Origin of the sequence: Bacillus sp. USDA818B3_A (genome assembly GCF_009928415.1) — a bacterium.
GTDB lineage: Bacteria > Bacillota > Bacilli > Bacillales > Cytobacillaceae > Neobacillus.
On the sequence record NZ_JAABNN010000014.1, the window covers coordinates 37382 to 95052 of the forward strand.

The 57671-nt window shown below is 38.2% G+C and carries 51 protein-coding genes, 2 pseudogenes and 1 other annotated feature; of the genes and pseudogenes, 16 read left to right on the plus strand and 37 right to left on the minus strand.

The genetic code is table 11. The features are described from left to right. The first annotated feature begins 171 nt into the window (after window positions 1-171). Window positions 172-321, plus strand: coding sequence for a helix-turn-helix domain-containing protein (locus GXK58_RS27730; protein WP_442862488.1), 150 nt, complete (start codon window positions 172-174; stop codon window positions 319-321). Between the two features lie 348 nt (window positions 322-669). Here the strand turns inward: GXK58_RS27730 and GXK58_RS27310 are convergent. The 11 genes and pseudogenes from GXK58_RS27310 to GXK58_RS18955 form a co-directional block, all read right to left on the minus strand. Continuing rightward, window positions 670-957: pseudogene (locus tag GXK58_RS27310) on the minus strand (gas vesicle protein); the annotation flags it as partial. Window positions 958-980: 23 nt separating this feature from the next. After that, window positions 981-1244 (minus strand): gas vesicle protein K, encoded by a 264-nt coding sequence (locus GXK58_RS18910; RefSeq protein WP_160724734.1) that lies wholly within the window; start codon window positions 1242-1244, stop codon window positions 981-983. Then, window positions 1210-1440 (minus strand): gas vesicle protein, encoded by a 231-nt coding sequence (locus GXK58_RS18915; protein ID WP_160724735.1) that lies wholly within the window; start codon window positions 1438-1440, stop codon window positions 1210-1212. Before GXK58_RS18915 ends, GXK58_RS18910 begins: the two co-directional genes overlap by 35 nt. After that, the gene (locus GXK58_RS18920) at window positions 1441-2268 is read right to left on the minus strand and encodes a GvpL/GvpF family gas vesicle protein (protein ID WP_160724736.1); all 828 of its coding nucleotides are present in this window, start codon (window positions 2266-2268) and stop codon (window positions 1441-1443) included. Window positions 2269-2289: 21 nt separating this feature from the next. Continuing rightward, window positions 2290-2520 carry a gas vesicle protein GvpG gene (locus GXK58_RS18925; protein WP_160724737.1) on the minus strand — a complete coding sequence of 77 codons (231 nt, stop codon included), beginning with the start codon at window positions 2518-2520 and terminating at the stop codon, window positions 2290-2292. After that, window positions 2517-3278, minus strand: coding sequence for a GvpL/GvpF family gas vesicle protein (locus GXK58_RS18930; RefSeq protein WP_160724738.1), 762 nt, complete (start codon window positions 3276-3278; stop codon window positions 2517-2519). The genes GXK58_RS18925 and GXK58_RS18930 overlap by 4 nt, the downstream gene beginning before the upstream one ends. A gap of 297 nt (window positions 3279-3575) precedes the next feature. Beyond that, the gene (gene gvpJ, locus GXK58_RS18935) at window positions 3576-3806 is read right to left on the minus strand and encodes a gas vesicle protein GvpJ (protein WP_160724739.1); all 231 of its coding nucleotides are present in this window, start codon (window positions 3804-3806) and stop codon (window positions 3576-3578) included. Window positions 3807-4040: 234 nt separating this feature from the next. Continuing rightward, complete coding sequence (locus tag GXK58_RS18940; RefSeq protein ID WP_160724740.1) at window positions 4041-5591, minus strand: carboxylesterase/lipase family protein; 1551 nt, start codon at window positions 5589-5591, stop codon at window positions 4041-4043. 583 nt (window positions 5592-6174) lie between these two features. Next, window positions 6175-7323 (minus strand): Ger(x)C family spore germination protein, encoded by a 1149-nt coding sequence (locus GXK58_RS18945; protein ID WP_160724741.1) that lies wholly within the window; start codon window positions 7321-7323, stop codon window positions 6175-6177. A gap of 28 nt (window positions 7324-7351) precedes the next feature. Further along, window positions 7352-8908: a spore germination protein gene (locus GXK58_RS18950; RefSeq protein WP_160724742.1), complete on the minus strand. Its 1557-nt coding sequence runs from the start codon at window positions 8906-8908 to the stop codon at window positions 7352-7354. 12 nt (window positions 8909-8920) lie between these two features. After that, a complete protein-coding gene (locus GXK58_RS18955) occupies window positions 8921-10018 on the minus strand; it encodes a GerAB/ArcD/ProY family transporter (RefSeq protein WP_160724743.1) in 1098 nt (365 codons plus the stop codon). Between the two features lie 255 nt (window positions 10019-10273). On the opposite strand from GXK58_RS18955, the gene GXK58_RS18960 reads away from it, so the two are divergent. Next, complete coding sequence (locus tag GXK58_RS18960; protein WP_160724744.1) at window positions 10274-11341, plus strand: GIY-YIG nuclease family protein; 1068 nt, start codon at window positions 10274-10276, stop codon at window positions 11339-11341. 146 nt (window positions 11342-11487) lie between these two features. On the opposite strand, the gene GXK58_RS18965 is transcribed toward GXK58_RS18960, so the two are convergent. Continuing rightward, on the minus strand, window positions 11488-13560 hold the full coding sequence (locus GXK58_RS18965; protein WP_160724745.1) for a DUF4179 domain-containing protein: 2073 nt from the start codon (window positions 13558-13560) through the stop codon (window positions 11488-11490). Between the two features lie 229 nt (window positions 13561-13789). Here GXK58_RS18965 and GXK58_RS18970 point away from each other — a divergent pair, with 229 nt between their 5' ends. After that, window positions 13790-14620 carry a GNAT family N-acetyltransferase gene (locus tag GXK58_RS18970; RefSeq protein ID WP_160724746.1) on the plus strand — a complete coding sequence of 277 codons (831 nt, stop codon included), beginning with the start codon at window positions 13790-13792 and terminating at the stop codon, window positions 14618-14620. Between the two features lie 104 nt (window positions 14621-14724). On the opposite strand, the pseudogene GXK58_RS18975 reads toward GXK58_RS18970, so the two are convergent. The 5 genes and pseudogenes from GXK58_RS18975 to GXK58_RS18995 all read right to left on the minus strand — a co-directional run. Then, window positions 14725-15354: pseudogene (locus GXK58_RS18975) on the minus strand (helicase-related protein); the annotation flags it as partial. A gap of 384 nt (window positions 15355-15738) precedes the next feature. Further along, complete coding sequence (locus tag GXK58_RS27735) at window positions 15739-15864, minus strand: 3'-5' exonuclease (protein ID WP_442862487.1); 126 nt, start codon at window positions 15862-15864, stop codon at window positions 15739-15741. 1188 nt (window positions 15865-17052) lie between these two features. After that, window positions 17053-17247 carry a hypothetical protein gene (locus GXK58_RS18985; RefSeq protein ID WP_160724748.1) on the minus strand — a complete coding sequence of 65 codons (195 nt, stop codon included), beginning with the start codon at window positions 17245-17247 and terminating at the stop codon, window positions 17053-17055. A gap of 51 nt (window positions 17248-17298) precedes the next feature. After that, window positions 17299-17712 carry an NAD(+)--rifampin ADP-ribosyltransferase gene (gene arr, locus GXK58_RS27645; RefSeq protein ID WP_337248199.1) on the minus strand — a complete coding sequence of 138 codons (414 nt, stop codon included), beginning with the start codon at window positions 17710-17712 and terminating at the stop codon, window positions 17299-17301. 906 nt (window positions 17713-18618) lie between these two features. Continuing rightward, window positions 18619-19110 carry a hypothetical protein gene (locus GXK58_RS18995; protein WP_160724750.1) on the minus strand — a complete coding sequence of 164 codons (492 nt, stop codon included), beginning with the start codon at window positions 19108-19110 and terminating at the stop codon, window positions 18619-18621. Between the two features lie 254 nt (window positions 19111-19364). On the opposite strand from GXK58_RS18995, the gene GXK58_RS19000 reads away from it, so the two are divergent. Next, window positions 19365-20291, plus strand: coding sequence for a C39 family peptidase (locus GXK58_RS19000; protein WP_160724751.1), 927 nt, complete (start codon window positions 19365-19367; stop codon window positions 20289-20291). 30 nt (window positions 20292-20321) lie between these two features. Further along, on the plus strand, window positions 20322-20516 hold the full coding sequence (locus GXK58_RS19005; RefSeq protein WP_160724752.1) for a hypothetical protein: 195 nt from the start codon (window positions 20322-20324) through the stop codon (window positions 20514-20516). A gap of 837 nt (window positions 20517-21353) precedes the next feature. On the opposite strand, the gene GXK58_RS19010 is transcribed toward GXK58_RS19005, so the two are convergent. Next, complete coding sequence (locus tag GXK58_RS19010; RefSeq protein WP_160724753.1) at window positions 21354-22799, minus strand: DEAD/DEAH box helicase; 1446 nt, start codon at window positions 22797-22799, stop codon at window positions 21354-21356. 401 nt (window positions 22800-23200) lie between these two features. Here GXK58_RS19010 and GXK58_RS19015 point away from each other — a divergent pair, with 401 nt between their 5' ends. Next, window positions 23201-23911: a YesL family protein gene (locus GXK58_RS19015; RefSeq protein WP_160724754.1), complete on the plus strand. Its 711-nt coding sequence runs from the start codon at window positions 23201-23203 to the stop codon at window positions 23909-23911. 157 nt (window positions 23912-24068) lie between these two features. Here the strand turns inward: GXK58_RS19015 and GXK58_RS19020 are convergent, their stop codons facing one another. The 9 genes from GXK58_RS19020 to GXK58_RS19060 form a co-directional block, all read right to left on the minus strand. After that, window positions 24069-25061, minus strand: coding sequence for a glycoside hydrolase family 43 protein (locus GXK58_RS19020; protein ID WP_160724755.1), 993 nt, complete (start codon window positions 25059-25061; stop codon window positions 24069-24071). Window positions 25062-25110: 49 nt separating this feature from the next. Then, entirely contained in the window at window positions 25111-27480 is a 2370-nt protein-coding gene (locus GXK58_RS19025) for a glycoside hydrolase family 2 TIM barrel-domain containing protein (RefSeq protein WP_160724756.1), read from the minus strand. Between the two features lie 114 nt (window positions 27481-27594). After that, window positions 27595-29169: an ABC transporter substrate-binding protein gene (locus GXK58_RS19030; protein ID WP_160724757.1), complete on the minus strand. Its 1575-nt coding sequence runs from the start codon at window positions 29167-29169 to the stop codon at window positions 27595-27597. Window positions 29170-29241: 72 nt separating this feature from the next. Continuing rightward, the gene (locus tag GXK58_RS19035; RefSeq protein ID WP_160724758.1) at window positions 29242-30144 is read right to left on the minus strand and encodes a carbohydrate ABC transporter permease; all 903 of its coding nucleotides are present in this window, start codon (window positions 30142-30144) and stop codon (window positions 29242-29244) included. A gap of 15 nt (window positions 30145-30159) precedes the next feature. Next, window positions 30160-31056, minus strand: coding sequence for an ABC transporter permease (locus tag GXK58_RS19040; RefSeq protein ID WP_160724817.1), 897 nt, complete (start codon window positions 31054-31056; stop codon window positions 30160-30162). Between the two features lie 707 nt (window positions 31057-31763). Next, window positions 31764-34907, minus strand: coding sequence for a glycoside hydrolase family 2 TIM barrel-domain containing protein (locus tag GXK58_RS19045; protein WP_160724759.1), 3144 nt, complete (start codon window positions 34905-34907; stop codon window positions 31764-31766). 211 nt (window positions 34908-35118) lie between these two features. Continuing rightward, window positions 35119-36153: a LacI family DNA-binding transcriptional regulator gene (locus tag GXK58_RS19050; RefSeq protein WP_160724760.1), complete on the minus strand. Its 1035-nt coding sequence runs from the start codon at window positions 36151-36153 to the stop codon at window positions 35119-35121. 185 nt (window positions 36154-36338) lie between these two features. After that, window positions 36339-37124, minus strand: coding sequence for an IclR family transcriptional regulator (locus GXK58_RS19055; protein ID WP_160724761.1), 786 nt, complete (start codon window positions 37122-37124; stop codon window positions 36339-36341). Continuing rightward, window positions 37121-37936, minus strand: coding sequence for an IclR family transcriptional regulator (locus GXK58_RS19060; RefSeq protein ID WP_160724762.1), 816 nt, complete (start codon window positions 37934-37936; stop codon window positions 37121-37123). Before GXK58_RS19060 ends, GXK58_RS19055 begins: the two co-directional genes overlap by 4 nt. Before the next feature lie 102 nt (window positions 37937-38038). Between GXK58_RS19060 and GXK58_RS19065 the strand changes: the two genes are divergently transcribed. Further along, window positions 38039-39250, plus strand: coding sequence for a 4-hydroxybenzoate 3-monooxygenase (locus GXK58_RS19065; RefSeq protein WP_160724763.1), 1212 nt, complete (start codon window positions 38039-38041; stop codon window positions 39248-39250). Between the two features lie 316 nt (window positions 39251-39566). On the opposite strand, the gene GXK58_RS19070 is transcribed toward GXK58_RS19065, so the two are convergent. Further along, window positions 39567-40529, minus strand: a complete 963-nt coding sequence (locus GXK58_RS19070) for an alpha/beta hydrolase (RefSeq protein ID WP_160724764.1) — start codon at window positions 40527-40529, stop codon at window positions 39567-39569. Window positions 40530-40571: 42 nt separating this feature from the next. After that, window positions 40572-41144: a PadR family transcriptional regulator gene (locus GXK58_RS19075; RefSeq protein ID WP_160724765.1), complete on the minus strand. Its 573-nt coding sequence runs from the start codon at window positions 41142-41144 to the stop codon at window positions 40572-40574. 158 nt (window positions 41145-41302) lie between these two features. Between GXK58_RS19075 and GXK58_RS19080 the strand changes: the two genes are divergently transcribed. Next, window positions 41303-41641, plus strand: a complete 339-nt coding sequence (locus GXK58_RS19080; protein WP_160724766.1) for a DUF3291 domain-containing protein — start codon at window positions 41303-41305, stop codon at window positions 41639-41641. An 84-nt stretch (window positions 41642-41725) separates the two neighbouring features. Here GXK58_RS19080 and GXK58_RS19085 read toward each other — a convergent pair whose 3' ends face one another. Continuing rightward, window positions 41726-41938 carry a DUF1540 domain-containing protein gene (locus GXK58_RS19085; protein ID WP_160724767.1) on the minus strand — a complete coding sequence of 71 codons (213 nt, stop codon included), beginning with the start codon at window positions 41936-41938 and terminating at the stop codon, window positions 41726-41728. Between the two features lie 248 nt (window positions 41939-42186). Here GXK58_RS19085 and GXK58_RS19090 point away from each other — a divergent pair, with 248 nt between their 5' ends. From GXK58_RS19090 to GXK58_RS19110, 5 genes are all read left to right on the plus strand, one after another. Next, complete coding sequence (locus GXK58_RS19090) at window positions 42187-42864, plus strand: response regulator transcription factor (RefSeq protein WP_272928165.1); 678 nt, start codon at window positions 42187-42189, stop codon at window positions 42862-42864. Next, window positions 42861-44201, plus strand: coding sequence for a sensor histidine kinase (locus tag GXK58_RS19095; RefSeq protein WP_160724769.1), 1341 nt, complete (start codon window positions 42861-42863; stop codon window positions 44199-44201). The genes GXK58_RS19090 and GXK58_RS19095 overlap by 4 nt, the downstream gene beginning before the upstream one ends. An 88-nt stretch (window positions 44202-44289) precedes the next feature. Further along, window positions 44290-45012, plus strand: a complete 723-nt coding sequence (locus tag GXK58_RS19100) for a PepSY domain-containing protein (protein WP_160724770.1) — start codon at window positions 44290-44292, stop codon at window positions 45010-45012. Between the two features lie 110 nt (window positions 45013-45122). Next, complete coding sequence (locus tag GXK58_RS19105) at window positions 45123-45491, plus strand: hypothetical protein (protein WP_160724771.1); 369 nt, start codon at window positions 45123-45125, stop codon at window positions 45489-45491. Window positions 45492-45671: 180 nt separating this feature from the next. Continuing rightward, complete coding sequence (locus GXK58_RS19110; protein WP_160724772.1) at window positions 45672-46724, plus strand: two-component system sensor histidine kinase NtrB; 1053 nt, start codon at window positions 45672-45674, stop codon at window positions 46722-46724. 74 nt (window positions 46725-46798) lie between these two features. On the opposite strand, the gene GXK58_RS19115 is transcribed toward GXK58_RS19110, so the two are convergent. Further along, window positions 46799-48502, minus strand: a complete 1704-nt coding sequence (locus GXK58_RS19115; protein WP_160724773.1) for a 2-isopropylmalate synthase — start codon at window positions 48500-48502, stop codon at window positions 46799-46801. Window positions 48503-48569: 67 nt separating this feature from the next. Then, window positions 48570-48790: a binding site (T-box leader), on the minus strand. Between the two features lie 192 nt (window positions 48791-48982). Between GXK58_RS19115 and GXK58_RS19120 the strand changes: the two genes are divergently transcribed. Continuing rightward, the gene (locus GXK58_RS19120; protein ID WP_442862489.1) at window positions 48983-50038 is read left to right on the plus strand and encodes a site-2 protease family protein; all 1056 of its coding nucleotides are present in this window, start codon (window positions 48983-48985) and stop codon (window positions 50036-50038) included. A 67-nt stretch (window positions 50039-50105) separates the two neighbouring features. Here the strand turns inward: GXK58_RS19120 and GXK58_RS19125 are convergent, their stop codons facing one another. The 5 genes from GXK58_RS19125 to GXK58_RS19145 form a co-directional block, all read right to left on the minus strand. Continuing rightward, window positions 50106-51269, minus strand: a complete 1164-nt coding sequence (locus tag GXK58_RS19125) for a DUF4317 domain-containing protein (RefSeq protein ID WP_160724775.1) — start codon at window positions 51267-51269, stop codon at window positions 50106-50108. 187 nt (window positions 51270-51456) lie between these two features. Next, window positions 51457-51942: a hypothetical protein gene (locus tag GXK58_RS19130; protein WP_160724776.1), complete on the minus strand. Its 486-nt coding sequence runs from the start codon at window positions 51940-51942 to the stop codon at window positions 51457-51459. Window positions 51943-52025: 83 nt separating this feature from the next. Beyond that, window positions 52026-52703, minus strand: a complete 678-nt coding sequence (locus GXK58_RS19135; protein WP_160724777.1) for an oxidoreductase — start codon at window positions 52701-52703, stop codon at window positions 52026-52028. A gap of 33 nt (window positions 52704-52736) precedes the next feature. Beyond that, window positions 52737-53582 (minus strand): RMD1 family protein, encoded by an 846-nt coding sequence (locus GXK58_RS19140; RefSeq protein WP_160724778.1) that lies wholly within the window; start codon window positions 53580-53582, stop codon window positions 52737-52739. Between the two features lie 137 nt (window positions 53583-53719). After that, window positions 53720-54949 carry an MFS transporter gene (locus tag GXK58_RS19145; protein ID WP_160724818.1) on the minus strand — a complete coding sequence of 410 codons (1230 nt, stop codon included), beginning with the start codon at window positions 54947-54949 and terminating at the stop codon, window positions 53720-53722. Between the two features lie 252 nt (window positions 54950-55201). Here GXK58_RS19145 and GXK58_RS19150 point away from each other — a divergent pair, with 252 nt between their 5' ends. Both GXK58_RS19150 and GXK58_RS19155 read left to right on the plus strand, forming a co-directional pair. Continuing rightward, the gene (locus GXK58_RS19150) at window positions 55202-55537 is read left to right on the plus strand and encodes a hypothetical protein (protein WP_160724779.1); all 336 of its coding nucleotides are present in this window, start codon (window positions 55202-55204) and stop codon (window positions 55535-55537) included. A gap of 122 nt (window positions 55538-55659) precedes the next feature. Beyond that, on the plus strand, window positions 55660-56652 hold the full coding sequence (locus tag GXK58_RS19155; protein ID WP_160724780.1) for an LLM class flavin-dependent oxidoreductase: 993 nt from the start codon (window positions 55660-55662) through the stop codon (window positions 56650-56652). A 3-nt stretch (window positions 56653-56655) separates the two neighbouring features. Here the strand turns inward: GXK58_RS19155 and GXK58_RS19160 are convergent, their stop codons facing one another. Next, window positions 56656-57234, minus strand: coding sequence for a YitT family protein (locus GXK58_RS19160; RefSeq protein ID WP_237389718.1), 579 nt, complete (start codon window positions 57232-57234; stop codon window positions 56656-56658). Window positions 57235-57671: the final 437 nt, after the last annotated feature.

Genomic DNA, 57671 nt, shown 5'->3' on the forward strand with positions numbered 1-57671 from the left:
TCTAAACGACAGTTTAACAAAGTGATCCGATGATTTTGTCCAATAGAAAGCTTCTATTAGACAGAAATCTTTATTGCTACTTTATATTGTCTTTAAGAAAACCTTAAAAACTCCTACCTACTTTCTACTGGAAGGATCAAACGAGATCTACAATTACCGCCGAGGTGTAAACTGGAAGAGGCGAAGGATTTGCTAGCTTTTTCTGATAAAAGCATCAGTGAAATCAGCAATTATCTTTGTTTCTCAAGTCAGAGCCATTTTCAAAAAGTATTTAAGGATTATTATGCGATAACTCCGCAAGCCTATCGGAAATCGGTATAAAATTTTGAGAATGTAAATTTAACATATGGCTATCTTCAAATGTCCGAAATCTTAAAAAGCCAGAATGTCCTCTCAAGGTGGACATTCTGGCTTTTTAGGTAACTGACAACACTAAATATTGTTATACGTTCATTTGTCTTCATGTTTGCCTTTATGCTCTTTCTTTCTACCGTTCTTATTTTGTGAGTCCTTTTCTTTACCACTTTTTGCAGAACCGGACTCTTTCATTTCTAATGCTTGTGAAACTGTTTCATTAGAAACCTCGCTGACTGCTTTTTCAATCGTTTCCTGCAATACGATTCCATCCTTTGCTTCAAAACCCTTATCTCCTATTTGTAGAGGCAATGACTTTTTCTCAATCAGTTGTTCCAAACGATCTATTCTCTCGAGCAGTAAGGTATTTTCTTTTTCTACAATTTTACGTTTGGATGAATAGTATGGGTCACTTTCCCACCAGTCCATCCCAATCTCTTTTGCCTTATCAACGGAAGCCACGAGCAGCCTGATTTTTATCGTAAGTAAGTCAACGTCTGCCAACATAATTTTAATATCCCCTGCTATGACAACTCCATTTTCTAAGATTCTTTCTAAAACCTCCAACAAGTTCGTTGATCGTGTGGTAGGTTGAATGGGCATAAATATCTCTCCAATCAGAGTTATTACATTAGATTTCCAAGAGGTCCTAAATCGATATTGAGATCTTCATTTTCTAAGCCAAAAATTATTTTTAGTTCCTCCATTTTTTCCTCAAGCCTCATTAGGGTTAAACCCAGCTCCTCTATTTGTTCATCCGTTAAAGAATCACTTTCAACCCGTCGCATTGCTTGACGTTCCATTAACTGTCGGAGCAGTTCAATAATCGTTAAGACTAATTTCGCTAATCCTTGTTCAACCTTCGAGGAGTCTAGAGGTAATCGTTCCATCTCCAACTTCCCTCCTGTTCTTCGGAGTCGTTCCGAATGCACTTTCGATTGAAGAAATGAGGAGTTTTAAATCAATCACAATAAGGTCAATGTTGGCAATCGATATAAGTATTTCTCCTCTAACTACTACACCGGTATCAATGATCCCATCCAACAAATCCAATAGAGTCATTTCTTTATTTTCAAGGAGACCCATCTACTTCACCTTATCCATCTTTGAAAAATGATAGGGAGGCCACGGTCCAGTTACTTGTATGGAACAGCCTAATGGTTTTACTGATTTTTCTATGTCATCAATTATTTTTAAAAATGTTTCTGTCTTACTTTTTTCTACCAAAAAATCACAGTTAACAATCATCTCATCTTTTCTTTCCGTAACCTCTTTGCCCCAATTTCCCCTTAGATGGCTGTCGTTAATAGCGGGATTAAGTTTTTCAGTCATTTCCTCCCACCATTTGCCCTGCTCGACTTCCATTTCTGATGTAATTAAGTGTTCAAGTTTCTTCTTCATTAAAAATTGTTTTCCTTTTGGCATCGCTGCTAAGTTTTCCCTTAAATTTATAACAGCCGCATTATGATCAACTACATATGCTAATGCCTTATCCTTATCGCAATACAATTTTAGATTCCATTCTTGATTGCCCTTTAAAGTAAGCAATTTTTGCAAAAGAACCTCATATTGTTCCGTAAGTAACGTTTCTAAATTTTCCTCTGATTGAAAAATGGTACAAAATGACATGGGGAGGATCGTGAACCTATGTTGAAGTGTGGTAATGACTTCATGATGCGCAAAGGCATGTTCCTTTAACCATTCTGGATGTTTTAATTGGAAATCTATTTGTTGCTGATTAAATTTTACGGCTTGAACAAGAGTAACAATGGCGGTTAGGTCATTGTGAGCCTTTATTGTAACCACTTTTTGATCCATTCCCACTATAGCAGGAACTGCCATATTTTGAAGTTCCTCTGTCAGAATGACCCCGTATAAGTAGATAAAGTTGGTCTCGAGCTTTGTTTGAGTCATACTGTTCCTCCTTTGATTGCTTTAGCCATCAGATGATTCATCTTTTTCCCGTTCTTTTGCAATCCTATATCTATCGAGCAATTCCTGTTCCCTTTCGATAAAGGTCTCCTCATCAATTTCCTCCATTTCATACTCCATGTGTAACTCAAGTAGCTGCTGCTGAATTTTGGGGATATTGTATAATTCCTTATCAACCTCATCTTGAATGATTTCTCCAAGCTTAATAATGGAACGAATGATTCTAAACATCATGATTTTTCCTCTATCTTTAAACGGATATTGACAAAATTATAGGCTGGCCACGGACCGGAATATTTGAAATCTGCTCTTTCCTTCCATACTTCATATAATTCATTCACCCGTTTATCAAATAGTTCTTCTTTCTCAGAATCTATCAAATAGGCAGCATTCAATAGCATTTTTCCCGGTACCATATCATTTTGCTTTCCCGCTTCTGCCATCTCCAATAATGGAGAATAAATTTCTTTTTCCACTTCCCTCTCAAGCTGTAAAACAAAGTCCTTGGCACGTTCCCCTATCTCAATTTTTTTATAATAATTTGCAGGTTTAGAGATGTCTTTAGGAGAGTCCTTCAAGTGTTCTAAGATGGAATCCTTTTTCAATTCTTCATCAATCCATTGTTTTTTGGGTATGACCTTTAAACCCACCTCAATTTTGTTTTCTAATTGTGACATTAATTTTTCTAATTCCTCATACAGATGTTCCATTATGAGGAGGACATTCTTCTCAGAATGAAGCACATTTCCGAAACTCATCGGAATCACTGTATATTTTTTTTTCATCAAATCCATGACTGTTTGCTTATGGGCAGTTAAATTGTTTCTTTGAGGCAATACTTCCCCATTAACCCTTGCTACTACTGCAGTTAACTGTTTGTAATGAAGGGGGTATATCTTTCTATCTAATCCGTTTAATTTGGCCTTACCGAATTGTTCCTCTTGTGTTTCTTGAATGATTCCAAAAACATACACCCCACCTTTTGCATTCATAAAAAATCTCCTTTTCTCCGCATTTCCTCGAACATAAGCATTCCTCATAACAAAGGATTAAAATATAAAGTCAACATTTTTAACATTTGATGATTGTCAATTTACATTAGATACTTCTTAGTGGTATTTCTCCTATAAATGCCTAGAAACATATTATTCTTCTCCGGGAAAGAACGTGAAAACTCATTATTTATATCCCTGTCCATTCTGTTTTCCTTTTTGAATAGGAGGTAATATGACTTTTTTAATGAAAAAGCCAAGGCATCTTTACAGCCCTGGCAATGTTTTAAAAGCTATTTACAATGCGGCATCAATTCCGGCAGATGTATTATTCTCAGATACAATCCCTATTGCTTTTGCATAGTCTAACCATGTTGCTACACTGGCAATGACAATCCGTGCTTCGATTTTAATTAGTTCGATCCCTACCAAATAAACTTTAGCCCACACATCAATTACTATGCCCTTATCAAGAATAATTTCAATAACTTCAGCCAAGGAGCCATCTCTCTTTTTTACTTCAGCCATAAAATCCCTCCTATCGTTAGTTGCAGCTATTTTGAACACTTAACAGTTTATTCCTCCCATTAAGAACCAGTGAAGAAGTGATCAAGTACATGAAACAAAGAAATCACTAATAAGGTTCATAATATTATATGTTTTAAAATTTAAATCGCATGGACAAGTGTTCAATTTTTTGGACTAAAAAAACCTGCTCAATTGCAGGTTTCTTAACAATATTTCCCCTTTTTTATCTTAAAATTAATGCAGCACTGTTTCCTCGCCAAACACGAATTTAGGAGCTGCCTTAAGATGTAAGTCTATTAGTTTATTATCATGGTTATGTTTTACTTCACAGTTTTCGTCGAAAATCATGGTAGCTTCCTCTCCTGGCTTGCACGCAGGCCACTCTGGGAGTCCCTGATGGTTGGGATTACCGGTTTTGGCAAAATTAATCCATGCCTCGAAAATCTGATCCTCAAGCTTGTCTGAAACATCCGGTACATTGCAAATCGGAACTTTATCCGTATTGTGGAATACAAAAGGTATCTCAGAGCAATGCCACGCAGGTTTTCCATCATCATAAGGGAACTCAAAGGCAAACATGTAGGAGAAAGTAGGTGCTTCTGCATGAACTGCTTTCTTCTCAATAAAATCCTTGGTTGGAGAACGGAACATAGAATCTAGTGCAAGCAGATCAGTAAGGTTCTTGTTAGGATAAGCCGCCTTAAACAAATGGATAAATTCTTCAGAAGCCTCTCCATATTTCTCAGCAATCATTGGTTTAATATCGTCATCAAAGAGGTCGTATTTATGTGGTACACCGGGTCCAAACGCAAATTCGCCAAAAACGGTTCCAATTAAAACCGGAATGGTCTTGGCATGCTCAGTAAAGCCAACAACCCTTGGATCTCCAAGATAAAATTCATTTGCAACAGGATTACCGCCCACATAGAGTCCCTGTCTCGCAATTTCTGGACAAACCTTATTGTAAGCTGAAGCCATAAGGTCATAAGGTACAATTTCTAGCTTTTCTACCTCACCTTCGGCAAAGCCAAGTTCCTTCAGCATGTCATTTACGATATGTGTCCCATCAGTTTTTGGTGAGTTCAAAAAGCCGTCAAGCAGTCCACTCTGGATGATCCCTTTATGGAATAATCCTTCTGCACTTGGGGTCTGCATTAAAGACCAAACCTTCATACCTCCGCCGGACTGGCCAAACAGGGTGACATTCTCCGGATCCCCTCCGAAGTTTGCAATATTGTCTTGTACCCATTTAAGTGCTGCTACCATATCAGCACTTCCCACATTGGCTGAATTGGCATATTTCTCTCCAAAAGGGGATAAATCCATGTAACCAAGAATATTGAGACGGTGGTTGATGGAAACAACAACTACATCGCCGTATTTGCTCATGTTTTCGCCATCATAGGCTACCTGCTCAATAGACGAACCGGCCGCGAAACCACCTCCGTGAAGCCAAACCATTACAGGCTTTTTTGCATCAGGACTTATAGTCTGTGTCCATACATTCAGATACTGACAGTTTTCATCCTTCGGCCAATAACGGTGTGGAACCATAATTTCACCTAATGGAACTTCCTGTGAAAGCATGGGACATACGTAACCATAGGAAAGTGCATCCTTCACTCCCTCCCAGGGCTCAACCTCTACGGGCATCTGGAATCTCATTGCATCTGCATATTTGATTCCATGAAAGGTGTAGGTATCGTCTAAAATAAACCCTCGCAGCTTTCCAGCTTTGGTCTGAACGATTGGTTCAGTAGTTGAACAAACAAACTTTTTGGCCATATTATTTCCTCCTAAAAATAGAAAATTATTAATTTCACAATAAATTACTTATGTAACACTATAACCATTTGGGGTAAACATTCATCGCTCCTTACCTGTCTTTTTTTCCTTTGAATTCACAACTAATCCACACTTGTAAACGCTGTCATTTTATTTTCTTATATCTTCATATATTAGTATAAATGGAAAATAAAAAAGTCACTAACTGAAATACGACCTTTTATTATCACTATTACGACTTTTTATAAACTTTAAAACTTGGCGCAGTGTGGTGGCCGGATAATGGATGCCCCCGTTTTGTGGTAATCCCTTTAATTGGAATCATAATCGTCGCCATTCTATTAACAAAAGGCCCCTTACTGCAAACCGTTTTCCTAACCAGTCATCCATATTTAAATAAACTCCCGAAAGACCGCAATGATACTTAATGCAAGCCCGACTAACATGAGAAAAGAGAATACAATTATTTCTCTAAATTCTTTTTTTCTAAACAACATTGAAGTTTCCCAAACAAAAATAACAAGAAATAGTAAGATAATAATCAGAATCTTAAGCATACGTATTCTGTTCCTTTTTAATAAAATTATTTGGTCAGGCCGATTCTTCTGATTGAAGCTTTTGAATGGATTTTGACATCTAATTGTGGAAATTCCTGATCCCAGTTCTTTTTATAAATGGTTGCCCACTCTTTTGGATATTTTTGGTACACTGCGTACCCGAATCCTAATATGTCAGATTGGTATTTCTTTTGAGCCGTATCCACTGTAGCTTGTAACCGGCCCTCTATTCGTTTATTTACTTTGGTTTGTAGATCCTCGAGTACCTTGGAATTAAAAAGATCCAAATGGGAGTCGTTTTCTATTAAATTCAAGTTCGGGGTTACATTTATGTTTATTTTCAAATGACCATTTACTAATTTTGGTTCGACTTTTGTATTCGATTTAGCAATTTCCATACTGATATTTCCGCCGCCTTGCTCTTCTGGTATCTTAACGGTTACGATCCCTGATTCTATTTCATTCCGGAGCCATAAAAGTCCCCGGGTTTCTATTTTATTCATCCAGCCGATCAGCTTATCTCCTTTAAACACGGCAGTTCCATTGATACTCTGAACCCGGTCGGATTTATGTTTGGTGTTTACCTCTAACTCCTCTAATGTAAATAGTGGGGCGTAAGGTTCCAGCCCATCTGTTAGAATCATATTAAAAAAATCCATAATGTAAACTTTTAGGCCGATGTTCAACTTGCCAAGTTCCTTGATTTCATCTGCAGAAACATTTTCAAATTTCGGCAGGCTATTGATAACTGTTGATGCTTCACCTTTTGTAAACATAATAAAACTGTTAATACGAGTTTTGCTGTACCTTGTATGAAAATTAACAATAGGGGTGACCCCTTTTTTCGCCAAATCCTCACCAATTAGGAGAACCCGGCTTTGTGAAAAGAATATTCGCCTTGGAAGCTTGCCTTGTATATTTCGAAACGCTTCAGAAATGGTCACACCAGTATCTGAGATAATCAGTGAACCTTTTTCACTTTCCCCGCCGCTGCCGCTTGTGGCTCCTAGCTTGGATGGAATGGCGACTTGAAGGGAGAGAAGAATCATGTCGTCCTCAACAAGGTCTAATCCAATCGCCGTCACGATAGCGATATCATTGATCTCTATCCGATTCCAACAGCCTGTAAGGAAAAATGTTAATATCCATATGAGAACCAGTCTAATTTCTTTCATTCGTACACAGTCCTTTTTAAAAAACGATCTAATATTTACGATTTTTAAAACTTACTCTCTTTAAATTACTTTTCCCCGTTTCATGCGGCCGCTCATTCATTTTCCACCATGGAACTCGAATGAAAATATCTTTGATATCTTTAAAATGAAACGGTGCCACCGGTGAAAAATAGGGCACACCGAAAGAACGAAGCTTTACAAGATGAACCAGGATAAAGAAAACGCCCAGAAGGATGCCATAGAATCCAAGCGTTCCGGCCATAAAAATCATAAAGAACCGGAGAAGCCTGATGGCGCCTGTCAGAGGATAACTAGGAAACATGAAGGACGCAATTCCTGTAGTTGCGACCACAATGACCAATGGAGCGGATACAATTCCCGCTTCAACCGCAGCCTGGCCAACGACCAACGCGCCGACGATACTGACCGTTGACCCGATCGGTCTTGGCAGCCTGAGCCCGGCTTCACGCAGCGCTTCAAACGTGATTTCCATCAATAAAGCTTCCACCACCGCAGGAAATGGCACCTTCTCCCTGGAGGCAGCGACAGTGTACAAAAGATTGGTCGGCATCAATTCCTGATGGAAGGTTGTCACCGCAATATAAATAGAGGGAAACAACAAAGCGATTAATAAAAACAGATACCGCAAGAGTCTGATAAATGTTGTCATGATAAACCTTCCATAATAGTCTTCAGGTGAGTTCATCATCTGAAAAAACGTGACCGGAACGATGAGGGCGAACGGGCTGTTATCGACCATCACGCCGACATTTCCCTCCAACAAGCAGCCTGCCAGCCGATCGGGGCGCTCCGTTTGCAAAACCTGAGGAAAGACGGAAAAAGGTTCATCCTCAATTAACTCCAAAATATAGCTGCTGTCCTCAATCGCATCAATTTCAATACTGTTTAACCGTCTCCGAACTTCCTCTATTATGGATGGCTGGGCTAAACCTTCAAGATAGGTAATGACCACTTCCGTTTTTGAAAGGTTACCGATCTTCATATATTCAAATTTTAGTTTTGTTGTTTTTAAACGCCTGCGAATCATGCTGCCGTTCGTTCTGATATTTTCGGTGAAACCTTCGCGTGGGCCCAAGACAACAGCCTCAGACGGAGGTTCATCAACTGAGCGCTGCTCCCATTTCTGTTCGCTGATAATAAAGGCTTTATGAAAATGATTGATTAATAAAATGGTGGCTCCTGATAATAGCTGGTCAATTACTGCCTGGAACGTTTCTTCCTGAAGCACCTGTGCCGAATGAAGAATCGCCTTGAATTGGTCAAGAGTTGGACGAGGAGATTGAAGCAGCTCCTCGTTGCGGCGTAACAATGGATGGATGACATGCAATTCCATTCTTTCCAAATTAATTAATCCATTCAGGTATAAAATGATAGCAGAATATTTGGAGCTTATTTTCAGCTCTCTATACCCGAAATCAGCGGCCCCTTCAAAAAGCTGCTTAATCCTGTTAAAGTCCTCATCGAGATTGCCTGATAATGAATCTTGTTCACCTTGATCTTTAGTGTTGTCCTGATGTTGTGCTGAAATTTTCGAGATAAACTTTTTACGCTTGAAAAGTCTCAATTGCTGCACCACCTATATAGACCCTATTTTTTTGCGAATGAAAGCAATACATAAAAAAAGAATTGGCAGGACAATTTGCAAAAGAGTATGTACATATGGAACATAATACTTAAAACCAATTTCTAAGTGTTCTACATAATTGGTCGCGCTTATTAACGACAATGGGACAATAATAACCCCGAGTCCAAGCACGGCAGAACGGGTTTGTTTTAACTTAAATAAATATGATATGGCAATAGCGGCTGCTAAAATGAAGCCTCCCACTTTAAAAAACACTCCCGACACCATCATCAATATGACAAGGGCATCAAATCGCTCGAGAAAATCAGCGACGGAAACCATTTGTGTTGCAGCAAGCAGCGAAAACAGGTCGACTTTGTATATTTCCGGCCCTAAGATAGCAAGCATCATGATGGAATTGATGGTTAAAAGGATCCCTCCAACGAGAAGGAAGGACATGCCAATCTTTCTAACCGGCTGATTGTTGGTCAGAAAAGGAAAAAACCACAGGACGACCAGCGTTTCGCTGAATGGAAAGTTCACAGCGGAAGGGACTGCTTTTTTCAATACAGGCATTACGCCATTGCCTAGTATGGGCGTCAGATTTTTTAAGCTAAATTGGTCGACACTAAATAAAAGAATCCAAATCAAAATAAGAGAAAATACGTAAGTCGGGAACACAATTTCCACCATCCGGCCAAATGTTTCCACTCCGCCCCGCAGGCAATAAATCATTAGCGCCATAAAGCTTCCGATGATCACAATGAGAGGCGTTTCAGTCAAAATAGTCGTGTCAATCAAATCGCCCAATTCTCTGCATCCTCTGGCAGCAGAATAAGTGAAATTCAAAATATAAAGCAGGGTGACCGGATAAGAAAGAAACTTTCCAATCATTTTTGGAAGCATCTGTGTCAGCGTCTCACCTGGAAAATACACAGCCAATTGGGTGTAAACAGCCATTAATATGAAACTGGAGGACATTCCGATAAGGATAAAAATCCATGCGTCCTGTTTCACTTCATTGCCCAGTCCTAAAATAATCGCCGTCCCTAGAACATATCCCGTCATTAAATAAAAAAGCTGGAGTCCGCTGATTTTTTGCGTCTGCATGCCTATTCTCCCTTAAACTGGATTGGCGTTTGGAAATAAATTCATATGGGTTTACTATTTTCCATTATGTTGTTCCTTATGCATCAAAGGACGGTTTCCCCGGTTATAGAATCTAAGTGTTATGATTTATGTTTTTCTTTTTCTTCCCTTTTTGGCGGGTTTTACTAGTTAATTTATTTATATCAACAATCACCTGGGTGATCCTTGCATGTGTTAAAATAATCCTATCAATTATGATTTGGTGAGTGAACACGTATGAACCTAAAAGAAAAAGTAAAGTCTCTGCCATTAACCCCTGGTGTTTATCTGATGAAAGACTCATATGGCCATGTCATTTATGTTGGAAAAGCAAAAAGTCTAAAGAAACGAGTCCAGTCCTACTTTCAACATTCCAAAGCCCATCCGCAAAAGGTTAAAAAGATGGTTTCAAATCTTACCGATTTTGACTATCTTCTCACGGACACGGAATTTGAAGCCTTTCTACTGGAGTGTAAATTAATAAAGGAAATAAAGCCTCATTTTAATAAAAAGATGAAGAATCCGCAAAGATACACCTATCTCGTTGTAAAAAAAGTTGAAGGCAAGCGGATCTTGGAAATGTCGCACTCGATTGTGGAGAATGACGGGAATCTTTATTTCGGGCCATTTATTAATAAGAACACTGTTGAAAATGCCATCAATGGAATCAAAGAAGCTTTTAAAATAAGCTGCAGCAACCCCTCCCTGAAAAATGGTCCGTGTTTAAATTATTCTCTAGGATTGTGCATCGGAATGTGTCAGGGCGGTCCCGCAGTGGACGATTACAATCGAATCTTGGACAAGATTATAGCGTTGCTGAATGGGGCGGACACAGAAATACTTGAGGAAATCCAGCAGAAGATGAAGGCTGCAGCCGAACAATTTCAGTTTGAAGCAGCCGCAAAATATCGGAACATCCTTGATGCAATAAACGCCCTCCTTTATAAAGAGCAGGTCATCGAATTTACCGAGGAAAATCAACATATTGTGGTCGTTGAATCCATTAGTGAATCTGCTTTTAAACTTTTTCTCATAAAGGGGAACAAAGTTTTATATAGTGAAAAAATAAATAACCACCAAAATCCAGGAGATATAAAGCAGAACCTATCAACTTATTTAAAAGAAAGCCCCATCAACTCTCCTATGGTTGTTAGTAAAGAAGAACTTGATGAGGCGCAAATTATCTATAGTTATTTAAAAAGCGGCAATTGCCGTTATCGTATTATTCCAGATGATTGGCTTGAGTCTAGAAATACATCAATTATTGACAGTGTACTTGAAGAGTTGCTAATAGGTAAGAGTTGAGATGATTCAGACCTTCTAGAAATCGACCGTGTTCGGACAAGCCCCCTATTTTTTCGTCTTTCATTGTCCGAACGCGACCAAGGTTTGGACAGCAAGGATTTTCGATGTTCCTCCTTACCTAGGCCATTATTGTCTCCATTTAATTGTTATTTCAACGAAATCTTCACAACATCTTCCAAATATTTCGTTGTGTAATATCCATAAATCTCCAGCCTTTTAGGAATCACCTTTTCTTTAGGGTTTTCCTTAGACAATTTCATGGTTTGAACAGTAAAGAAATAACGGGGCTGCTCAATTTCTTCGTAAGGAACAGACGAATACTGATCGTATTCCACTCCATTTTTATCAACCGTTACATCTTCAGAACTCATTTCCATTGAAAATCCCTCCATTTCACCCTCTCCCACAATGCCTAATTGAAGCGACTCATAGGCTCGATTCTCAATTTCATGATTGCTTATAACCACAATGGCTGGTTTTCCTGCTTCCACCTTGTCGATCGAGATGGTACTGCCTGCATATTCAAAGGTTTGAGGATACTTTTTAGATGCATCCAGTTCGATGGTTTTTTGGTCGTCAAAAGTTAAATAAATAGCATTAAGTTTAATGTTAACCTCTTTTGGCTTTTCTCCTAAATAAGCATCAAAGTTAGTTTGAAAAGTAGTCCAATTGATGTCTTGTTGTAAATCAGAAAAAGAGCCGAGACTATAATCAGGTTTCACTTTCTTATTATTAACTTCTATATAGTCAATACTGAGCGTTTCTAACCGTTTTTTTAACTGATTATTATTGATACTAAATTGCAAAAGGGTAGCGGTTGGAGCAATGATAAGTTTATCAAATCGAACCTGGATTCCCTCGACTTTTATTGTTTTATCCAATGCATAATCGACGGAAGGTTGTTTTGTTACAGGAATCTCTAAGTCCCACTTACCAGTTTCATATTCAATATCCTCATCGGCTATAAAACCATTCGGATCCACGGCTTGACGGTCCAACTTCTGAATCTTTGTGATCCATAGCTTAATGGTCCCGTGTTCCTTGGTGAGTCGTGGCAGACTAATCTGCCCTCGATAAACATTCTTTTCTTTTTTATTTACGTCTGATTCAAGATTAGGCAGATCATACCTTGGATCTGCTTCGCTGCTCATGATTTCATGTTCGTTCTCCACATAAACCCCATCACGATAATGCATCATATATTGGCTGTCTTCTTTTGTATCTTCTATTTCATAAAAAACAATGGTCTTAACATCATCAGCTATCACACCCTTGATCTTAATTTTCACCCCATTGCTTTCTGCCTCCAGGTTCAGCCTTTCACCCAGGCCCTGTTGAAGAAACGCACGTAATTGCTGATCTTCTTCTGTCCATGAATAGTAGACCTTGGAAAACACCCCTGTATAAAAAACAAAACCCATTAATAATGCGAATAAGCTTGCAGAAACAAGTCCCATCCTTATCCGTTTCTTTTTCCTAAGTTGTCTGTTTTCTTCCTCTTCTCTCAGCCTGGATTTGATTGGTTCAATGAAACCAACAGGGACCTGCAAATCTTGAAACGCTTCTGTAAGATTTAATAGGCTTAACATGACATCCTGAAAACCAGCCAAATCCTCCTGACATCTTGGACAATGATAAATATGTATTTCAAAATCAACCTTTTTCGGCCGCTCTAGGGTTCTTTCTAAGTAATCGATATAATCCTTATGATACTCCTTACAGCCGTTAAAAGCTGATTGGTCCCCCATTTCTTTTCTAAGTGACTGAATACCGGAAAACAAAGACTCTTTCATCTCATCGACTGAAGACTGGAGAAGCTGGGCCGCTTCCTCCTTCGTGATCCCTTTTACATAGGTAAGGAGGATCGCTTCTTTTTCATCATCTCTCAATTGATCAAGTGCTTTAAATACATCCTGACGCGGTTCACTTTCCTCTGATGCTTGCAAACTTTTATTCTTAGAAAGCTCACGGCAGATTTGTATAAAAATAGAAGTTATCCATGTTTCAAGTGAGATTTCTTTTTTAAATCGGGGCAGCTCCTTGTAGACCTTTTTTATAGAACGATAAAAAACCTCCTCCATTTGCTGCTGATTCTTAAGATAAGACCAACCGAGTGTATAGAACGATTGTTTATGCTGATCGAACCAATCGATGATGGAATCCAAGCTTTTACCTTTTATGGAAGTGATTGAAGTGGAATCTACTTGTGCAGGGATCATACATTCAGTCCCCCTTTCTATTTTCAATACCTTTGGCTGTACCTATTCTTGAATTATTTTGTTACATCCAAATTTTTATACATTTGTTAAATAATACATTTATTTTCTAATAATAACATAGTGTACCTTTTGTTTTCACACCAATTCTTTACGCCATTTGACAATCAAAGAAGGAAAAAAGTAGGAAAGAGAAGAATTGAATAGAAGGATGATGAACAGAGGTGATTCTATGTTAACAAAGGAAGAAATGGCTGCTATTAAAGCACTTCAAGAAGTTTGCGAGAAAGACGGCGGCTTCCAGCTGAAGTTGAATTTTGACATGCTTGAAAATAGAGACGGGAAAGAAAAGGAAGACTTTTTCCATTTTGAAGATAATCAGCTTGTCGGTTTTCTTGGTATCTATGGGTTTGGCAATAAAGTAGAACTATGCGGGATGGTCCACCCGGAATACCGCCGAAGAGGCATATTTACTAAATTGCTAACGATGGGACTTGAGGAATTAAAGAAACGAAAAATCGAAACAATTCTATTAAATGCACCAACGGACTCCCAATCAGCTAAGGAATTTCTAAAAAACATTCCTTGTACTTTTGCCGTCGCAGAATATCAAATGAAATGGCAAAAAACAGAATTATCCATCGATCCTTTTGTCACTCTCAGGCCTTCAGCCACTACGGAAGATTTTGAAGTGGAAGTCCAGCTTGAAGTATTGGCGTTTGGGTTTGAGGAGGAGGAATCTCGGGAGTTTAATCGAAAGCTTAGAGAAAACTATGCTGATGAAAATTTTATTATTGAAGCAGACGGGAAATCTGCCGGAAAAATGCGCGTGGCTGAATCAAATGGTGAAGCGTGGATCTATGGGTTTGCTGTTTTTCCTGAACTACAGGGAAAAGGAATTGGCAGAAAGGCGCTATCAAGAGTTACCATGATGGAAAATCAAAAAGGATTGTCTGTTTTCCTTGAGGTAGAGGCGAAAAATGCGCACGCCCTTAAGCTATATGAGTCATGTGGATTTAGAAGCTACCATTCTCAAGATTACTATGAATACCAGAATGGTTAATTAAACAAAGGTCCTATTGTTTAGAGGGCCGACAGGATCTCTCTGGTATATCCCAGAATAAATAAAAGGACGATTATGTATTCCATATCGTCCTTACTGGATATTTATTTTAGGGCCTTACTAACTTTTAGCTTTTTCCCTTTTATGGTTGCATTTTCCATAGCTTGTAAAACGAGCGAGCCTTTGCCATTCAGAATATCAACATAAGACATTTGATCTTGGATTGTATTCATCCCAATATCATCTGCTGTTACTCTTGGAATTTTCGCAATCGTTCCTACAAAATCTACTGCTCGCAGCTTTTTTTTTCCACCGCTAAAATAGAGTTTCATGATATCTTGGTTAATTCTTGCCGTTTTATTATTTCTTACAACCCGGCGGCCCTGATTTTTTCTTCGAAAGCAGCTTCCTATCAGCAACTTCCTGAGGCTTTGGTGCATCCATTTTTGGAATTTCAAAGCCAATATACCGTTCAATATTTTTAACAAACTTGCCCTCATAAGGTGTCGCAAACGTAATTGCTTTTCCTTCATTTCCTGTACGTCCGGTTAGGCCTGTCCGGTGGGCATAGCTCTCTTTTTCCATTGGAACATCATAGTTGATCACAAGTGTGCATTATCAATATCAATTCCTCTTGCTGCTACGTCGGTGGCAACTAAATAACGGAAATTCCCCATTTTGAAACCATCCATTACAGCAAACCGATCTTGTTGTTCTAATCCGCCATGGAGTCTTTCGCAAGAGAATGTTGCGGTTAAAGGCTCGTTTCCATTACTTGACTCTTCTTCAAAATATAAATGGTGAACAGTATTTAACACATTTACAGGAGAATCTAAAAGCTCGCCAACTACTTGACGAAAGTCGGAACCTCACTCTTGAAATGACTCATTTAATAACCGTTCTTCGTAAACCCTTTCGATGCGAAATGCTTGATTCAAGCTTTGCATGTTTAATTCCACCTGTATTTATTTTCATTTAGTTAAGATTTTATAATAATAGTATCTTTGCTAGAGTAGTTATTAGTGACTTTCATATATAATGAGTCCCTTCTCTTTTCGGCTGCTCTAACGTTTTTAGGTCAATAAATTCTAAATACGACCCATTGTTTTGTAAAATATTTATGAGAAATAGAGACTTGTTCCTCCTTCCGTTAGAAGAACTAACGATTTCATGGCACGACTTAACGCAACATAAAATAATCTTTTTTCCTCTGATATCACCTTTTCCATTGACTTTCTATGCATTTTATATTAGTAGATACGCTTGATTCCGGTGGCAGGATTTGAACCGACTTGTTTCAATATAGAAAGGGGTGCCAACGGCTGTCCTTATTACAATTTACATAATAAGACATACTAATCGTTTGAGTCTCTTTCTAGAATAATAAAACGATTATTAAAAAGGAAACCAATATGAATACTGGTTCCCCTTTTTATTATTTGTTTATGAGATTATTAATGTGAACAAGGCTGTTTAAATCTGTAACCATACGGCGACACTTTATAAAATCCTTTTCTCGGCGTTTTTCGACTCTCATTCTTACTGAATGATGTCTTTTGTAATCTTCATAACCTACACCATGTGCTCTCCACATCGCTTTTTCCATTTCGCTCGTGTACCTTAATGGTAAATGATTGATAACAAATCATCCCTTTCGGTTTTTTTTCACATTGGCAAGTTTTTCTTTAAGATGGTTTTCATCTTATCATTAAACCCAAAATCACACAAAGTTGAAAAAATGGTATATTCGGCTATATCAAGTAATGTCATCCAGCCTCATGAAAATAACACTTATATACGTGTTATTTTTTCCTTATCCTCCCATATAGTGCATTTCCTACTTATATGACTACAATTAATGGTGTAAGCAGTATCATAAAGACGGGATTTTATGTTAAGTGTTAAGGAAGCTAATAATTCTTTTATATTCTTCGTCATTTAAGTTTAAAAGGTCCATTGATTTTTTGGTTAGTCCTTGCCTAATAAGGTAAGCTACTTTTTTCCGATCATTATCAAAAGCAAAGCTTTACATTCAAAATGGAGTTTCTAACTCCATTAAATATTAAGTTTGATATTTTAAGATAATAAACATGTATAATTTAATGCAAAAAGCAGCCGATGTTCCTATGCCCATTTTTTGCGTTCTTTCATATAATAATTCAGGATGAATCCTGGGATGGATTAGTCAGAAAAAAAGAAGGTCACGTGTCCTAAACCTTCTTTTTTATTTCCATAAGAAAAACAATGAAGATTTAAATAGAAAAAGCCGAATCCTCCCATTTTACCGAGGAATTAGGTTTTTGGCTTTCCGCAATCGCGCCAGACAGTGGACTATCCTCTTCTATTGCATAGTATTTTTGTACTGTGCATTAAAATATGTTAGGTGTAGACTATGTTCCCAGATACCATATGTGCGGAGTGTATGTGGCAACTCATGGGGTGCTGGTGAAGGATACCTTTGCAAACTCAGCAATTGAAACTGGATACGCAGCAACTAGTTCAATAATTTTTTCTTTCATCTTGGGGCGGAAATACCCGCCTACTTCTCTGTTAGCAAGATTCAGATAGCTTAGAGATCTTATTGCGATTCCGGACATAAATTCAATGCTAAGTTGGTCATTAATCATCGTTACTCTATTTTCAAAAAGTCATTTGCATTTTAACATCTTGAAATATGTTCAGTTAATAATTTCGCCCTTGTTTTTAGCTAAATTTTCGTGCCATTCGCGTCGCTCCATAGTTGTCAATTTCGCCCATTCTGTTACTTCACCAATAATTCTTAAAGGTTCTTTTGAACGATAAGAACGTGTTAAGTTACCAGGGAATTTTTTGTCAGTAACATTTGGGTCGTTTTCAAATTCACCTGTTGGTTCTATTTTATAAACTCGTTCTCCTCCTTCTCCTTTTGCTAAAGCTGCTGCAAGTCCTGCGCCATTGACATTAGCAGTGAAATAAATGTGGTTCATTTTAAGCCCAAGTTTGTAATTTGAATTTCCACCTGCTGTTAGTAAATCACCAACCTTCAAATCTGCCTTTGTCCCATGATAAAATGGTCCTACATCAGAAGATGACCCCTTAAATGAATTTGACAATTCATAATTTCTTTTTGCATTCTCAGTATCACACAACTCCTCATAACATATGGCAATGTTTAAATATAACGTTGAGTATGCACTCTTCACATTATCATCATTTATTTTTAGTGCACACTGTAGAGATGTTTCCATCCATTTTAATTTGTCTGTAATACTCTTTTGTTGACGAGCTAAATGATAAGCTGCAATAAATCTTTCATAGTCGTCTGTTGCTTCGTGCCATGCTTTATGAAACACCTTGACTGCATCTTCAATATTTCCACTATCCTCTAATCCCATCCCACTCATACAGAGTTTAATAACGACGTTATTTGGATCAAATTTTATATTCATCTAATTACCTCCAAATTAAATAATACCAATTGCATCTTAAGAGCTAAACCATAATAAAAGAAAACGGAAAGCTAGTCTTTACATATAGTGCTGTATATTATGTTTTATCATATATGTTTACATGTAGTTTAATGTTATTTTTAACGTATAATTCAAATTGAAGTTAATCTAAACCCATTATTCAATTCATTTTGAGTAATAACTATTATAAAAGAAATTCAAACACAAAATAGGAGTCTCGAAAATTGTTTTTTGAGTTTTTCAGTTACCTATATTTACAGATTATCTTTCTAGAGCGGACACTATGCTTCTATGCGTTCTAAAACCACTCCATAACCATCGCTACCATAAATGATCTAATAGTTTATTCACTCTAGTACTCTTAGGCAACCACCCGAATCAATGGTTTTACCTTATAAGGTATAAAGATATCAGCTAGCAAAGATTTATAGGGATTCGCCTAACTCTGGTGAACCAAATGACATGATTTCGACCATATACATAAATATTATTTATACATTGTAAAAAAGAACAGCGAAAATCCGCTGTTCTACTTAAACAAATTAAATGCTATTTTTGTGTTGATTCAAATAAATCCGTAAATACTTTTTGTGCAGTTTTAAATTGATTTAAAGCCTCAACACGAAACTTTTTTTGCTGTTCGATTTGATATTTATATGATTGTTGATACTGTTCTTGTGACTGAATTAATAAATTTAAACTTTCTTTGTATGGAGTAGAGGTTAACTGTTGAACACGGTTATGTATTTCATCTAGTTGTGCATTCCACTTTTCGAAAGTTTGGCTTGCTTGTTCACCGAAAACTTTTCCAACATTGTTCTGTACATTGTCGCGAACTTCTTCAAATAATTTTTTCTGTTGTTCCTGTATTAAGTCCATGCCGCCAGCAATTTTCTCCAATGAATCTATTTGTGTTGTAAATGCTTGAAACAAAAGATTTTCTATCTCTTCTTGAGATGCGGTCACCTTGTCCAAACTGTTGGTCCAAATGTTTAATAGGGATTCACCAAAATTAGTAACGTATTTATTGTTTAATTCCATTATAAAAACCTCCTAATTAATATATAAGCATATATGTAAATTACACCTATGTGAGAGGATTGTCAAATGAATATTATTAAAAGTACGAAAATAAAAATAATTTGGTCAATGTAAGAAGACCTTTTTCGAGGCAGTAGAAATAATTCAAAAATTGTCGATGAGATATAAACTATTACTATGGAAAAAAATGCTAAAATAAAGTTGATGCGGAATATTTGCTAGGATAACAGATTAGAAATTTGGAGGGATTCAATATGCAGAAAAAACGGTTTAGTCTTTTTGCCATGGCCTCTCTTCTGGTGCTTAGTTTTGGTATGGTTGTGCCCCCTGAGTCCGCGTCTGCAGTATCCAGAGGATCTGGATCATCTGTTTCTGTTAGTACAAGTGGATCGATTCTTAAAAGAGGTAGTCGCGGACCTTCTGTAACAGAGCTACAGAGAAAACTCACATCGCTCGGATATAACACAAAAGGAATTGATGGGATCTTTGGTGTAAACACCGAAAATGCTGTTAGGCAATTCCAAAAAGCTCGTCATATACAAGTAGATGGAATTGTGGGTCCGGTTACGCTAAAAGCGATGGGGACAAAAATTCCAAACAGCAGCATTGTATTAAATGTTCCATTGCTTAATCAAATGGCTGCACCTCGTTTAAAAAATGGATGTGAGATGACTAGTTTAGCTATGGTTTTAAACTATCACGGTGTTAAAGTGACGAAAAATACATTAGCAAACCAGGTGAATAAAGTTCCTTGGACGTATAGTAATGGCTTAAGGGGAAACCCAAATATAGGGTTTGTAGGTGATATGGCAACTGGACCAGGGTTAGCGGTATACAATGGTCCGGTTTTATCACTTGCAAAAAAATATGTAGGAAATAAAGCTGTTAACCTAACGAAGAAGCCTTTTTCTGAAGTATTAGGCTATGTCGGACAAGGGCTTCCAGTTTGGATTGTAACTACCACCACTTTTGCACCGGTATCAAATTTCCATTCGTGGAATACACCACAGGGACCGATTCGAATTACGTTTAGCGAACATAGTGTTGTGATTACTGGTTATGATCAAAACTATATTTATATTAATAACCCTTATGGTAATAAAAATCAAAAATTAAACAAGACTAACTTTATTAATGCTTGGGAACAGATGGGGAGCCAGGCGATCGTCATTTTAAAATAATGTCACATTAAGAAAAGCTGGAGTTATTTTTTGTCACGTTCATTTATTCAAAGCCCAATACCATCAGCTGATTATCCTCAAACAGACTTGATCTTTTACAAAGCTGCAATGAATATGACCTTTTATGCCAGGTACGGCGAGAACCGTTGGCCATATGTAACCAAACCCATAATGCCCATCCACTATCTACTGTTGGCCAAGTTTCTTTTGCCAAAGGGAATGTAACCCGTCATTAACCATTGTACTTTTGCAGCAGTGATTTTATACACCACCATTAAATCAGGAGTTGCAACACTCATAAGTATCTGATTTAAGTTGGCAATGATAGCAACTTAATTAATATTGAACATAATAGATCCCTTATTAACGAAATAATGTGATAGTTTTGGCATGATGATTCAATTCTCCCCTTCAATGTGTTCAATAACTGACTACGCCAAAAGAAATAGCTGAACATGTCAGCACTTAGTTCTCCCATTTTTCTCCAAGTGGTTGTCTCAAATATTTAGGTAAAAATGTAGGACTCAGGCTCAACAAATATAAAAGAACAATAAATGGAAAATGGCACAACGAAAAATTGTTGTGCCATTTTCCATTTATACCCGGCATATCTGCCATATTCGAATAAAAAGGATATTTATAAAGTTTGTTCAAACCATTCCACGATGGTGTTGTAAATAGGGTTTGTACCCTGTTTTATTAATCTCATTAGGTTGAATTGGGATGCCATAAACAGCATTTTAAATTGCCAAATACAGCTGGGGAACAACATCCTAAGTTCGATAATATACATCCCTAATCCCAGTCCAAATAGAGTAAGGTATCAAGTCTCTAATTTTAAATTTGAGTTAGCAGAAAAATAAAAACTAGCCTGTTACAATAATTCTTCGTTGCTAGAGCGAGACTATCCAACCAAACTCAACCATTGGGTGACAACTCTATTCGTGGTACCTGGACTTTCTTTTCCATGTCCGTACTTTGAACCCTGAAATATGGAATGTTTGGTACATTCCTGTATAACTTAAAGGACGATATGTGGCATATCGTCCTTGCTTGAGTTCATTATTTAAGTGCTTTACTAACTTTTAACTTCTTTCCTTTTATGGTTGCATTTTCCATAGCTTGCAAAACGAGCGAACCTTTTCCATTCAGAATATCAACATAGGACATTTGATCTTGGATTGTAATAATCCCAATATCATCTGCCGTTACCCCTGGAATTTTTGCAATCGTTCCAACAAAATCGACTGCTCGAAGCTTCTTCTTTTTACCTCCACCAAAATATAGTTTCATTATATCTTGATTAATTCTTGCGGTTTTATTATTTCTTACGACCCGACGGCCGCTGATCTTCTCATCGAAAGCAGCCTTCTTACTAGCAACTTCATGTGGCTTTGGTGCATCCATTTTTGGAATTTCAAAGCCTATATACCGTTCAATACCTTTAACGAATTTCCCTTCATAAGGCGTCGCAAACGTAATCGCTTTTCCTTCATTTCCTGCCCGGCCGGTTCGGCCTGTCCGGTGGACATAGCTCTCTTTTTCCATCGGAACATCATAGTTAATAACAAGTGTGACATTATCAATATCAATTCCTCTTGCTGCTACATCGGTAGCAACTAAATAACGGAAATTCCCCATTTTGAAACCATCCATTACAGCAAACCGATCTTGTTGTTCTAAGCCGCCATGGAGTCTTTCACAAGAATAATTGGCTTCATCCAATTCGGTATAGACCCTATCAACGTGTTCTTTTGTGCGGCAAAAAATAAGGCAGCTGTCTGGGTTTTCAACCACAGTAACGTCTTTCAGAAGTGAGATTTTTTCATCTTCCTTCACTTCAATTAGACGATGTTCAATTGTATCCGTTGTAATCCCGCTAGCCTCAATCTCGACATGAATAGGATTTTCCATATACTTATGGCAGAGATTTTCAACATCTTTCGGTAAGGTTGCCGAAAATACCATAGTTACTCTGTTCAAAGGAAGTTGATTTATAATGGATTCCACTTCATCGATAAAACCCATATTAAGCATTTCATCCGCTTCATCTATAATGAGATACTTTATTTTATCTAAAACGAGAGTTTCTCTTTCAATATGATCCATCACTCGTCCCGGGGTACCGACAACGACATGAGTTTTTTGTTTCAATTCTTCTTTTTGTTTATTAAAAGGTTCTTTCCCGTAAACGGCCATTGCTTTGATCCGTTTAAACCTTCCAATATTCGTCATGTCTTCACGAACTTGAACAGCGAGCTCTCTGGTTGGTGTAAGAATTAAGGCCTGCGGCAATTTTTCTTCCCATTCCATCATTTCGCAAATGGGAATTCCAAAGGACGCAGTCTTACCGCTGCCCGTTTGAGATTTTACGACAAGATCTTGCTCTGCCAACGCTAATGGGATTACTTTACTCTGAACCTCTGTCGGAGCTTCGTATTTTAATATCCTCAAGGATCTTATGATTTCATCGCTTAAATTATAATCTTCAAATCTGGTTTCACTCATGTATTAACCTCGTTCTTTTGTATTTATCCGGTTTATCTATAGGATTTCTCATTAAGAAATATCATATGCATAATCTGAATATGGTCTTTATACTAGAAACTCTCGTGCGCATGAATTTAGTTATATGATGTAATGATTCATATCGAGATAATATGGAAGCAGGGTATTTGGCCCATGCCTCCCTGCTTCCTACAAACTATTTTAATGCCCCTGCCAAGGAATTTATATTAACACATTCCTTACAAACTTACCACGTCTATACAAACAATCTCTCTTTTGGCAATAATAATATTATTAAACAAGCATGCCTTTTTAACTTTAATTTATGTTATAATGAAAGAGTTTACATAGTCATTTATTACCTATTTATCTATCAACTTGAAAAGACTGGAGATGAAAAGATGAACAGTGTGTTAGAACGTTTAAATCCCTTTTTTGAGTGGATTACAAAGATTGCCGGGACAAATCTATTATGGGTTTTGTTTAATTTCCCTATTGCATATTTAGCTTTATCTTTATTTACGGTTAAAGAGATGTCGCAAATTACCCAGTTACTCATTACTATTGCCATACTGGCACCCTTTATTTTTTTCCCAGCCACTACGGCCATGTTTGGAGTTGTAAGAAAGTGGGTTATGAAAGAGGAAGTTCCTACTCTTCGATTCTTTTGGAAATACTATAAGGAAAATTATAAGCGCAGTCTTGTCGGGGGATTGGTTCTAACTGTTCTTTGGGCTATTGTCGGCGTAGACTATTTCTATTTCCATTCTCGCATTTACCTAGGCAGTTATTTATTTTTATTCCTTGCGGTTTGGCTATTCACTATTACTCTTTTCTTTTTTTCTCATACCGTTCATACAGAAACAAAATTTGGACAAGCATTAAAAAATGTGTTCATCTTGTCGATTGTAAACCCAATTCTCTCATTTGGAATTGCTATTATTAATTTGGTTATTTTGTATATTAGTGTGATGAAACTTACCTTTCTACTGCCATTTTTCAGCGGCGCGATTATCTCTTTTCTCGGTTTCTTTGCTTACTATAAGGTATTTACCAAGCTTGTTCTATTTGAACAAAATGTTTCCGAGCAAAAATCTGTGGTAGAAAGTTAGTTACTTGCGGTTGGTGAGTACCAACTTGCGGATATCAGGCTTCAACTTGCGAATAACAGCTTCAACTTGCGGATAGCGGCTTTCAACTTGCAGATAGCGTGCACCATGAAAAAATTCCTCTCAAACCGAGAGGAATTTTTTTATGCCGTGTTTTTTATTAACCATGTAAATCAACTCTAGCTCTAATAACCTTAAAACTATCCTCCGTTTCCTCCACCTCATAAATCTTTGCCCGCGATTCAGGTGTACTGAAAGGATGATGAAGAATTAGCATCCAAGCACCGTCAAATGTTTTGAACAGCATGCCATGACCGCTATCACCAACAACTAACGGATCCAGCTGCTCCCAAGGCCCTTCTAGCTTACCAGACTTCGATCTAGCAATCGTTTGGACATAGCCCTCATTATTATAGCTGGACCATAGCATCACAAGGTGACCACCCTTTGTCCGGTACAATTGACACCCATCCGATACATAATCGGCAGGCTTTACATTAGGTACTCGTTCCGCATTAATCCACGGGGCATCTGAAGATTTAAATAGATGCAGCGGTTCCCCATTTGCTTCCGATAAATCATCCTTTAGCGGAATCGCCTCAAACGTACCGTCGATGACCTGAATCCATTCATGGCAATACACCATCCATGGCTTTTTATCCTCATCCACATACAAAGTACCGTCTAATGTCATGAAATTTCTAGGCGGCACCGGCCCATCCGTTTTGAGCAATTCAAAAGGACCCTCTGGCGAATCAGAAACAGCAATACTCGTCCCGCGAAGATGATTGGTGTAGTAAACTTCCGGTGGTTCTGCCAGGATCGTATCTCGATTGTGAAGAGTAACGAATAAATAATATTTACCACGGTATTCGTGAACCTCTGGTGCCCATGTGCCGTGTCTTGGATGTGCCCACGTTCCGTCAGGGACCTCGAAGACAACATAAGGTCCCTCCCAATCTTGTAAATCTTTACTTTTATATGCTAGTACTCCGTTTCTTTCTAAGCCGGTTAATTCAGGAATTCCTGTTGTATACATATAGTAAGTATTTGTTTCTTTATGTGCCACGACAAACGGATCGTGTGCAGGAATATCAATTAGTCTGTGCCCCTTCCTGGGATTCGAGGTGTCAGAGGCAATGTTATACGGCATTTCAACATCTCCTAACTCATTATTTAAAAAACCAAATCTGTTGTGGCTATTATTGGACCTTTATTTCTACAGAAAAACCTTCCAAGCCAGCAGAAGAGGTTTTTAATCTAATCGTACCGGGTTGATCAGTGGACCTTACATAAATTAATAATTTACCATGATAGGCATTTCGGAAAGTCGCTTTATAGTCCTGATGGCTCGCGGGGTTGCTGCATTCCAGCCCGATTATTTCACCCGGACCCTCAATCTCACAATCTATTTGATTCTCTGCGCCATACACGAGGGTTTCATCTTGATCAAGGATATTTACTTCTACATGGGCGACATCCTGTTTGTCAGCTTTAAGAATCATTGTTTCCGATTGTAACTGTAACTTAGCGGGCTCGCCAGCTGTCTTTAATTCATGTGTACAACAAATGTTGCCGTTTCTTATTCCTACAGCCTTTATCGTACCTTGCTCATATGGAATGTCCCAGTAAATCGTTCCACCTGGGAAGTCTTCCCGTTTTTTTACACCAACAGATACACCATTTAATAATAAATCCACCTCAGGACAATTGGTACAGCAGGCCACCCTGACTGTTTCGCCTGCATTCCCTTTCCACTCACAGGCTACTTGATGGTCCCAATAAATTTGACCTGGATTTTCTTCCTTTATCGAGGTCAGGCCTAAATGAACCATATCCTTTTCGGACCATTCACTCTGTTTGAAAAAGAATAAAGGTTTCTTGAATCCAGCCAAATCGAGCAGCCCAGGAGTAGCGTGACGGAGCGGCCAGCCTCGGGCTTCTCCTAAATAGTCAATCCCTGTCCAGATAAATTGTCCTGAAATATAGTCATTTTTATCAACAGCCAGCCATGCTTCATGATTCCGACCGTTTTCACTTCCATAGATCACCCGCTTAGGGTATTTATTATGGTCTTCCGGATATAGAAACTCTTGATAGTTATAACCAACGACGTCAAGTGCATCCGGGAATTCCGTTTCATTCGACATAATCACACTTGCTAAGGCCGCAGTCACAGGACGTGTCGGATCGTATTGCTTTACAACCTTTGCCAGCCTTTTTGCAATCTCGCCCATTCCCTTCGCTTCCGGTTTATCCGGATTGTAACGATCTCCGAGGACTGGATGTGAATAGGGATCATTGGGATAATCGATTTCATTTCCGATACTCCAGAAAACAATCGACGGATGATTCCGGTCTCTTAACACCATATCCCTCAAATCGATTTCTGCCCACTCCGTAAAGTCGGACGCATATCCGTCTAGTGATGGTTCGCCCTTATTCCAGCCCTCTACCCACTTGTTTTTAGGATATTCCCACTCATCAAATGCTTCATCCTGGACTAAAAACCCATAAGAATCACACATATCCAACAACTCTGGGGCAGGCGGATTATGGCTCATTCTAATCGCATTTACCCCTGCTTCTTTTAATAGCTGCAACCGTCGATGCCAGACCTTTTCAGGGACAGCCGCCCCAAGGCAGCCTGCGTCATGATGGAGACAAACACCCTTCATTTTCATGTTCTGCCCATTCAAGTAAAATCCAGTATTCGCATCGAAGTGAAAATAGCGAACACCAAGTGGAGACGTCTCAAAATCAATCACATCACCATCTTTTATCACCTTGGTTTCCACACGGTAGAGATACGGATTTTCCGGTGACCAGAGATTTGGCTGTTCTAGTAAAAGAGAATGAGTAAATTCTTGTTCGCCATTTGCAGCTAAGGTCTCTACAGATGAACTGGAAATGATTTCTTTGCCGGCAGCATCTTTAATTTGATGTTCAATTTGGAAATTCGCTTCGTTTTGATATTCATTTTTCACCGTTGTTTGAATTCTGATTTCGGCTCCTGATGATGAAATGTTTGGAGTGGTGACAAAAATACCATAGGGCTTGATATACAGCTGATCCGTTAAATGTACCAATACATTCCGGTAAATTCCGGAACCTGGATACCAACGGGAATCAGCAAAATCTGTGTGATCGACTTTCACTGCAAGCACATTTTCTTGTCCTTCGAAGTTTACGTAGGGGGTTAAATCATAATGAAAGGAGCTGTATCCATACGGCCGCTTCCCTAGAAATTGTCCATTAATCCATACTTCACTATTTTTATAAATTCCATCGAATTGAATCGAGATTCTCTTTCCCTTTAAATTGTCAGGTACCATAAACGTTTTCCGATACCAGCCTATTCCCCCAGGCAGATACCCAGTCGAACTTGCGTAATCCTTCTTAAAAGGCCCTTCAATACTCCAATCATGCGGCAAGTCTAATGTACGCCAATCTGAATCATCAAACAGAATGTTCCATGCATCAGAATGATTACCTTTTAAGAATTTCCAATCAAAATTAAACTTGCTGCTTTTTACAGACAGATTCCACTCTTGAGATACTGCATTTGCCATATAAAGCTTACACCCCTTACCTAATTTACTATTTTTTTTAAAAATGGCAGACTGATAGATAAAGGGCTATCAAACATGGATGATAGCCCTTTATCCTTTACATTCAATCTCTCATTAATTACCTTCTACTTGTTTTTTAAAGGCATCCATTTGCTTTTGGATTTCTTTTTGTACCTTATCATAACCTGCATCTTTTAATCTCTTGCGGAAATCTTTTACAGCTTTTTCTGGATCACCAGCTTTACCAAAGGCAATGGCTGGTACCATTTGGGCTGTCACTTGTGAAAGAGCAGAAATTTCAGCTTGTACAGGTGTGCTGTCAAACACAAATCTGCCATATGGGTAAGGCTTCTTGATTTTATCGTACTTCGCGTAAATCTCAGAGATTCCTTCATATGAGTCGGCACTTGGGATTTCGTACTTGTCCATACGGCCGCCCCAGAAGTTGGTAGAGAATGAATCTTTTGTTTCATCGTAACCTTCAGGTTGGACCCGTTTTCCGTCTTTTATTTCGTATTGTACACCCTCAATGCCGTAGCTCCATAATTTATAGATTTCCTCATCATTACGAATTAGATCGTAAACCATTAGCGCACGCTCAGGATTTTTACTATGAGCTCCAACAGCCGTCGCACCATGTGTAATGGACGTTGAAATTAAGTTGTTCCTTGTATCAGACCAAGCAAACATATCGATCGCTGAACCTGGCTGCTTCACGTCCATTTGCGGGCGAAGACCTGAGAATGTTTGTGTATGATGCTGATCTGCACCTGTTTTTCCTGCTTGGAATTCGGCTCTCGTGTCACCTTTGTAGTTCAATACGTCTTTACGCCAGTAGCCGGCATCTCCCCACTGTTTCATCATTTTTGCATAGTCTACAAATGTATCTGTGAAAATAGGGCTCATGACATCATACTTTTTATCATAGGATTCAGCCCAATAAATCGGGAACACGCCTGTAGTAATTGGCAATTCAATCGCATCCGAATAAGAAGTGGTATATCCCCATGCAGTGGTCACGTTTGTTCCTTGTGCATCCCAAGGAATGACACCTGGTTTATTGTCTTTGATACCTTGGAAGTATTTACCTAGTGTTTCAAAATCGCTAATATGTTCATTGATTCCGAATTCTTTTGCCCAATCTGTGCGATAGAAGAATCCATGGTTCACCCATTGAGTATATTGGTCCTCAGGAATCATCACGATTTTGCCCTTATACTTTGCTTCCTCCCAATTAGCTTTGGTAACCTCTGCCCATGTCTTAGGTGCATAGGTTGGGAGAAGTTTAGAAATATCCATGAATGCCCCTTTTTGTGCATTACCCCACGCGTCTAACCAGTCAGTTGCTGTGATAACTAAATCAACAGGTTCTCCAGAAGCTAGAGTTAGATTATATTTTGTCATATAATCAGCCCATTCGATCCATTTTAATTGAATCGTAGCGTTAACCTTGTCTTTTAATTTTGCATTCACTTGTTCTAATACTTTTTCCACTTGTCCATTGGTTGGTTTATCCCCCAACACCATCATTGTAACGGTTACTGGTTTGGAAGTATCAATTTTTCCATCTTTGTCTACTTTTGTTCCAGCGTTTCCTGAGCTGGTTTTGCTTGAGCCATTGCAGGCTGCAAGGCTGAAAGTCAACATCATGATGATGACCAGTGCCAGGATTTTTTTCATCTTAGACATTCTATTTCCCCCTTAAAAGTTTAAAATGATTACTCTCTATGATACGAGGAAGGTTCCTCAAGTCATATTCGATTACCCTTTTACTGCACCAACTGTAATTCCTGTAATAAAGTACTTCTGTACAAACGGATAAAATAGAATAACCGGTCCAGTCGCGACAACGGCTGTTGCCATCTTCATCGATTCCAACGGTACGTCTTGCGGCGGCACATTGGAGGATGCGGCTGAATTCCTGATAAAGTCAGCACTCGTGATCACGTTATAAAGGAACAGTTGGAGCGGCCGATATTCCATATTAGGTGAAAGGAAAAGCATGGAATTATACCATTCATTCCAATACCCAAGGGCAATAAATAGTCCGATTGTCGCCAAAGCTGGTGTGGACATCGGAAGAATGATCCTTAAAAAGATGGTGAAATCACCGGCACCGTCAATTTTCGCAGATTCCGTAATCTCGTGCGGAATCGACTTTGTAAATGACTTCATCATAATAATGAGAAATGGACTCAGCAATCCTGGTAACAATACTGCCAAGTAATTATCTTTGAGATGAAGTACCTGCGTAATTAATAGATAAAACGGAACAAGACCGCCTGAAAATAGAGTGGTAAAGTAGATATAAAAGGAAATCTTATTACGATACAAGAAATCTTGACGCTGCAAGGCATAGCCTGTCATTGCTACAATAAACAAACCGATCGCAGTCCCGACAACCGTAATGCCCAGCGTTACGATATAGGATCCAATCACAAGTCTTGGATTCTGAAAAACGATCTCATAGGCAAATGTAGTGAACCCTTTAGGCCATAAAGAAAATCCATGGTCCATAATTGCCTTCTCAGATGAGAAAGATGACGAAATAATTAAGATAAAGGGCAAAAGACAGGATAGAGCAAAAACACCGATAAAACCATAACCAATGATACGAACCATGATCGTAGACATATCTATATTTCGCCTGGCCGTATTTTCCATAAATACATCCCTCCTTTAGAATAATGAGTTATCTGGTGAAACCTTTTTAATGATCCAGTTAGCCACAAGGACAATAACAAGGCCAAAGAAAGATTGATATAAACTTACCGCACTTCCCAATGAGAAGTTGAAATTCGTCATCAATGTCCGGAAGACATAGGTTTCAATAATATCGGTGGTTGGGTAGAGCATGGTATTATTTGCCCCAACCAAGTTATAAAACAAACCGAAATTCCCTTTTAATACTCCGCCTAGAGAGAACAATAAAAGAATGATGAAAGTTGGCTTAAGCCAAGGAATAATGATATATCGAATACGCTGGAAAGCATTCGCGCCATCGATTTCTGCCGCTTCTAAAATCGATTTATCCAGACCCATAATGGCTGCAAAATAGACGATGGATCCATAGCCTGTGGATTGCCATAGGAAGGTAAGGACAATAATATAAGGCCAAATATGCGGGTTAGAATAAGTCTGTACCGGATCCAAGCCAATCGTTTTTAAAAATGAATTTAATAAACCGTAATCGTAACTAAGGATGTTATAAGCTAAAAGTCCGACTAGAACAGCGGAAATGAAATGTGGCAGGAACATGATCGTTTGAGATATTTTTTTGAACCATTTATTTCTCAGTTCGTTCAGCATGATGGCTACTGCTATTTGCAGGAAATTACCCAGTACGATGAAAGCTATATTATAGGCAATTGTGTTAAAGGTTAACTTCCATAAATCACCGGTCATGACCAAAAATTTAAAATTATCAAATCCCACGAAAGCGCTTTTAAAAATTCCAAGTGAATAATCATAGTTTACAAAAGCCAGATATAGTCCTGGCATTGGAAGGTAAGCAAAGACAGCAAAGAAAATAATGGCAGGCAAACACATAATAAGCAGGGTTCGGTTTTTCCACATTCTTTTAAATGCTGAGTCTTTCGTTTTTGTTTTTGTTTCAACAATAGGCGTCTGTGATTCTACAGTAACTGTTTTCAAATAAATCCCCCCTAAACAACATAATTTTTGACCTTAAAAAAACAATAACCTGAATACGAAACAAACAACTGATCTAGCAGATTATTAATCTTGTACCTATTAAAGACTTTCTATTAAGAAACTAAAGGATTTGTATAGGATATATGGCATATGCCACTATCAATAAACTAGTAAATTTGAAATGGGTTTCAAAAACAAACCCACTGGACTTTCACATTCTAGTTAGTCTAATAAATTATGTATGGATTTCACTTCGAGTATGAAACGGGTTTCATTTAATTGGCTATACAATTACTTGTTTGAAATATGACAGAAATCTCTAAAACTCTACAATGTAAGCGATTACTATACTTACATTATATATCTATTTTCTACAAATTGTAAATACTGATATTTGATAATTTTAAAAATTTTATAAAATTTCCATCATTTTAATAGTATTTACGGTACCTACTTCAAGAAATTTTTCTAGAAACTTTATTTGGGCACGCAACTATTAGAAACGGGTTTCAAGATCTTTTACTAACCGGTTTAGATCATGTTCCCTCGGCTTAAAGATAGCAGCCCAAGGGAACATGCAAATGCCAAACCGGTTAGTACATATCATTTCTTAAAATGGCAGACAAGGGCTATACATCCCTTACACTAATCCCCTTAATTTTAAAGGAATAAGCGTAGCATCGATTGGAAAAAAGTGTGAATTCAGGGTGCGTTTTTTGCCCCCAGCTGTCGTCTCCACCTACGCCCATTTGCTTATAGTTAATCCGTACGACAGTCTTCGAGCTTTGTGGTAATTTATAGCCATGATCATGATCTTCAAGCTCAAATGGAGTATATGGCAAGGCATTCACTTCAACTGTCGGGCTTCCGGATATTTTTAAGCCTGCCCCCTGTTGATTGGAAAGCAACGCCCATCTTACCCCTGTTTTATTGCCGCACTCCTGAGGTCGTAAGTATGGTACATATTGATCGATTACTCTGCCAGAATATATTCCAATTTTTGCGCCCTTCTCTTTATCCCAATAATTTTCATAAGGGCCTTTTCCATACCAAGTGATGGTGTCAAACGAGCCATCTAATGTGGTCATCATTCCAACCTCTGGCATCTCAGGAAGGTCGGTCCCTGGCTGCAGCTGATAGTCTACAGTTATTTCTCCATCACCCATGATGGTGTATGCAATCTTACAAAGAGACAATGTTGCTGGCAAGCTGTATTCAGTGGTAACAACCGTAGTCGAAGGATTTTTCACATCAACGAAAAACGATGTAAGCAGTTTTTCCGTCCCCGCCTCTCTCCAGACAGAGCTGCGCTCATTCAATTTATTCCCGCGGTCATTATCTGTCATCGCACGCCAAAAATTCAGACCTAATTCGTTTTCAAGTAATGGGACACCATTGAATTGATACGACTCTAGCATTCCATTGCTTCTATTAAAAATCACCTGAAAACTCTCACCATTGATCGTAACAAAGTTTTCTTCTTGAAGTACTTCCGTTTGAGGTAAACTTTCAGTCATACTTGCTGCTGATTCTTTCAATGCAGGAATCACAAACTGTTCAAAAGCAACTTCATGGCCTTCTTGAGCCCAAAGGGTGCTATTTTTTAAATGTAAGCTGACGGTTAAAATGTATTCATCTGAATGTTTACAGACTTCTGGAAGAGAGTATGCCAGTTGAATCGTTTGAGTCGATCCTGGTTCTGCCTCTATTTCTTGTGTCCCCTTTTGGATTAACACACCATTTTCAGCTAACTGCCATGCGAATTCGTATTTCTCTAGATCGGTAAATAGATAGTTATTTACCACCTCAATAAGGCCCTTATCTAGATCTTTGGCTGAAAAACGAACATTCTGATAGCACTTTTTCACCTCGATAATCTTTGGTGAAATGGTACCATCGGCAAAAATCAAACCATTCCCCGAGAAATTCCCATCATGCGGTGTTTCTCCAAAGTCACCGCCATATGCTAAGTAAGGGACACCGTCATTGGTTTTGGTAAGTAACGCCTGATCCTTCCAGTCCCAAATAAACCCGCCTTGAATAATCGGATATTTTTCAAAGAGGTCCGTATACTTATAAAGGTTTCCACAAGAATTCCCCATTGCATGGCTATACTCACATAAAATATATGGTTTCGGATTTTCCCTGTGGACCGCATATTCAGCATATCTTTGCACACCTTCAGGACTTACATACATGGTGCTTTCAATATCTGAAGCGGCTTCTGATTTACGGTAATGGAAAATCCCCTCATAATGAACAATTCTTGTTGGATCATTTTCCCTTAAAAAATCATGCATTTCAATGAAATTATCCCCGCCAAATGATTCATTTCCAAGCGACCAAATAACAATTGAAGGGTGATTTTTATCTCTTTGAAACATGGAATTACATCGGTCTAGAACGTTCTCCCGCCATTCTGGCTTGCTTCCTGGCACCGTATCTCCTTCATCTTGCTGCCCATACTTCCAGGTCCCGTGAGTTTCAAGGTTTGTTTCATCAATGACATACAAACCATATTGATCGCATAACTCGTACCATAACGTATGATTGGGATAATGAGATGTTCGGACAGCATTGATATTATGCTGCTTCATCAGTTTAATATCGTTGACCATATCTTCATAACCAATGGCCCGCCCTTTATCAGATGCGAACTCGTGGCGGTTTACACCTTTAAAGACAATTCGTCTGCCGTTGATTTTCATGAGGCCGTCTTTTATTTCAAAGGTCCGGAACCCAACCTTACAGCTTTCCGTTTCTCGGATGATTCCGCTTTCATCTCTTAAAATTAAAACAAAGGTATAAAGGTAAGGACTTTCAGCACTCCATTTAAAAGGATTACTTACATTGGCGGAAGCATTAATAGAAAGTAAGGATTGATTATTCATGTCCACCTTTATTTGAAGAGGGTCCTCAAGTACCGGATTATTTTCTTTATCATAAAGCATCGCTTCGACCGTATAACCTATTAAGGCCTGTTCAAACACGTTCTGAATTTTTGCCTCAATTTTCAACTCAGCATCCTTATAATCCTGATCCAGCTCCGTGGTTACAAAGAAATCATTTATGTGAACTTCTGGAGTTGAATACAAATAGACATCACGGAAGATCCCACTCATCCTCCAAAAATCCTGGTCCTCCAGCCAACTCGCATCACACCAGCGATAGACCTCAACGGCTAACTTATTTTCGCCGTTAACCAAGTAAGGGGTTACATCAAACTCTGCCGGTGTAAAGGTATCCTCACTATATCCCACAAGTTCTCCATTTACCCACACATAAAAGGCTGATTCTACTCCTTGAAAGCTGATATAAACTGGCTGGCCATCCCAATTCTCCGGGATTGAAAATGTACGGATATACTGCCCGACAGGATTATATTTCGTTGGAGCAAAAGGCGGCTTTATATCTTCTTTTCCTTCCCATGGATATCGAAGGTTCGTGTATTGCGGGTAATCATACCCTTGTAACTGCCAGTGTGCCGGCACCTTGATTTCATCCCACTCACTTGCATCATAATCTTCTTTAAAAAATGTTTGATTTCTTCTGTCAGGATTCTCATAAAAGGCAAATTTCCAGTTTCCATTTAATGACTGATAATATTCAGATGAAGTTCGGTCCCCTTTTAAGGCTTCCTCAATGGTTTTGTACGGCATTAATGTGGCATGAGCATCTAATCGATTTAACTGAAAGATCTCAGGATTGTTATTCCACTCTGGATAACCATTTTTAGGTGGGGTATAGCTAAATTTATTCAACTGTTTGAGCATACAATTACCTCTCTTCCATAAATTAAGGTAGTACATTTGCAAATAAGGTTTTTCTCATATGAAACCCATTTCAAAAATATTTAAAACTAAAGGAATATAACTGATCCATTCTAGTAGAATGGGATAATATCAATTAATATTCCTATCATTACGAAACCCTTTTCATTTTTATCGTACTCTAAAATCTGGTAAAGAGCAATGTTTTATTTTATTATTCTGAACATAATTTACAAGAATCCCTTAATACGAGAGAGGTAGGAACAACTGTTTCCATTTCAGCCTCTTTCTCATTAATTAAATCAACCAGTACATTGATAGCTGTTTGTCCCAATCTATCATAATTCTGGCTGACAGTCGTAATTCCGGGAGGGAAATGTTGCGCCAAATAAATATCATCAAAACCTACAATGGAAACATCCTCTGGAACCTTTAGTCCAAATTTAGTAAGCACCTTTATGACCCCGATTGCTACCAAATCATTGGCACAGATAACCGCTGTCGGCCTTTCTTTTAAATAGAGCAATTGCGCAGCCACTTCTTCACCAGATTCAATAGTAAAACCTGTACCAAAAACCCACTTTTCGTTTACAGGTAATCCATTATTTTTCATAGCTTGAACAAACGTATTTTTTTTCACATCAGTTGAACTAATGCCTTCCATCCCACCAAGAAAACCAATCTTTTTATGTTTTAAATTGATTAATAATTCCACAAGCTTTTCAACGCCAGACTCTTCATCTGCTCTGACGATATGGGCATCCACCCCAGCCATTTGGCCATTAACAAACACAACAGGAATTCTTTCCATCACTTTCTTCATTTCTTCTGCGTATTCCTGATCAGTAGCTGTATCATTAATTCTTCCACCTAGATAGATAATTCCATCCACCTGTTTTTCAACTAAACTTTGCAAGTATTTAGATTCATTTGCTGAGTTGTTCATCGTACTGCACAAAAAAGTGGTATACCCTAATTCCAATGCATGTGCTTCACTTTTTTGAACAAGTGTGGAAAAGAATGGATGATTGATGTCCGGTAAGATAAAACCTATGGTTTTCGATTGCTTATGTAATAAGCTTCTTGCTAGACTATTAGGTCTAAAATTATATTTTTCAATCACATCAACTATTTTTCGCATGGTCTGCGGACGTACTTTTGCATTTCCGGTTAAGACTCTCGAAACTGTAGCTGGAGAAACATTTGCTTCTTTAGCAATGTCATATATTGTTATATTTTCTTTTTTCATAACTTTTCCCCCATCGCTAATGACCTCATTGCAACGTTTAATGAAACCGATTTCATGTAATTATAATGCTAATAATAACCCTAAGTCAACTCAAATTAGCTATACTAGCATTTTCCTACATGATATTGATGCTGATTGAAGTGTAAATCTGTGTTTAATTGTGTTTAGAGAGCCTTTGCTTATTATCAAAAGGGCTCCCTGCTATTTTGTAATTTCCTGCTCACTTCTTCTGCCGCGTCCTGCAATTGTTTGGTTAACTTTGGAATAGAACGATCATTTATTCTGCTGGAAGGGCCAGCAATACTAACAGCAGCGATACACTCTCTTTTTCTATTCAAAACAGGAACGGATACGGAAACTACTCCTTCATGAAGTTCTTCCTTACTAACGGCCATTCCTTTCGTTTTGATTGATAGCAGTAAATTCTTGAGCTTATTAGCATCCGTTATCGTTTTTGATGTAAATGGAGTAAGTTCACTCATAAGCACCCGTTCGATCACGGACTCTTCTTGAAAAGCTAACAATATTTGTCCCGTACTCGTACAGTGAAGCGAATTTCTGCTGCCTGCATGTGACAATAGATGCACAGGATGAGCACTGTCCATCTTAAGAAGATACAAAACCTTACAATCGTTAAAAATACCAAGATGCGCCGTTTCCCCTGTCTTTTCTGCTAATTTTTCGATAATATCTATCGACAAGTGACATAAAGTTTCCTTTCTTAAGAGGGTATGGCCAAAAGACAATAGAGACGCTGCAAGCCGGTAAGATTTAGCAGATGAATCCCTGACAATGAAGCCTTCTGCCATCAATGAATGGGTTAACCGAAAAGCGGTACTTTGCCCAATCTCTAATCTATTAGCAATATTCTCTAATTGTAATTCAGGCTCTTCGATGGAAAATAAATTGAGTATTCGAAGGGCATTTCTAAACGATGAATAATGATAGTCATTAATCGCCGCATACCTCATTGTACCGTCCACTCCTTGTCAGGAATATAACCTAATCTCAGCGATACTTCATTTGCCGCTTCTTTCGTACGATCTATAAACCTATTAAAATTATCATTTTGGATGCGATCCCGTGTCCCGACAACGCTGACCGCTGCAACCACTTCCCCCGTATAGTCCCTAACTGGAGCAGCGATACTCACAGCATTCTCATGCATTTCATCGATACAAATGGAATATCCCTGTTTTTTGATATCGATTAATTGATTTATAAATACCCATGGGTCTGTCTGGCTGTTTGGACCCATTTGTGGAAGTCCGTCACTGATCATGGAGTCAATTACATTCTTTTTTTGAAAAGCTAATAAAACCTTGCCAGAACTTGTACAGGATACCGGATTCTTTTTACCGATGGAAGATAAAAGCGGAACTGGATTGGCACATTCTACTTTATGGACGTAGGTAATTTCTTTTCCTTCTAAAATAGCAACATGGGCGGATTCCCCTAAATCGGATACTAATTTTTTTAACACATCTTTCGATTCTCGGTGGATTTCTAAATGGGATGTGATAACACCGCTAATAGATAGTAACGAAAATCCAAGGCTGTATTTATTCCCCTCTTTTTGCAGGAATCCCTCTACGACTAAATCAGAAACCAATCGGCTCACGCTGCTTTTTTTCATTCCGAGTAGATTGGCTATTTCTGTAATCCCCCAGACTGGTTTTTCAATCGTAAAAAGCTGTAAAATCTGCAGCCCGGATTGGACTGATTGCAAAACTGACGTTTTTTTATGAGTCTGAACGATAATAATCACCTCAAAAGATTTCATTTGTTCCGTATATAAGAAGTTGACACTATATTTCAGAATATTTTAATTATATTATAAACCTATCAAAATATAAAACGCTTTCAATCAAAGGAGCTGAAAAATTTGAAAACACAGGTTGGAATTATTGGTGCTGGCCCAGCAGGCCTTATCCTTGCACAACTTCTTCATCTACAAGGAATTGATTCCGTCATTTTAGAGCGGAAATCAAGAGACAATATTGAGGGAACCGTAAAGGCTGGTATTTTAGAACAAACGACGATTGATATTTTAAGAGAAATGGGTGTTGGCGATCGAATGGATCGCGAGGGCCATTTTCATAATGGCAACTATTTTCAGTTTAATGGGCAAAGGAGCCATATTGATTTAAAAAAATATTCCGGCGGCAAGCAGGTCGTCGTCTATCCACAGCATGAAGTGATTATCGACCTGGTCAACGCCCGCTATGAAAATGGCAAAGATATTATTTTTGACGTGCAAGATGTCACTTTACATGATCTCAATACCAAGCAGCCAAAAATCCGCTACCGTAAAAATGGCTTGGATGAAGAACTGGTCTGTGATTTTATCGCCGGCTGTGATGGCTATCATGGACCAAGCCGCCACGCAATTCCTGACAAGTTAAGAAAGGAACATGTTCATTTTTATCAGTTTGGCTGGTTAGGAATTCTTTCCGATTCTAAACCTGCGGCAGATGAATTAATTTATGCGAACCATGACCAAGGATTTGCCTTACTGAGCACACGTACACCGATCCTGCAGCGTCACTATCTCCAAGTCGATCCATTCGATGATATTGCCAATTGGTCAGATGATCGGATTTGGACGGAATTAACCGAAAGAACGAAAACAAATGATGGCTGGCAGGTTCCAGATGGACCGATTAACACAAAAGGAATTTTTCAAATGCGCAGTTTCGTCTGTGAGACGATGCAATTTGGACGCCTCTTTATTGCCGGTGATGCCGCCCATACAGTCCCGCCTACCGGTGCCAAAGGGCTTAACCTTGCTGCTACGGATGTAAAGGTTATGGCTCGTGGAATTTCCGAGTTTTATCAAAACGGAAGTACCGATATCCTTGATCGTTATTCGGACATTTGTCTTCGTCGTGTTTGGGGCGCAGAACGCTTCTCCTATTTCATGACAAGACTGCTTCATACGAATCCAAACTATGATAGTTTTGAACGCGGGGTTCAGCTGTCAGAACTAGATTACTATACTTCCTCTGAGGCAGGCTTAACAATGATAGCTGAAAATTATGTAGGCCTACCGATTCAATGGGAACAGGCTGGGAACGTTAAGAACTTAATCAAATAAATAGGCAGTATTAGTGTGTGGAAATTTTTCGCTGATAAAATGAAATTTCCGCTGATATCTGTCCAATTTTCGCTGATAAAATAAAAAAATCGCTGATAACTATCCCAATTCCGCTGATAAGCTGTTTTTCGTTGGATTTTTAGAGTTGAATCTTAGTTAAAACCACAAAAAAAGGAATTTGACTCTCTGGTCGAATTCCTTTTTCTTTATGTTACCTCAATTTTTATTTCAACTATTCAATAAAACCCACTTTTAACTTCATAGAATGGATTTCTAGAAAAAACAGTCGGCATACCTCTTAATAATTAGTAGATTATTATTCCAGAGCACTATCCAAAAATGCTTTTAACCTCTTTTGATATTCCTGTTCCGCAACTGTATACGCCTCGGTATGACCGGCACCAGGCACAATCCATAATTCTTTTTTACTCTTGGCAGCATCATAGATTTCATAGGCCATTTCAGTCGGAACTAAATCATCTTGATCTCCATGAATAATGAAGAGAGGTAATCTATTTTTCTTGACGCTCTCCAATGCAGAGGCTTCATCAAATGTATAGCCTGCTCGCACGTTTGTAATCACGCTAGTCACGTCCATGATCGGAAAGGCCGGAAGGTGATAGAGGTACTTTAATTGATGTGATAATTCGGCTTTGACCGTTGTATAACCACTATCCTCGATAATTCCTTTTACTTCGGTAGGCAATTTTTCTCCTGATGTCATTAAGACGGTTGCTGCCCCCATTGAGAAACCATGAAGGAATATGGCGCTTTCGCTCTTCTTGTCTATTAAAAAATCAACCCATTTCACATAATCCTTTCGGTCATGCCAGCCATAACCGATGTAATCCCCTTCACTCATGCCATGGCCTCTGGCATCGGGCTTTAGAACATCATATCCCAGGTCGTAATAGTATTTTGTAATCCCTGGCATTTGTTCACTGCTGCCTTTATAGCCATGGGCTAAAATTACCGCTTTTCCGTTTGAGTTTGGGTTCTTCAAATAGCGCCCTTTTAATGTTAACCCATCATAGGATTTAATTTGAACGATTTCAAATTGCTGCTCTTCGGTCCATTTCATAATCTCAGCTAATTTTTCTTGCTGCTCTTTTGTTCCTTTTATACTAGCAGCAACTGCACTGCTCCCGCCTCCGTGGAGAGCCGGCCCGTCTTGGCTTCTTTTTATTCCGACATTATAAAAATAGTTCCCCCCGATTCCGAGACCTATTACAATTATAAGGACAACAGTAATGGTTATTCTTAACAATCTTTTTTTCAATTTTATTCCCCCGACTCTCTCTCCAGCTTTCTTATCTATATATTAGAATTTCATCTGTGATTTGCTTTTAAGCTGTTCTACAACCCAAGAACACCATTTAGCATACTCCTCTTCATATCCAATTCCGCGTTTAATTGCGAGGTAACTGCCGAAGAACTGTGAATCTGGCCTGCTATCCTCTCTATTCCACATCTCTTCAATCCATATTAAAATTTGCTTATAGTGTTCAAGTCGTTCTAAATGCTTTTTCTCATGATCACGGAATAATGCAATTGCTTCCTCCTCTTCTTTTGCCGCCCACAAACTATAAGCTTTCAGGACCAGCTCGTCACGAATGGAAGGAACCTCCATGGGTTCTGTAATCCACTGAAGAAGATATTCTTTTCCTTCTTTTGTAATGGTATATATCTTTTTTGTAGGTTTCTCCTCTTGTTGGACGGTTTGGTATGTTAAGAATCCTTTTTCCTCCAACTTAGATAATTCAGTATAAATCTGGCTATGGCGTGCTTCCCAAAAAAAGCCGACCTGCTTTTTCATGCACTGAGCAAGGTCATATCCAGACATAGAATCTCGTGCAAGCAAGCCTAATAATGCGTAACCAAGTGTTGACATCATGCCCACCTCCCTATATTCATGATAGTTGATAGTTTTTCTATGTCAAATTTTATTTATGACAAAAGTTACATGTTAACTTTTATATATGTCAACATTGACATATAATATAAATTTACTTAATATTATGATAATAAATAAGATTTATTGGAGGGATTGGGATGTTTATTTCAGTAACCCGAATGCATTTAAAGAGCCCTACTAAACTACCTATTTTCTTTTGGCACGCATTTAAATCAATAGTACAATCCAAAAAATCGGAAGGATTACTGTACTCATCTACCAATAAGGAAGATTTTCTAACTTATTGGACACTTACTGCGTGGGAAAGTGAAGCAAATATGAGGAATTACCGCAATAAAAGTAATCATTTAAAGGCTATGAAGAAGGGAAAGCACATGGCTGATCAACTTGACTATATTCATTGGGAAGGAGAAAAGGTTCCAACCTGGCCTGATGCTATGCAGAAACTTCAAGCAGTAAACGGCAGGTTATACTAATTTTATTTCTTTTTCTTAAATCTCTGATGGCAACCACAAAAAAGCATTCACGAGAATGCTTTTTCTTTTTATATAGGAATAACCTCAGCCTCGCTTTGGTTTAAATGTTTTACAACAGGTTTCGGCTGAATGGACAGCTGTATCTTTATGATTTTTTTCACCTAACTCGGCAGACATTTCTGTATCGTATCTAGCGTGGTTATCTAGTTCAACCATAATTTTTTCGGCTGTACATACATTTCCTTCACCATAATAGGAACAGTTGGCAATTGCACAAGAAACTTCTACTTTGGGCATATTCGTACCTCCCTTTTTGTAACCTTTGAATTACTATTTTCTTCAAACAACAACTTTTCATGCAATTTTTAATATCATAATTTGCAGCAGCAACTTTTTTATTTCTTCCATGTGTTATGAACTTCTCTTATCCCGAATTATTTTTTAAATAACCTATATCAAAACTCAATATCATTTCTATATAATGGTATTAATGAGAACAATTTATCAGGATAAAAGGAGGAGTGTACTTGACGAAGGAATCTATAATGGTCATTGAGGATGATGAAAAGATCGCTCGACTTTTGGAAATAGAACTTCAATTCGAAGGCTATTCGGTATCAAAGTTCCTTGATAGTCCTCAGGCTTTTGAGGCGTACCTGTCAGGTAAGTGGGATTTAATCCTGCTGGATGTCATGCTTCCAGGGCAAAGCGGCATCGAGTTCCTGCGGCGAATTCGCTTAAACGATCCGAATACACCGGTTATCTTATTAACTGCAAAAAGCTCTGTGGAGGATAAAGTCACAGGCCTTGATTTTGGCGCCAATGATTATATTACAAAGCCGTTTCAAATAGAAGAACTCTTAGCAAGAATCCGTGCCGCACTCCGAACAAAAAAAGTGGATGAAACCACAATTGAAGCTGGTTGGATTAACTATTCAGATTTAGCCATCAATCAAAAAACCAGAGAAGTCATTCGGGGAACAGCCGCGATTGACCTTACACCCAGAGAATATGATTTGCTTCTCTATTTAGCGGCCAATAAACGGCAGGTTTTGAGCAGGGAGCAAATATTAGAAGCGGTTTGGGGATATGATTTTGCAGGTGATACAAACATCGTTGATGTTTACATCCGCTATATAAGGAAAAAGATTGACCTTCCTGATAAACAGGCCCTAATACATACTATCCGAGGTGTTGGATATGTGTTGAAGGAAGTAAAATGAAGCTTCGGAATAAAATTAATCTCTTTACTGCTTTCTTATTCACCGCCTTGCTCATCATCATGAATCTAACTATTTATTTTTTCTTTCATAAATTAATCCTTGATAGTGAACTGACTACAGCAAAAAAAGAAATGGAAAAGGTTACCCAAGATATTAGCCGATCTTTAAACACCCTTCCATTGGATGCGCTTTTAAGGACATATGTCCCTATTAATGGGATGATCCAGATTATCCCCCAAAATAATAGTGTAGAATCGACTGTAACAAGTCCCACGGAAAAAGCTTTAAGTCAGAAAAAGACCGATTTTTATCAGCGGGAAATGAATAAAATCATCTATTCGGGCCAGAAATCCTATACCTTCGAATCCATGCCGATTATCCTTCCTGATGGATCTGTAGCCAATCTTCAAATCACCAAGAGCATTGAAACAGCCGCAAAAAATTTAGTTATTCTTCGCAATGTATTATTGACGGTCACCCTAATTGCCTTCCTTACAGTCATTACTTCAAGCAGGATTCTTAGTAACCTCATTACCCAGCCAGTTATTTCAATGATTAACACCATGACAGAGATTAAAGATAAGGGTCGGTTTAAGAGAATTCCTTTAAAAAATCATTCAAAGGATGAGCTTTCTCAGATGGGAGAAACCTTTAACCATATGATTGATTTATTAGAGGAAAACTTTCAAAAACAAACGGAATTTGTTTCTAATGCCTCCCATGAACTGAAGACACCCTTAACCATTATTGAAAGCTATGCAAGTTTAATTAAAAGAAGAGGGTTGACCGATCAAGCAATCCTTTTGGAATCTATTGAAGCCATCCATTCGGAAGCGATTCGAATGAAGGAAATGACTGAACATTTATTATTGCTGGCTAAACAGCCTGAGCAGTGGAATATTCAAAAAGACAAGATTATTCTTAATACACTAGTGGAAAATACTGTGAATTTATTCCAGAAAGCCTATCATCATCCCATTGCTTTTGTTTCAGATACGTCCTTGGTGATCGAGAATGATGAAAAAAAATTAAAACAGTTACTTTTTATCTTTCTTGATAATGCCAGAAAATATAGTAGTCAGAGTATCAAAGTTACAACAGGCATCCAGAATAACAAGGCTGCGATTAAAATTATTGATCAGGGAATTGGCATTCCAAAGGAAGAGCTCCCAAAAGTTTTTGACAGGTTCTATCGAGTAGATAAAGCACGCAGCCGAAATCAAGGCGGAACAGGCCTAGGCTTATCCCTTGCAAAAGAAATTGCTGAGGCAATCCATATTAACATTCTGATTGAGAGTGAAGAAGGAATGGGTACCACGATAACTCTCTTGGTCTAAGGTGGGCTTGCCCCCCTTTTTTATTCTCAGCATTTTCTAATTTATTTAATGGATAATGGTGGGAAAACGGAAAAGTAAGGTGAAAAGAATGAAAAAAAAATATTGGTTATGGATAATCCTCGGTGCTCTTTTGTGTATCACAATCCTTGTTTGTGTGCAGCAATTGACTAGCTCCCTCTCAACACCAGGTCCTCTCACTTCTAAAGCAGCAAAGGAACTTGTCCAAAACAGATACCAAGGCACAGTTACCCAAATTCAATTATCAAATGATCGATATATCATCAAAATGAAAAAAGATAACAGCATGTATAATATAAAGCTGGATGCCAACACAGGTGAAATCCTATCCATGTCAAACTCAGAAAACTCGGGTCAAACATCAGCCCAAGAAGTCACTGAATCTGAAGTTAAAAGAATCATCAGCGAAAAAACAAAAGGAACCATCTTATCCATCGCCAAAGTGACCGAAAACGGAAAACAAATCTACAAAGTCATCGTCAAAGAATCCAACATACAAACACTGTATACAGTAGATGCGGTGACAGGCACCATTCTTACTATTTCGACTAATGAAAGGGTGGAAACTGCTAAGAAATTGACGGAAGCGGAAGCCTCGCAGCTTGCATTAAAGCAGGTGAGTGGCTTGGTGGATGAGGTTCTCTTTGAAACTGGAGATGGTCAAAGCTATTATCTGGTTAAGATAAAGACAAAAGATGAAACAGAAGCTACGGTTCAGGTTCATGCGATTTCGGGTAAGATTATGTCCATTTCCTGGGACAAGGATTCCAATCATGATTCTAATGATGATTAAAGTCAATAAAACAGTCATTCTCAGCATTTTTTAATGTCTCTCTTCAGTTTGTTCTCATTTTTTGTGGATATTCTGTAAATGTAGAACAACAACAAAGGGAGGATAAAGAAATGAAAAAGAAACTTTTAATTGGATCCTTATCGGCTTTTCTAGTTTTAGGCGGTGCAGTTGCTGCAACAGCGGCGAGAGATGGAGGTATTAAATCTGAACATGGAACCAGCAGCTCTCAATGGAAGATCCTCAATCACGACAAACAAGATGACAGTAACACTAGTAATAACAGCTATAGTGATGATGGCGTGAAACATGATCAATTTGATGACAGCAATAACCGGATCAATGACTCAAAACATAGTGGATTGGACGATGGTCCCAACCATGATATAAACGATGACAGCAATAACCGAACTGACGACGGAAAAAGTAAAGGAAGCGACGATGGCCCGAACCACGATATAAACGATGACAGTAAAAACTAATAAACAACACTACTATATCTTAAGCAATTAGAGGAACATGCCTCACATGGGTATCATGTGAGGCATGTTCCTATTATGAAAAAACAAGCAATTTTGGATGTTAAATATTAACATTCTATTTATATATTTATAGACAATTGGTATACTATCTTTATAGTTTCGAGTGAAAGAGTGGTTTATTTGATTTTAGACATTAATTCCAAACCGATAGATTTTCACCAATTGATTGAACACTCCTTTAATTCCATTCTGATTGTTGAGACATCTGGTCAAATCGTCTATTGTAATAAAGCTTGTTTTGACTTACTAAAATTAACAAAATCAGCAGATATCATTCATCAGGATATTCGCCAATTCCTTCCTCCTGATTTTCAGAAAATCTGTATGGAACTTTTAACAAATATCCATGATAATCAAAAAACAATTAAAGCGGAAGTAAAGATGCTGGGGAACGATGGAGAAATCATTGATATTGACTCCTTGGTTGCACCTTTTCATTTGGAAAACCAAATATATGTTCAAATTATTATGCAAAACATAACCGATCGTAAAAAAACTGAGAAAGAATTAAATGATCGAGAAAAATTGGCTTCCCTTGGCCAAATAGCGGCAGGTATCGCTCATGAAGTTAAAAACCCCCTAACCGCAGTTAAAGGTTTCTTACAACTAATCAAAGAATCTGATACAAATCCTTATCTAGATATAATGGAAGATGAGTTAAACAAAGCCTTATCTACTTTAGAGAATTTACTGCATGTTTCTAAACCAGATTTATTAAATGAACCATTAGTGACCATTGACTTATGCAAAGAATTGTCCTCATTAATAAATCTATTTCAAGATAAACTATATAACATTGAACTCAAAGTGCATTTAATTTATTCGGAGCATAAGATGATCGGCAAAAGGAACTTACTCCAGAAAGCATTTTTTAATCTGATTAAGAATGCGATTGAGGCTCTTGAAGAAGGTAAAGGAACCATTACGATCGAACATTACTATGAAGATGAATCGATTCATATCGTCATCAGTGATTCAGGCGTAGGTATACCGCAAGAAAAAATTAAAATGTTAGGAACGCCTTTCTTTACGAGTAAACCGGAAGGAACTGGCCTTGGACTAACACAAGTAGTTACAACCATTCATGAACATGATGGAAAAATATCTTTTCAAAGTGAAGTTGACAAAGGAACGACCATTTCTATCCAACTTCCAGTCAGAAGAAATATATAACTAGTAGAAAAAAGACAACAAAAGCAGAGGCAAAAACCCCTGCTTTTGTTGTCTTTTTGTGTTATTTTAACGACTTATTTTTTTAAAAGAGAAAAACCTTCACCAATGGCTGGATTCACGCTGGTTATCAGCTTGTTAACTGCACTAAACAAAGCTTTTACCGAAGAGGTCATAATATCCGCATCAATTCCACAGCCCCAATAAACCGAACCATCTACCGCTGCAAAACCTACATAAGAAACAGCATTTGCTTCCGAACCTATTTCTAAGGCATGTTCCTTATAAACTAAATTTTTAAAATGAATACCCAAGATCGCCTGAAGTCCGTTGCTAATCGCATCAAGTCTTCCATTCCCTGCACCAGTAAACTCGTGAACCTCGTTATTAATTTTAATGGCTACATTCGTTTCATACCGGTTATTTTGAGTATATTGGTAATTGATAAATTCAACAGGGCTGGAAATATTCACATATTCTTGGATGAATATGTCATAGATTTCACTTGGCATAAGCTCCTTGTGCATCCGGTCGGAAACATCTTTCACACTGTATCCAAAGCTCTCACGCATCTCGATAGGCAGATCAAGTCCATAATTCTGCATAAGCACATATCCGATGCCGCCCTTTCCAGACTGGCTATTAATCCGGATAATATCTCCTTCATACTGTCTCCCGATATCTTTTGGATCGATCAATAGATATGGTACACTCCAATACTCATTCTCTCTTTCCTCGCGCCACTTCATTCCCTTGGCAATGGCATCCTGATGGGATCCTGAGAAGGCAGTGAAGACCAGTTCGCCGCCATACGGGTGTCTTTCATGAACCTTCATTCTTGTCAATTTCTCATACTTGGCAAGGATATGATAGATATTTTCAAAATTAAGATTTGGATTCACTCCGTGTGAGTACATATTTAAGGCTAGGGTGACGATGTCTACGTTTCCTGTCCGCTCACCATTTCCAAACAGTGTTCCTTCGACCCTCTGCGCTCCTGCAAGCATACCCAGCTCCGCATCGGCTACCCCTGTTCCCCTGTCATTGTGCGGATGGAGGGAAAGAATCACATGGTCCCGGTAGTTTAGATGATCACTCATATATTCAATCTGACTCGCATAAACATGCGGCATGGACATGGAAACTGTTGCTGGAAGATTGATAATTACCTTGCTGTCAGCATCAGGCTGCCATACATCCAATACCCGGTTACAGATTTCAAGCGCAAACTCCATTTCTGTCCCAGTGAAGCTTTCTGGCGAGTACTGAAACCGGAAATTCCCCTCCGTTTCAGCAGCGTATTTTTTAACCAATTCCGCACCCGTTACAGCGATATCAATAATCTCTTCCTCCGTCTTTTTGAAAACCTGCTCACGCTGAGGAACCGATGTTGAATTGTAAAGGTGTACCACAGCTTTCTTTGCGCCTTGAAGCGATTCAAACGTTTTTTTGATGATATGTTCTCTTGACTGAGTCAACACTTGAATCGTCACATCATCGGGGATTAAATCTTGTTCAATCAACGTACGAAGGAAAGTATACTCGGTTTCAGAGGCAGCAGGAAAACCAACCTCTATTTCTTTGAATCCAACTTCTAAAAGCAGTTGAAAATATTCCAGCTTCTCCTCTAGACTCATAGGCACAATCAAGGCCTGATTTCCATCTCGAAGATCCACACTGCACCATGTTGGGGCTTCTTCGATGTATTCCTTTTCTGTCCATTTTAAGCTTTTGACTGGAGGCATAAAATAACCTCTGGAATATTTTTCAACGTTTCTCATTTTTATAGACCACCTTTTATAAATTGTCATTCGATTTAAAATTAAAAATAAAAAAGCCTATCATCTCATAAGAGACGACAGGCTTTGCCTACGTGGTACCACTCTTCTTGATTCGTATCACAACCAAACGAATCCGCTTTATGATCTGATTACGAGATCAACCGTTAAGACCTACCTATCGGCCTTACCACTCCTGGGTGAGTTGGGGGAGTTATTGACTGTCTTTCACCAACCGACAGCTCTCTAAAACAATAAGGGTCCCTTAATACTCCCAATCATTGTGTTTATTTTTAAAATTTTCTTTATTTTAATATTCTTTTGATTATCAGTCAACCCGTTTCATCAAATTGAATAAGCAATATTCAAATTTTTTTGTATAATAGTGATAGTACTACCTTTTCTTTTACATTAGGAGGTGTTTTTTTGAAAAAGAAGAAACTAAAGAGCGGAAAGAAAACCTCATTAGGATTATTAGGTACAATAGCTGCCATTTTATTAGGAAAATTAAAATACCTCTTAGTCATTTTTAAGGTACTTAAACTGCAAACCTTATTGAGTTTGTTTATTTCCCTTGGATCCTATGCTTTGTTTTTTGGCTGGAAGTTTGCTTTAGCTCTAGTCTATTTATTATTTGTTCACGAAATGGGCCATGCCTATGCAGCTAAACGGATTAAACTTCCAGTCAGCCCGGCTATTTTTATCCCTTTTATGGGTGCCGTTATTGGAATGAAGGAAATGCCGAAAAGTGCCAAGGAAGAGGGATATGTGGCGTATATGGGCCCTTTATTTGGGTTGTTATCCTTTTTACCTGCCATTCCATTGTATTGGTATACTCATGAACCATTTTGGGCTCTCTTAATAATATTGGGCGGGATGATCAATCTATTTAATTTAGTGCCGATCACACCGTTAGATGGCGGGAGGATTGCAGCTGGGATAAGCACTAAACTTTGGGGCTTAGGGATTATCTTATTGTTGGCTTATTCAGTCATAAATCTTAGTTTACTAGGGTTCCTAATTGTTATTTTGGGTTCAAGAGAATGGTATAAATTATATAAAAAACAGAAAAGTTTACATAATGATAAGCTGGAAATCCAAGAACTCGAACAGGCTCTACTACGATTAAAACAAGAATCTCATGATTTGGACCTGATTGATCAAACGACAAGAAACGTAAAATCGAAAATATCCAACCAAGAGATCATTAACCTATTGAATCGATTAAGTACGGTCATTGGAAAAATGAAAAAGGATCTCTATCTCCAACAATTATCAGGCACCTATTCAATTAGCGAAGAAGATAGCTATGATCATCAACATTTAATTAAACCGATTCTTGATGATTTTGAAAATAAATTAGCAGAATATAAATTAGAGGTTAAGACGACGGAAACCTATTATAAAACTGATAAAAAAACGAAAGTACAATTATTCTTAATTTATATTGGATTAGTCCTTGCACTCTCATTTAGTTATTATTATGGAAATGAAATACTGTTGAACCATCCAGAAATACAGAAAGCAATGAGTAGATAATCATCTATCAAAAAAGATTAAAGCCAATGGTTGGACACCATTGGCTTTAATAATTACCTTATTATAATTAAAGTGTTTCCGATTCTTCTAACCGGAAACCTTCCACGACTACATCTTCATCGATTTCGAGCAGCAGGCACCGTTTCCCTTGGAATGTAATGTATTTTACGTATTTAAGATCTTTCGGGTCAATCGTAACATTGGCTACCTTCGTTTCAATCTTAATCGTTTTCGGGACTAAACTGCTGGCCTTGAATTCGTGTTTTTCATCATCTACGATGGCCTTAAGAGCATGTTCCACTTTGGCCGTCTCCACATTTTCCACACCGCTTACCGTTAAGATTCGTTCGATATCCTTTGAGTCCAATGTAGGGATTTCACTTTCTTCATTCTCGAGATTTTCTTGAACCAGCTTATCGATTTCCTCATACACGTTGGAGATCACCCGGGAATCCACTTGATCCCCTATCACTTCTTTTAAGATAAAGTCGAAGCAGTCCTTATCTTCTTGCGCAGTGATAATCTCTTCACAGTTGAGTACTTCCTCCATAAATTTAAAATCGGGTTGATTTGCTTTCCCTGTATAGTAAAGGATACGGTTTACATCTGCTGCATTGTCATTTAAAGCAGGGAAAAGGAATCCTGTTAATGGAGAATCTAAATTAATAATCGGATCAAAGACGTTGTAGGATTTATACTCCTTCTCAATATAATCAAACATCAAGGCTTTTTTTGGCACATCCGTTTTATTGAGACTGCAAAGAATAAACGCGTTAGAATAGACCTGATCATCCCCTCCTTCTTCAGATTCCGCATTACGTTTTCTGGTTGGTTTGCGATATTCTCCCCGGATAAACGTCACCACGGTATCAAATTCATAAACCGTGGCAGCAAACATTTTCACAACGATTTCAAGCATGTATTCTTTCCAATCTTCCGTTGTCTCTTGTTGTAATCCTTCGAAAAGGAACATTTGGGTACTGTCTTCTACATCCCGGATAAATTTCAGCTCAAACAGTTTAGCATCAAGTTGACCTGTCAGCACTTTTTTAAAGTTGGCTAAAAACAATTCTTGTGCTTCTTGTTCCAGCATTTGAAACGGCTGACTGACTTGATGATAAATCTCACCTGACTCTTTTTGTACATAAACGTTAAATATCTCTAGGATTTGCAGGTTGTAGTTATCTAGCTTAAATTGTTTTCGAATATTAGCGATATCTTTTTTATTCATTCATTTCAACTCCCATCCCTGATTATACCTTTCAGACAAAAAAATAGTAATACTAGACAGCCCAGATTTTTTTCAGCATGATTAAAACTAATGGGTACATTTTATAGCAGGGTCCCAGCAATAAAAAACCCCCCTTCTCGAAACAAGAGTGGGGGCTTGGATAATTTTTAATTTTCTGATTAGGCCATCAATAGTAGCTATATCTCTTCATTTTCTCAATCAAGTACTGAAATCCATATAATAAATAGGCTTTATAGTGTAAATAAATAAAAAATTGTATATGATTGATCCGGCCTAGACCGATAATTTTTAATTTATTAAGGACATCAATGAACAGAAAAGCAAAAAGTCCATCAAAAATCACATTAAGCAAGGCGAACTTTTTAAAGTTTCCAAATGAAAACTTAAGAAACCACATTGAAAGCGGCATATAGGGACCCACACTAAAAGGAAGTTCATCCCTCATAAAGGATCTTCGCTTATCGTAAAACTTCCACCACTTTCTCTTATGTCCATATAAATGATTAATGATTTCAAAAATAACAATAAAAACGCCCGCCAAGGAATACCGTTTAAAACTGCGCTTTCCGATAAATAACAAGGTTAGCCATGGAAGGATTATGATTGAAAGATTGAAAACAAAGTGCCTTTTTGTCACTCCTTTTGCCGCCATAAACGATTTCACCTCAGCCAATTTTTCTATGCCTTTTTAAGGTGTCCCAAATTTGTAAAAATAAACCACCAATAATAAGTGGTTCACTTCCCTTCATTCCCAGTACTGGCTGCCTGGATTTGATCTGATTCGTATACATGGCTGCCCTGCATACCATTTTGTGCTGCTTGAAGCATTGACTTTGCCACAGTTCTCGCATGAACAGGTTTATACTTCCGCAATGGTCCAGTAAATAGTGGAGAAACCAAACCAGAAACAACTGTTGAAACCCGCTCCCCCAATCGAAACTCCTCTCGGTTCCCAAGCAAAAGAGATGGACGAAAAAAGTGCAGGGCCGGAAGTTTTAATTCCAAGAGCCCCTCTTCTACTTCTCCCTTTACACGGATGTAAAACGTGCGTGATTTTGGATTTGCCCCCATCGAAGTGACAATTAAGAATTGCTTTGCTCCCTGTGCTTTTGCCAATCGGCCTAGTGCCAGCGGATAAGAATAGTCTACCTTGCGAAAAGCCTCCTGGCTTCCTGCTTTTTTAATGGTTGTGCCAAGGGTGCAATACACATCTGCCCCACTCAGGTCCACATGAGACTGCTCCAATTGATCAAACTCTATGATCTCCTCATGAAACTTTGGATGAGAAATACCTGTTGAACGCCGTACAAGAAGTGTGACAGAAGTATATCGCGGCTCTGTCAGCAGCAGCTGTACGAGCTCCTTACCTATCAATCCGGTTGCCCCTGCAACAACCGCTTTTTGATTTACCATTCCAAAAACCTCCTGTACATTTAGATACCTCAATCAGGTTCCAGGAATCCATCCTGCAATTTCTAAAATAGTAATGACAATTTCAATCACAATGAGAATAACCACAATCCACTCGACAAACAGACCTCGTATCGAGTGGCTGATGGTAGAAAAACCATCGATGATGTTATATAAAATTTCCGTTTTACTTTTTAAAATCTTATGACGGTCGCTCAATTCAAAGAAATCCATCATTTTGTCGTAAAATTCGCTGGCATTACTGCTTGTCCACGTGATATCAGGCTTATCCAGTATCATAATATAGGCTAGCGTATTATAGTCATGTCGCAATATTTTTGCGGTTGTTCTAGCCAGTTCTTTATTGCCGATTCTCAGTTTCCCTCGTTCCAGACGATCAATCATCGTTTCCAGCCGATCGTGAATAACCCCTAATTGTTCTTCCGTTTTCTCAAGGGCTACAGATTTTGCGAGAACGGTGGAAATTAACTCAGGATAGAAGGACTCATACTCAGGTACAATGACATATTCGTCAGTCAACTCAAGGCTCTCAGTCGTCTCACTTATGTGAAGGCTATAGTCATCCGTATATCGGAAAATGTTTCTGAGATCCATGTCAGGTTCGAAGGTCCGCAGGTAATTTAAAAATATCTTTATTTCTTCTTCATTCGAATGATTAATAAAGACAACACTTCCAAACGAAAACACCAGCACACTTTTGGAGTCATCCACTTTTTTACCAAGAATGGATTGAAGGATCGTGCCTTTCAGCCTCAAAGGCTCTTCCCATGTGAATTTTTTAGGTATTCCACATTGTAAAGCGATTTTGTTTAAATCAATTTCATTCGTGATAGCAATTGCTTTAAATGAAATATCCACCATTTTTATATCACTCTTTCCCAAATTGGTCATTCTTACATTTAATTCTATTTTTATTAACAAATCAATACAAGTTATTAAATCTTGCAAAGCACAAAAAAAAGAGATGCATCAACATCCCTTCCTCCTATTTTGCCAAGTTAAATTAATTGATTTTTCCTTTTCAGAATGACATATAAGACAATACTGCATATTGAACATATAAGAGCTAGAACACCAATAAATCCGTACCCAGCCTGTAATCCCAAGGCCTCGTTTACTTTTTCACTATCATTCTTGAATAAACTGCTAATAAAATCGATAATATAGCCAATCAATAGGTTCCCTATGACACTAGCAATTCCCATAAGTGTAACTGTAAAAGTTATCGCTGTTCCTGTACCTTTTGGGTAACGTTTAGCCAAAAGTGCCATAACGGTAGGATAAATTAATGCAATACCCACTCCCGAAATCGCAAATAGAATCGCTCCTTTTTCGCCTGATATAATCGCTGCTATACTGCATATACCTGAAAAAGCGGAAGCAATAATAATCGATAAAGTAAAGCCAATCTTGTCTGTAACTGTACCTAATAATAGCCTTGCGAGCATAAAGAATAGAAAAAACATCGACAGCATTCTAGAGGCATCGCTGATACTCCAACTATAAGTTTTTACCAAAAACTGTACAAGCCAGCTTCCAACTGCCATTTCAGAAACCACACCGAAAGAAAGAATAGCAACGATGAGCCACGCAATGGGATCACGGAGAAGAGACTGATAGGAAGTCGTTTCTACATGTTCTTCATGAGTTTCCTTTGAAAATTTGCCCAATAGAGAAGGAATGATAGGCAGGATTGACAGCAGTAAAACAAAAAAATACATACCACGCCAACCGAGTTCCCCTCCAAACATGTTCCAGCCCATTAAAGAAGCACTTATCGTTGGGGCTACGGTGGAACTAAGCCCATAAAAAAAGTGAGATAAATTCATCATCATGCCGGTATTTTTAGTGAAAATTTGGGCTGCCATGATACCCAGACCAATTTCAAGCATACCATTTCCAATATAAAGTAAAAAGAATGAAGCTGAGAGAGATGGGAAAGTGGATGATAAATAAATCACACCCCCCGCTATTGCCATGGATAAAAAGGCCGTAACTCCGGTCCCCTTGATGCCTATTTTATTAGTTAATGCCGAGGTAAATGAACAAGCAAGAAGATAGCCCAAAGAATTTAAGGCTAATAGGATCCCAATTTGTGACTGACTTAAATGAAGTTCCGTTTGGATGATCGGAATTGCAGGGCCTTTTATATTTTCTGATAATCCAAAGATCAGAAAACCGCCAAATACGATACTTATTAGTACATAATAATTGTATTTCGGGTTCATCCGAGAGAGTGAGCCCATTTTTTCAGTACGAACAGTTGGTTGTTGTGAAGTCATAAAATGTCCTTTCTTTTTTAAGAAATATATTATTCTCTAGAAATAAGTGTTCCCTATAAATCTATCCTTCTTTAAGTTCATGTACCCGCATATAGTGTGATAAGTATTGAATCGAAGTCGAGATGAACATCCGGTTTTAGTAATGGGTGATCACGCAGGCAGTAAAAAAGCAACATTTCTGTAAAGGATGTGTGGGCAGTGGATTTAAATACTTTTATCAAATTATACCAAGAATTTTTAAAAGATTGTGAACAAAAAGGCTGGATGGTTGAGGTATTAATAGAAGAATTCGGAAATTATCTCGCCGCCATCACAAATTTCGAAGGAATTGAAGTGCAGTTTTATATTGAGCTGGACCAAGAAAATTGTGTACAACTTAGCAATACTACTAATCAAAGCCGGCTCGATTATGGCGTAATAAGAGACCAAGGAGAAGCAGACTTATTTGCCAAAGAAGTATTGGATCAATTCCACCAGTATTGGGTAAATCATTTACCTAAGAGGTATTCAAGCTTTATTCTCTATAAAAGATAATTCATAATAAATCTGTGAAGATATAATTGGGAATTATATCTTCTTTTATTTTTCTGCTAAAAAAAAGAGGATTAGGAAACCTAAAACTAAAATGGAAACTTTTATAGCTGGAGGGTTCACAATTGAAATTAAGTGTACTGGATCAATCTGTCATATGCAAAGGTGATTCGGCAAGCACTACCTTACAAAAAACGGTCAAACTTGCTCAATTAACTGAGGAATTAGGATACACTCGCTTTTGGGTGGCCGAACATCATAATACCAATGGAATCGCTGGCTCCTCTCCTGAAGTGCTCATTTCGCATATAGCTTCCAATACTAAAAAGATCCGTGTCGGCTCAGGAGGAGTATTACTTCCCCAGTATAGTCCTTATAAGATTGCCGAAAACTTCAAGGTATTAGAAGCCTTATTTCCGAATCGAATTGATGCAGGGATCGGCCGTTCCCCTGGCGGTTCCACGGCAACACGGCTGGCGCTCACAGATGGTTTAAGAAAAAGCTTGAATGAATTCCCTCGACAAGTTCAGGACTTGCAAAGTTTTTTACAAAACTCTATTCCAGAAAGCCACCCTTTCCATGATGTAAATGCCTACCCGGTTACACCAAATGTACCGGAACTATGGTTATTGGGTATTACGCACAGGGGGGCAAGACTGGCTGCAGAAAATGGAACAGCTTTTACTTATGGGCATTTTATCACACCAGTAAATGGACAGAGGGCTATGGAATATTATTTTAAGCATTTTCGTCCCTCGCCCTTTTTGGCACAGCCTAAGGCAAATGCATGCATCTTTGTTGTTTGTGCCACTACACAGGATCAAGCGGAAGAATTGGCGTTAAGTCAGGACTTATGGCTATTAGCCGTTGAAAAAGGTCTTGATACGAGAATCCCGTCCATTGAAGAAGCAAAGAAGATCCCTTTAACATCTGATGAACGATTGAAGATACAGGAAAATCGAAAACGGATGATTATTGGTACCCCGGAAAAAGTTAAAACAGAAATTCTTCAGTTGTCTGAAAGGTACATGACTGAAGAATTCATGATCATATGTAATATACATAATTTTGAGGATAAAATTAGAAGCTACCAATTGTTAGCTGAGACCATTCTATAAAAATTAAACATATAATTCCCGTTCAATCAGGGAAGTAGTTAAACCAACGGCAGCAATTGCCACACAAGAATAAAGGATTCTGTCTGAGGGAAGGACAGTAAAACCTGCCAGAACAATGAGTCCATCAATTAATATGATGATCACTGCAATATTTATGGAAAAATTGGAGGAGATCATTTTAGCAAGTAAATCCGTTCCTCCAGTACTTGTCTTATATCGAAGCATAAGACCAACACCCGTTCCTATCACTACTCCTCCGATTAATGCACCTGAAAGTGTTGAAACGTCAATCTGATAACGAAGGGGAGAAAGGAAATCAATAAATAGAGAAGAGAACAACAGCCCTTGTACATTACTAAAAAAAGATCTTTTTTCATTTTTTGAAGCAATTAAACAGATGGGGAGACTCAAAGCTGCCATTATCATTCCAGTCTGAAAGTCAAAGAAGTAATGCAGGATTAATGCAACTCCAAGGATCCCGCCGTCAATTAAATGATTAGGCACAAGAAACCCGTTTACGCCTATTGCTAAGAGAAAGCTGCCAATAATAGTAGCCATAAATTGCTGGATAATAAGGATCACCTTGTTCTGTCTTTTTAATCTATAAATATGTAGATAAAGGAAGATTAAGAATAAGATACCTGTAAGAATAAAAAAGTATGAATTACTAAATAGAACTTAGCCGATTTTAATAAAAAACAATTACATTTCTGAAATATTTATTTTGTTATTAAGTCATATTATATATGTGTGAAATCAGAAAAGCCTTCGGCAGATATCCCCAATGGATTTCTTCTGGTTATTCCACAAAAAAAGGGCTGCTGAGTATATTAGCAGCCCCTTTTTCGGTAAGTATCAGTCCTCAAATTTAAATTTTGGTAATCTTTCTAATGTTTCCACTTCCGGTAGGTCTTCCTGCTTTACTTTGGATTTTTTTATCCTGAAGGAAATTAATATTCCGACCAAAAGAACCGCAAGTAACAGCAAAAGAAAAACCATTAGTAATCGCTCCCTTCCAT

Excerpts from the sequence above, each read along its gene's own strand:
- GXK58_RS19130 (WP_160724776.1), bottom strand. The coding sequence starts at position 51,942 with ATGGCGGCAAAAGGAGTGACAAAAAGGCACTTTGTTTTCAATCTTTCA.
- GXK58_RS18925 (WP_160724737.1), bottom strand. The coding sequence starts at position 2,520 with ATGATGTTTAGAATCATTCGTTCCATTATTAAGCTTGGAGAAATCATT.
- GXK58_RS19035 (WP_160724758.1), bottom strand. The coding sequence starts at position 30,144 with ATGGAAAATACGGCCAGGCGAAATATAGATATGTCTACGATCATGGTT.
- GXK58_RS18965 (WP_160724745.1), bottom strand. The coding sequence starts at position 13,560 with ATGATCCCTGCACAAGTAGATTCCACTTCAATCACTTCCATAAAAGGT.
- GXK58_RS19100 (WP_160724770.1), top strand. The coding sequence starts at position 44,290 with ATGAAAAAAAAATATTGGTTATGGATAATCCTCGGTGCTCTTTTGTGT.
- GXK58_RS19085 (WP_160724767.1), bottom strand. The coding sequence starts at position 41,938 with ATGCCCAAAGTAGAAGTTTCTTGTGCAATTGCCAACTGTTCCTATTAT.
- GXK58_RS19025 (WP_160724756.1), bottom strand. The coding sequence starts at position 27,480 with ATGGCAAATGCAGTATCTCAAGAGTGGAATCTGTCTGTAAAAAGCAGC.
- GXK58_RS18945 (WP_160724741.1), bottom strand. The coding sequence starts at position 7,323 with ATGAAAGAAATTAGACTGGTTCTCATATGGATATTAACATTTTTCCTT.
- GXK58_RS19140 (WP_160724778.1), bottom strand. The coding sequence starts at position 53,582 with ATGGTGGATATTTCATTTAAAGCAATTGCTATCACGAATGAAATTGAT.
- GXK58_RS19000 (WP_160724751.1), top strand. The coding sequence starts at position 19,365 with ATGCAGAAAAAACGGTTTAGTCTTTTTGCCATGGCCTCTCTTCTGGTG.
- GXK58_RS18930 (WP_160724738.1), bottom strand. The coding sequence starts at position 3,278 with ATGAATGCAAAAGGTGGGGTGTATGTTTTTGGAATCATTCAAGAAACA.
- GXK58_RS19080 (WP_160724766.1), top strand. The coding sequence starts at position 41,303 with ATGTTTATTTCAGTAACCCGAATGCATTTAAAGAGCCCTACTAAACTA.
- GXK58_RS27735 (WP_442862487.1), bottom strand. The coding sequence starts at position 15,864 with ATGCATAGAAAGTCAATGGAAAAGGTGATATCAGAGGAAAAAAGATTA.
- GXK58_RS19020 (WP_160724755.1), bottom strand. The coding sequence starts at position 25,061 with ATGCCGTATAACATTGCCTCTGACACCTCGAATCCCAGGAAGGGGCAC.
- GXK58_RS19030 (WP_160724757.1), bottom strand. The coding sequence starts at position 29,169 with ATGTCTAAGATGAAAAAAATCCTGGCACTGGTCATCATCATGATGTTG.
- GXK58_RS18960 (WP_160724744.1), top strand. The coding sequence starts at position 10,274 with ATGAACCTAAAAGAAAAAGTAAAGTCTCTGCCATTAACCCCTGGTGTT.
- GXK58_RS18920 (WP_160724736.1), bottom strand. The coding sequence starts at position 2,268 with ATGACTCAAACAAAGCTCGAGACCAACTTTATCTACTTATACGGGGTC.
- GXK58_RS19125 (WP_160724775.1), bottom strand. The coding sequence starts at position 51,269 with ATGAATAAAAAAGATATCGCTAATATTCGAAAACAATTTAAGCTAGAT.
- GXK58_RS19045 (WP_160724759.1), bottom strand. The coding sequence starts at position 34,907 with ATGCTCAAACAGTTGAATAAATTTAGCTATACCCCACCTAAAAATGGT.
- GXK58_RS19015 (WP_160724754.1), top strand. The coding sequence starts at position 23,201 with ATGAACAGTGTGTTAGAACGTTTAAATCCCTTTTTTGAGTGGATTACA.
- GXK58_RS19095 (WP_160724769.1), top strand. The coding sequence starts at position 42,861 with ATGAAGCTTCGGAATAAAATTAATCTCTTTACTGCTTTCTTATTCACC.
- gvpJ (WP_160724739.1), bottom strand. The coding sequence starts at position 3,806 with ATGGCTGAAGTAAAAAAGAGAGATGGCTCCTTGGCTGAAGTTATTGAA.
- GXK58_RS19105 (WP_160724771.1), top strand. The coding sequence starts at position 45,123 with ATGAAAAAGAAACTTTTAATTGGATCCTTATCGGCTTTTCTAGTTTTA.
- GXK58_RS18910 (WP_160724734.1), bottom strand. The coding sequence starts at position 1,244 with ATGGAACGATTACCTCTAGACTCCTCGAAGGTTGAACAAGGATTAGCG.
- GXK58_RS19145 (WP_160724818.1), bottom strand. The coding sequence starts at position 54,949 with ATGAACCCGAAATACAATTATTATGTACTAATAAGTATCGTATTTGGC.
- GXK58_RS19055 (WP_160724761.1), bottom strand. The coding sequence starts at position 37,124 with ATGAGGTATGCGGCGATTAATGACTATCATTATTCATCGTTTAGAAAT.
- GXK58_RS19010 (WP_160724753.1), bottom strand. The coding sequence starts at position 22,799 with ATGAGTGAAACCAGATTTGAAGATTATAATTTAAGCGATGAAATCATA.
- GXK58_RS19040 (WP_160724817.1), bottom strand. The coding sequence starts at position 31,056 with ATGTGGAAAAACCGAACCCTGCTTATTATGTGTTTGCCTGCCATTATT.
- GXK58_RS18940 (WP_160724740.1), bottom strand. The coding sequence starts at position 5,591 with ATGGCCAAAAAGTTTGTTTGTTCAACTACTGAACCAATCGTTCAGACC.
- GXK58_RS18985 (WP_160724748.1), bottom strand. The coding sequence starts at position 17,247 with ATGATTAATGACCAACTTAGCATTGAATTTATGTCCGGAATCGCAATA.
- GXK58_RS18995 (WP_160724750.1), bottom strand. The coding sequence starts at position 19,110 with ATGGAATTAAACAATAAATACGTTACTAATTTTGGTGAATCCCTATTA.
- GXK58_RS19075 (WP_160724765.1), bottom strand. The coding sequence starts at position 41,144 with ATGATGTCAACACTTGGTTACGCATTATTAGGCTTGCTTGCACGAGAT.
- GXK58_RS19060 (WP_160724762.1), bottom strand. The coding sequence starts at position 37,936 with ATGAAATCTTTTGAGGTGATTATTATCGTTCAGACTCATAAAAAAACG.
- GXK58_RS19090 (WP_272928165.1), top strand. The coding sequence starts at position 42,187 with ATGGTCATTGAGGATGATGAAAAGATCGCTCGACTTTTGGAAATAGAA.
- GXK58_RS19050 (WP_160724760.1), bottom strand. The coding sequence starts at position 36,153 with ATGAAAAAAGAAAATATAACAATATATGACATTGCTAAAGAAGCAAAT.
- GXK58_RS18970 (WP_160724746.1), top strand. The coding sequence starts at position 13,790 with ATGTTAACAAAGGAAGAAATGGCTGCTATTAAAGCACTTCAAGAAGTT.
- GXK58_RS19115 (WP_160724773.1), bottom strand. The coding sequence starts at position 48,502 with ATGAGAAACGTTGAAAAATATTCCAGAGGTTATTTTATGCCTCCAGTC.
- GXK58_RS18915 (WP_160724735.1), bottom strand. The coding sequence starts at position 1,440 with ATGGGTCTCCTTGAAAATAAAGAAATGACTCTATTGGATTTGTTGGAT.
- GXK58_RS18955 (WP_160724743.1), bottom strand. The coding sequence starts at position 10,018 with ATGCAGACGCAAAAAATCAGCGGACTCCAGCTTTTTTATTTAATGACG.
- GXK58_RS19135 (WP_160724777.1), bottom strand. The coding sequence starts at position 52,703 with ATGGTAAATCAAAAAGCGGTTGTTGCAGGGGCAACCGGATTGATAGGT.